This is a genomic window from Embleya sp. NPDC005971, from assembly GCF_040629175.1.
In the GTDB taxonomy this organism is placed as follows: Bacteria; Actinomycetota; Actinomycetes; order Streptomycetales; family Streptomycetaceae; genus Embleya.
The window spans coordinates 1-57,671 of record NZ_JBEXUX010000025.1 but is presented as its reverse complement, the minus strand read 5'-3'; the positions used below and the strand labels follow the sequence as shown (position 1 = coordinate 57,671).

The window sequence follows — 57,671 nt, the reverse complement described above, 5'->3', positions numbered from 1 at the left end:
GGTCCAGGGCTTCGCCTTCACCCTCGGCCTGACCACGCTGCTCGACGTCGTGGTGGTGTTCCTGTTCACCAAGCCGCTCATGACGATCCTCGCCAAGCGCAAGTTCTTCGCGGACGGCCACAAGTGGTCCGGCCTCGATCCCGAAGCGCTCGGTGCCAATCAGCGCCAGTCGTATCGCAGCCGTCGCCCGCGTGGGCGCGCTGCCGGCGTCAAGGAGGCGTGATGAGTCGCTTCGGTGACCTCAAGACCATCGGTGTCCGGCTGCACCACGGCGACGTCTCGTTCGACTTCGTCGGCCGCAAGAAGTTGTGGTACTCGATCTCCGCGCTGATCCTGCTGCTCGCGGTCGGCGGTCTGCTCGGCCGCGGGCTGCACCAGGGCATCGAGTTCAAGGGCGGCTCGGTCTACACGATCGAGCACACCTCGGCCTCGCAGAACGACGCCCGCGAGGCGGTGGCGCCGTTCACCGACGGCACCGACGCCATAGTGCAGAAGGTCGGCGGCGACGGCCTGCGGATCCAGATCGCCGAGTCGGACGCGGACAAGACCAAGCAGGTCGCGGCGGCCATCGCCAAGGACCTCAAGGTCGCGCCGGACAAGGTCAACACGCAGGTGGTCGGTCCGAGCTGGGGCAAGGAGATCTCCAAGAAGGCCCTGCAGGGCCTGGTGATCTTCATGATCCTGGTGGTGATCTACCTCACCTTCGCCTTCGAGTGGCGGATGGCCGTGGCGGCGCTGGTCGCGCTGATCCACGACATCGTGATCACCATCGGTGTGTACGCGCTGGTGGGCTTCGAGGTGACGCCGGGCACGGTGATCGGTCTGCTGACGATTCTCGGTTACTCCCTGTACGACACCGTCGTGGTGTTCGACACGGTCAAGGAGAACGCCAAGAACATCACCAAGCAGACCAAGCTCACCTACAGCGAGGCGGCCAACGCGGGTCTGAACCAGACCCTGGTGCGCTCCATCAACACCACGGTGGTCGCGCTGCTGCCGGTGGCGTCGCTGCTGTTCGTCGGTGGCGGTCTGCTCGGCGCGGGCATGCTCAAGGACATCGCGCTGTCGCTGTTCGTGGGTCTGGCCGCCGGTGCGTTCTCGTCGATCTTCATCGCCACGCCGATCCTGGCCGACCTCAAGGAGCGGTCGCCGGAGATGCGGCAACTCGCGAAGAAGGTGGCCCAGCGTCGGGCGTCCGAGGCGAAGGCGGCCAAGGCCGGCGAAGCCTCCGGGATTCCCGCGGACGAGGCCGAGGGCCACCCGGACGTGGACGAGACGGCCGAACCGGGCGACGACGAGACCGTACCCGCGCAGGGCGGTGCGCCGCGGGCGGGCGCCTCGCGCGGTCGGGCACGGACCCGTCCCGGCGGCAAGAGGAAGCGCTGATGGCCGACGAGGAACTGCGCAAGCTCCTGGAGAGCCGGATCCGGGACGTGCCGGACTGGCCGCAGCCGGGCGTGGTGTTCAAGGACATCTCGCTGCTGCTGGCCGATCCGGTCGCGTTCGCGGCCCTGGTCGACGCGCTGGCCGAGCGCTGCCGGGACCGGGTGGACAAGGTGGTCGGGATCGAGGCCCGAGGCTTCATCCTGGCCGCCCCGGTGGCCTACCGCGCCCAGGCGGGATTCGTTCCGGTCCGCAAGGCGGGCAAGCTGCCGTGCGCGACCCACGCGCAGTCCTACGACCTGGAGTACGGTTCGGCCACCCTGGAGGTGCACCAGGACGCGTTCGAGCCCGGTGACCGGGTGCTCGTGATCGACGACGTGCTCGCCACCGGCGGGACCGTCGAGGCCACGATCGACCTGATCGGGCGGTCCGGCGCGCAGGTGGTGGGGGTCGAGGTGCTCCTCGAGCTCGGCTTCCTGGGCGGCCGGGCACGGCTCGCGCCGGTGTTGCCGGAAGGCACGCTGGAGTCGTTCATCGTCGTTTGACACGCCGCCGAAGGCGTGTCGTCGAAGGCCGGAGGCACCCCGGGTGGGGAGCCTTCGGCCTTCGGCGTCGCGGTGGCTGCCGTTCCGGATGGCCGAGTCGTGAGGGCGTGGGTCAGTACGATGGAAGTTCCGTCATCTGTGGGAGGAGTTCCCTTGCCGGACGAGGTCGCGCCCGTCGCGTCGTCCTCGGGGGATGCCGTCGAACACGCGGCTCCCTCGGACGACGCCACACGTGCCACACCGGGCCCCTCGGGCCATCCTCCGGTGGGCGCCGGAGGAGCCGACGAGGCCGCCGGCCGGGCCCGGCCCGACGCGGCGCCCGCGACGCCTGCGCTGCCACCGGGTGAGGGCGGCGGGCAGGCGCCCGCCGAACGGTCGGCCGCGGCCGACCCGGGCCCGGCCGGATCGGGCTCGGGCGAACCACCGGACGCCGCGGCGGACCACCCCGAATCGGGCGGATCGCGCGCGGACCGGGCACCGGCCGAGGACAGCGCCGACGGTCCCCGAGGCAGCGACGGCCACAGCGGACCCGCCGCCGGCGCGGCCGGGCCCGAGGCCAGGGGACCCAGACCGGCGGCCAAGGCGGCACCGAGCCCCGCCGGCGCCTCGCGCGGCACCGGTACCGAGCGCTCGCGCTCGTTGCGGGTGGACGGCCCCAGCCGGGTCCGGGCCCGGCTGGCCAGGCTGGGCGTGCAGCGCAACAGCGTCTACAACCCGGTTCTGGAGCCGCTGCTGCGGGTGGTCCGGGTCAACGACCCCAAGGCCGACCTGCGCCAGATCGAGCGGGCGTACACCACCGCCGAGCGCTGGCACCGCGGCCAGCGGCGCAAGAGCGGCGACCCGTACATCACCCACCCGCTCGCGGTGGCCAGCATCCTGGCCGAGCTGGGGATGGACCCGCCGACGCTGATGGCGGGGCTGCTGCACGACACCGTCGAGGACACCGACTACGGGCTGGACGCGCTGCGCCGCGATTTCGGCGACACCGTGGCGATGCTCGTGGACGGCGTGACCAAGCTGGACAAGGTCAAGTTCGGCGAGGCGGCGCAGGCCGAGACCGTGCGCAAGATGGTCATCGCGATGGCCAAGGACCCCCGGGTCCTGGTGATCAAGCTCGCCGACCGGCTGCACAACATGCGCACGATGCGCTACCTCAAGCGGGAGAAGCAGGAGCGCAAGGCCCGCGAGACGCTGGAGATCTACGCCCCGCTGGCGCACCGGCTGGGGATGAACACGATCAAGTGGGAGCTGGAGGACCTGGCGTTCGCCATCCTCTACCCCAAGATGTACGACGAGATCGTGCGCCTGGTCGCCGAGCGGGCACCCAAGCGGGACGAATACCTGGCCCTGGTCACCGATCAGGTGCAGGGCGATCTGCGCTCGGCGCGGATCAAGGCCACGGTCACCGGGCGGCCCAAGCACTACTACTCGGTCTACCAGAAGATGATCGTGCGCGGTCGCGAGTTCACCGAGATCTACGACCTGGTGGGCATCCGGGTCCTGGTCGACTCGGTCCGGGACTGCTACGCGGCGCTGGGCACCATCCACGCGCGCTGGAACCCGGTGCCGGGGCGGTTCAAGGACTACATCGCGATGCCCAAGTTCAACATGTACCAGTCCCTGCACACGACGGTGATCGGCCCCGAGGGCAAGCCGGTCGAGTTGCAGATCCGCACCTTCGACATGCACCGCCGGGCCGAGTACGGCATCGCCGCGCACTGGAAGTACAAGGCCGAGGCGGTCGGCGCCAAGGGTGCGGCGAAGACCGACGCCAAGCCCGCGCGCAAGGGCGAGAACCCGGCCAACGACATGGCCTGGCTGCGCCAGCTCCTGGACTGGCAGCGGGAGACCGAGGATCCGGGCGAGTTCCTGGAATCGTTGCGCTTCGACCTCTCCAGCCAGGAGGTCTTCGTCTTCACGCCCAAGGGCGACGTGATAGCGCTGCCGGCCGGCTCGACCCCGGTCGACTTCGCCTACGCGGTGCACACCGAGGTCGGCCACCGCACGATCGGGGCCCGGGTCAACGGGCGGCTGGTCCCGCTGGAGAGCCGGCTGGACAACGGCGACCTGGTCGAGGTGTTCACCTCCAAGAGCGAGACCGCGGCGCCGAGCCACGACTGGCTCGGCTTCGTGAAGTCGCCCAGGGCGCGCAACAAGATCCGCCAGTGGTTCTCCAAGGAGCGCCGCGAGGAGGCGATCGAGCAGGGCAAGGAGGGCCTGACCCGGGCCATGCGCAAGCAGGGCCTGCCGTTGCAGCGGTTGATGTCCGGCGGCGGGGACACCCTGGTCACCCTCGCGCACGAGCTGCGCTACCCGGACATCTCGTCGTTGTACGCGGCGATCGGGGAGGGGCACGTCTCGGCGCAGACGATCGTGCAGCGCCTGGTCGAGTCGCTCGGCGGCGAGGAGGGCGCGTCGGAGGATCTGGCCGAGGCCACCCGGCCGACCACGACCCGCCGTCGGCCCCGCTCGACCGGGAACCCCGGGGTCGTGGTCAAGGGCGTCGACGACATCTGGGTCAAGCTGTCCCGCTGCTGCACGCCGGTGCCGGGCGATCCGATCATCGGCTTCGTCACCCGGGGCAACGGCGTCTCGGTGCACCGGCAGGACTGCGGCAACGTCGAGTCGTTGTCCCAGCAGTCCGAACGCATCGTCGACGTCGAGTGGGCGCCGACCGCGTCCTCGGTGTTCCTGGTCGCGATAGAGGTGCAGGCGCTGGATCGTTCGCGGCTGTTGTCGGACATCACCCGGGTGTTGTCCGACCAGCACGTGAACATCCTGTCCGCGTCGGTGGCCACCACCCGGGATCGGGTCGCGGTGAGCCGGTTCACCTTCGAGATGGGAGACCCCAAGCACCTGGGGCACGTGCTCAAGGCGGTGCGCGGGGTCGAGGGCGTGTTCGACGCGTATCGGGTGACCAGCGGGCGGCAGCAGTAGGGCCGGTTCGGCAGGGGTGGGGCTCGGCTCGTGCGAGCCCCTGCGTGGCCGCACACGCGCGCCTTCGCACACGCGCGCGAGGCGGCGTCGGGAGGGATCCCGGCGCCGCCTCGGGCGTGGTCGGCTCAGCCGCGCGGGCCGCGCCAGACGGTCATCGAGATCTTCCAGTACTGGCTGGGGCCCGAGGTGGACGGGATCTCGTTGATCCGGACGGTGCCGACCAGGCCGTTGGTGGTGTCCTTGGTGCAGATCACCGAGCCCACCTTGAGGTAGGTGAACGGCAGTTGGTTGTCGTTCGCGTATCGGGTCTCGCCCAGGCAGGTCCGGAAGTCGCTGGGCTGCCCCGGGTCGAGCAGCACCATCTCCTTGCCCTGGATGTAGTTGCCGTCGGCGTAGAAGTACAGGACGCCGTCGTTCAGCGTGCAACTGCCCTTCCACGTGCTGCTGAAGCCCAGGCCGATGCAGTAGCCGTTGGGGACGTCCAACTGCCGCTCGAACAACACGCCGCCCTCGGCCACGCCGCCGGCGGTGGCGATCGCGGTGGCGCTCTCGCCGGGGCGGGCCGCGATCGACGGCGCGCCGGTGCCGGTGGGGTCGGTGGTCGGGGCGCCGGTGCGTTTGGCGCTCGGGGTGGCCGTCGGGGCGGGTACGCCGCCGACAGGGGCGTTCGGGGACTGGGTCTGGGGCTGGGACTGGGTCTGTGAATCGGCCTTTGCCGCAGGGGACTTGTCGTCCTTGTCCTTGTCGCGCAGGCCGAGCGCCAGGCCGCCGCCGGCGGCGGCCAGGACCAGTACGGTGACCGCCGCGATCAGCGCGCGGCGCTTGCGCCGGCGGCCCACCGCCGGGTCCTTGGGCGCCCTGGGCGGTTGTTCGTTGACCCGGCGGGTGACCTCGGCGACCAGGGTCGGCGGCAACCAGCCCTCGCCGATCTGCAACCGGGTGCCCTCGGAGGCGACCCGGCACAGCTCGATCACCTCCTGCGGGGTCGGGCGGCGGTCCGGGTCCTTGTCCAGGCAGCGACGCACGACCGGCAACAACTGCGCGGGTACGGCCGACAATTCGGGTTCCTGGTGGACCACGCGGTAGAGCACCGAGCTGTCCGTGCCCTCGCCGAACGCGGACATTCCGGTGGCCGCGTAGGTGGCCAGCGAGCCGAGCGCGAACACGTCGGTGGCGGGCTTGGAGGGCAACCCCCGGGCCTGCTCGGGGGCCATGAACGCGGGGGTCCCGATGCTCATCCCGGTCCGGGTGAGCGGTGTGGCGTCGGCGGCGCGGGCGATGCCGAAGTCGATCACGCGCGGGCCGTCGGCGGCCAGGATCACGTTGGACGGCTTGAGGTCGCGGTGGATCACGCCTGCCTGGTGCACCGACTGGAGCGCCTCGGCGACGCCGGCCAGCAGGACCAGGACGGTCTCCGCGGGCAGCGGACCGTGCCGGTAGACGGCCTCGTACAGGGAGGGGCCCGGCACGTAGGCGGTGGCCAACCACGGCTGCGCGGCGTCCGCGTCGGTGTCGATCACGGGGGCGGTGTACAGGCCCTGGACGCGCTGGGCGGCGGCCACCTCCTGGCGGAAGCGGCGGCGGAACTCCGGGTCGTCGGCGAACTCGCCGCGGATCACCTTGATCGCGACGGGGCGACCGCCGGGCGTGTAGGAGAGGTACACCCGACCCATGCCGCCCGAGCCGAGCCGGGCCCGGAGCAGGTAGCCGCCGACGGAACGCGGGTCGTCACCTTCCAGGGGTGCGAGCACGGCTCGGTCGGGGCCGTCCCAGGAGGGTGGCACGGGGGCGGGGGTGGGGGCGGCTTCGTGGGCTTCGCTCGCCTCGTGGGCGGCGGCCGGGGGGCGTTGGCCGGGGGGCCGCTCCACGACGGGCGGTTGCACGGCGGCGGGTGGGGTGGGGGCGGCGGCCTGTGCGTGGGCGGGCAGGTTGGGGTTGGGGCGGGTGGGCTCGGTGTGGGGATCGGGGTGGGCGGGTTGGTGGGTGGGGGCGCCGGCGGTCTCGTCGGGCGCCGACGCGGGTGGGGGTGTGGGTGCGGTCGCTGCGGCCGGGGTGGGGCGGGTGGGCTCGGCGGGGGGCTCGGGCTGGGCGGGCTGGTGGATGGGGGCGATGGTGGTTTCGTCCGAGGCGGGTGCGGGTGCGGACGGCGGTGGGGTGGGCTCAGTGGGGTCGGGGGAAGTGGGGGGCTCGGCGGGGGACTTGTTCGGGAGGGCGTCGGTGATCGGGGCGACGGTGGTTTCGTCGGAGGCGGACGCGGACGCGGGGGTGTGCGTGGCCGGCGGTGTTGTGGTGGCCGCTCCGGCGGCCGGTGGTGCCGGTGGGGCGGTCGGCGTGGCCGGCGATGCGGGCGTCGGGTCGGCGGTCGTGTCGGGGGTGGGGGCTGCGGCCGGCTCGGTGGGCGCGGCGGCGGGCTTGGCCGGGGCCGCCGGGGCGGCCGGGATCGTCTCGGCCGGCGGCGTGCCGTGGGTCGGCGGGGCCTGGGTCGGCGGCGGCGGTGTGGCAGGCGGGGGCGGCGTCGCGGGTGCGGCCGGGTAGGCCGGGGGCGGCGGGGTGTTCGGGGCGGGCGGGCGGCCGATCGACGGGGCGGCGCTCGGCCGAGGCGGCGGCGGGGGAGTGGCGGGCGCGGCGGGGGCGACGGGGGCGGGCTCGGGAGCCGGGCCGGCCAGGTGGGCGGCGGCCACCTCGCGCCACTTGGCCTCCCAGCCGGCGGGGGTCGCGCCACAGGCTGCGACGATCGCCATGGTGACGCCGAGCGAGGGCAACATCGCCCCGGACAACGCCGCCGTCAGGACCGTCTCGTCGACGCCCGCGCGCCGGGCCAGTTCGGCCGCCGGCACCTCACCCGCCGTGTCCCGGATCGCTCTCAGTGCGGTGGCGAATTCGATCAGCGGATCTGGCTGAGACATGGGTGCTCCCCCGTACCTGTTTCCTGAACCCGTGGTGATTGCGGGTCACATGATGATGGATCACCTGGCTCGAAAGCACCTCGGCGACAAAACCGGAAGCAACCCGTAGCCATCGCCGGCCGGCCCCGACTGCCGGGGCACCGAACCCGGTTCGGCACCCGAGCAGGCTCGCGAACACCGACGCCGAAACCACGCCGCCCGGCGTCCGCCTCGGCGCCTCGGGCCGACACGTGCCGGAACTGTACGCCCCGGCGGGCTCGTTCCGAATGCCGACGAACCGGGAGCCCGCCGGCCGGGGCGGTGCAGCGACCCACGACGCCGGGCGGCCACACCGGTGCCTCCGTCTGCGTCGCCCGTCGGGCCGGCATCACAATCCGGCCCACCGGCACCCGCTCCCCGGCGAGCCGGAGTCGTTGACCGTAGTTTCCTTACGTCATATAGTTACTGCATGTTGAGTGTCGTGGGACTGCGCAAGCGATACGGCGAGGTCGTCGCGTTGGACGGGTTCGAACTCGACGTGGGAGTGGGCGAGATCGTCGGGCTGGTGGGGCACAACGGGGCCGGGAAGACGACGTTCGCGCGCGCCGTGGCGGCGCTTTTCCGGCCGGATGCGGGGGAGATCCGCATCGACGGTCGGCAGGTCACCCATCGACGGCGTCTGCCACACGAACTCGGTCTCGCCCCACAGGAGTTGGCGCTGTTCCCGACCACCGCGCGGGAGAATCTGCGCTATGCGGGCCGGCTGTACGGCCTCGGCCGGCGGCTGCTCGCCGAGCGGATCGAGGAGGTCGCCGAGGCGCTCGGGCTGACCGAGCTGCTGCCCCGGCCGGTCGAGGAACTCTCCGGCGGTCAGCAGCGGCGACTGCACGCCGCCGCCGCGATGTTGCACCGGCCCCGGGTGTTGCTCCTGGACGAACCGACCGTGGGTGCCGATCCGGTCACCCGCGAACTGCTCCTGCGCGCCGTGCGGGTGATGGCCGAACAGGGCACCGCGGTCGTCTACACCACCCACTACCTGCCCGAACTCGACGTTCTCGACGCGACGTTGGCGGTCGCCGACCACGGTCGGGTGATCGCCCGGGGTGCGCGGGCCGAGTTGCTGGCCGCGCTGCCCGGCCGGGTCACCCTGACCTTTGCCGACGGTGCCGGGCTGCGCTTCCCGGGCGACCTGCGCGAGCAGGACACCAGGGCCGACGGCGACGACGTGGTGATCACCGCGATCGACCCGGCCGCCGCCGCCGCGCGGCTGCTCGCGGCCAATCCGGAGCACGCGGCGCGGTTGCGCTCGATCGCGATGGACGCGCCGTCCCTCGACGACCTCTATCGGGAGTTGTTGACCCGCAATGGCGCTTGAACTCGCCGGTGTCCGCCGGTTCGCGGCGGTCGCCCGCCACCAGTGCGTCCTGATGGCCGGCGACCCCGGCCCGCTGATCGCGTTCACCGTCATCCCGATGGTCCTGGTCAGCGTGATCCGGCCGATGATGGTTCTGCTGGCCGCGGTGCGGCCCGACGACGGGACCGACGGCACCGCCCAGGCCACCGCCGGGATGGCGGTGATGTTCTCGCTGTTCGTGCTCAAGTTGGTCGGCGCCGGCTTGCTCGACGAACGCACCACGTGGCACACCTGGGACCGGGTCCGGGCCAGTCCGGCCCGGCTGGGCGAGATCCTGCTCGGCAAGGCCGCACCGATGTTCGCCTTCCTGCTGGTCCAGCAACTGCTCCTGTTCGGCTTCTCGGCCGGCGTATTCGGGCTGCGACCGGCCCGGGGGTGGTGGCCGGTCCTGTTGGTGAGCGTGGCGTGGCCGCTGTGTGTGCTGGCGCTGGGGACCGGCGCGTCCACCCTGGTCCGTACCTCCGCCCAGTTGAGCGCCGTCGGGGACATCTCCGCCGTGGTCACCACCATCATGGCCGGCGCGCTGGTGCCGTCGGCGATGTTGCCCGGGTGGATGCGGCACCTGGGTCCGTGCACCCCCGGCTACTGGGCGATGAGCGCCTATCGTTCGGCGCTCACCGGGCGGGCCCCGCACGGTCTCGTCGTCTCGCTCGCGGTGCTGGCCGGGTTCGCCCTGGCCGGACTGGCGGCCGGGGCCTGGGCCGGTCGGCGGGCGTCGCGCTGATCCCACACCACAAGCGCCGCGGCGGCGATGTCCTCGTGCGTGATGGTCACCGCGATCGCCGCCCCCTCGTCCCCGCCGGCCGCCGCCCGCGCCGCGCCGCCCAGCAGCACGGTGGGCCGATGTCGGCGCCGACACACCCCTTCCGGCGCGGGACAACCGGCCTCGTCCGGCAGGATCTCCACCTGCGACCACACCGGCTCGCGCACCCCCAGCACCGCGAACACCGCGAGCTTCGCGGCGTACTTCCCGGCCCAGGACAAACTCGCCGACCCCCGCGCCAGGTCCAAGCGCTCGCGGGCGGAGAAGACCTGCTCGGGGGCGGCCGGCAGCACGTCGTCCGGACACCGGCTCGGCAGCGGCAGCACCACCAGCACGGCGCTGCCCCGGTGGTCGCGAAAACGCGAGACGGCGAGCCCGGGGGGATACCCCGGACCCGCCGTCCGCGCCGCCGGGGGGTCCGCCTCGACCGCCCGCCCGTCGGCATCGCTCATCGGGGCACGACCCCCGCACCGCCGTCCGGCGCACCCAGCACGGTCGCGATCACCGCACCGCAACCGACCGTGCCGATCAGTACCCGGCCCACCGGCGTCGAGCCGACCCCCGCCGAGAAGCGGGCGCCGTCCGCGGGCAGCCGCAGGTCGCCGCGCATCGCCGCGATCGCGGCGACCGCGTCCACCAGGCCGCCTGCGGCCATCGTCTCGCCGACCCGCCGCCGGGTGTGCCCGATCGGCGTCGAGTCCGGGAACAGCCCGGCCAGCGCGTGCAGTTCGGCCTGTGCCTCGGCCCGATCCCGGTCCGCCCCGGCGGCCAGCACCCAGTCGATCTCGCGCGGACCGCGACCGGCGGCGGCCAGTGCCCGAGTCGCCGCTGCCGTGAACGCCGCCGGATCCGCGACCCGCCCGGCCCGAAAGTCCGCGCCGCCCGCCTGCCCGGTGCCCTCGACCACGGCCAGCGCCCGCCGGCCGCGGGCCCGGGCTCGCGCGGCGGACTCCACCACGACCGCGACCGCGCCGTCGGCCCACCGGCCGGAACCCCACCACCGGGTCTGGGCGTCCAGGACCGCGTCGGTGATCTCGTCGCAAGCCACCACCACCGCGTATGGCACGTCGCCGCGCGAGACCAGCGCGCACGCGTGGTCCAGCGCCTGGAGACCGGCCGTGCCGCCGGAGAGAAACGTGATGGTCGGCCCGCGCAGACCCAGGCAGATGCCCAACGTCCCGGGTGCGGAGGTCATCGTGGTGCGGGCAAACGACGATCGTCGTTCCGGTACCAGCAGTTCGGACAACGAGCGGCCGAACTCCTCGACGCTGCGCATCGGTCCGCCCGCCGTGGCGAACATCAGCGCCGCCTCCTCGGCCGGTCCGTCGTCGGTACGCGGATCGATGCCCGCCTCGCGCAACGCCTCCCACGCGGCCAACGCCGCACGGCGGGTGTAGTCGTCCATCCGGCGCCACAGCGCGGGCAACACCTGTTCCGGCCGGACCGGTTCCGGGTTCGCCGCCTCGGCCGCCTCGGCCGCCTCGGCCGACGCAGTCGAGCGTCCCGGCGCCGGTGCGCCGCCGGCCAGCGCGGCCAGCAGCGCGGCGTGTCCGGTGCCGGTCGGGCCGACCGCCCCCACGCCGGTGAGCACCGCCCGCTCGCGGGCCGCCCGGAGCCGGGGTCGGGTACGCACCCCGGTGGGCGAGGCGAGCAGGATCGAGGCGTTGTTGCCGCCGAACGCGTAGCTGTTGGACAACACCACCTCCACCCGGGCCGACCGGGCCAGGTCGGGGACGATGTCGATGCGGTCGTCGAGCGCGCCGCCCGCGCCCGCCGTCGGCGGCAGCACCCCGTCGCGCAGCGCGAGCACCGACGCGACCGCCTCGATCGCCCCGGCGGCGCCGAGCGTGTGCCCCACCGCGGACTTGACGCTGCTGATCGGGACCGAGCCCACCCGGTCGCCGAACAGCAGGATCATCGCCTCCTTCTCCATCGCGTCGTTGTTGGCCGTACCCGTGCCGTGCCCGCTGACGTAGTCGACCCGCTCCGGGCCCAGACCGCCGGCCGCCAACGCGCGTCGTGCGGCGGCCAGGGCACCTCGCGCGGTGGGGTCCGGCGCGACCGGATGGTAGGCGTCCGCGGACATCCCGCTGCCCAGGAACTCCGCCAGGATCGTGGCGCCGCGCCGGACCGCGTGCTCCCACTCCTCCAGGATCAGCACCGCCGCGCCCTCGCCGATGCTCATCCCGTCCGAAACCGTGTACGGGGCACAGCGGTTGGGGCTGGTGGCGCGCAGGCCGTGGAAGCCGGCGAGGGCGAACAGGCACAGGGATTCCGCGCCGCCGGAGACCATCACCTCGGCCCGGCCGTCCCGGATCTGCGCGGCCGACCAGGCCAGCGCGGTGGTACTCGACGCGCATGCCGTCGAGATCACCGCCTGCGGCCCGCGCAGCCCGAAGCGGCGGGCCACCTCGTCGGCCGGCCGGGTGTACATGTCCACCACGTGCCGGTCCGCGCGCAGCGGCAACTCGGCGCCGTCGGCGTGGAACATGCCCTGGCAGGTACCGATCCCCAACCCGTGCCGGGCGCCGTCCGCGATCGGCGTGGCCAACCCGCTGTCGGCCAGCGCCTCGGCGACCGCCACACCGAGCATCGCCGTGGTGCGCTCGACCGGTTCGCCGGCGGTCGCGGCGGCGAGCGCGTCGTCGTCCACGCGCGTGACGAACAACTCGCCGACCGAACCGGGCACCGTGCCCAGCGGACGCAGCGCGCTGCGACCGGCCGACAACGATTCCCAGAACGGCTTGACCCCGATGCCGAATCCGGACACCAGACCCAGTCCGGTGACGGCCACCCTGCGGTCACCGCCGACCCCGTACGGGAGTTCGGCGGCCGATTGCGGGTCCGTGTCCATCGGGCCGCCCCTCACGCGATCGAGGTGGACCAGCTCAGCGGGACCAGGTACGGCGACGACACCGAGCGCGCCGGGATCGGGCCGTTCGCCCCCGCCACCTCCCAGTCGAAGCCGGAGGCCGCCCACTCGGGCGCGATCCGGGCCAGCGCCAGGGTGCACGCCAGGCCGGGGCTGTCCGCGTGGTGGATCAGCCGCCCGATGGTCAGGCCCGCGACGGACACCTCGGCATGCTCGGGCAGTTCGACCCCACGCGGCATGGTCAGGCCGACGGTGCGTACGGCGGGCCCGGTCTTGAACTCCGCCAACACCGCGTCACGGCCGATGAAATCGGGCTGGTCCAGGTCGACCAGCCAGTTGTAGCCGCAGCCCAGGACCGTGTCGCCGGGCCCGACCTCACGATGCGGCAGCGGCTGGCGCACCTCCAGCATGGCGGCCTCCAGGGTGCGATACCCGGCCGGCACCGCGGACTTCGCCACCGCCGCGTCGAACAGGTCGTCGGCCAGAGCCGGGGGCACGAACACCTTGTAGCCGTATTCGCCGGTGTAACCGCTGCGCGCGACCAGCACCGGAGCATCCCGCCAGGTGCGATGCACGATGCCGCCCAACGGCACCGAGGTCACCCCGTCGCCCAGCAACTCCCGCAACACCCGCCAGGCGAAGGGCCCTTCCAGGCCCAGGGTGCTGAACTCGGTTCGCACGTCGATCGGTTCGACTGCACCACCACCCCCGCCGTCGAGCGCGGCGCCGGCCGAGATCAGGTGGGCGAGGGTGTCCGGGCCGCGACCGAAGGCGGTCTCGATCAGCCAGCGGTCGCGCAGTCGGTACACCGTGACCGTGTCGAGCGGATGCCCCTCGGGATCCAGCAGCAACGACGTCGCCGACTGGCCGGGGAACACCGAGCCCAGGTCGCCGGGCACCACGGCGCGCAACAACGCCTGCGCGCCCGCGGTCGGCAGCGCGATCAGTCCGGTGGAGTTCAGGTCGAACAGCGCGGCCTCGTGCCGGAGCGCGTGGTACTCGCGTTCGTCGTCGGTGTAGGTCCAGGGCACTACCGCGTGCCCGATCGTGACGGTCCGAATCGGTGTAGCCGGCACAGTGATATCCCTTCGTCTCATGGGAGTTCGGCGCAGGACCCGCCGGGGCGCGGTACGCGTGCGGCGGGCTCACCCGGCCTTGGCGGCGGCGGCCCGGACCGCCTCGGCGAGCCGACCGAGCACGCCGGCGTCGATCGGGTGCGGCCCGTCGAGCACGGCGAGGCAGGTCGCGGTGACCGCGTCGCCCGCCGCCGGCGCGCCGGGCCGGGACAGCGCCCGGATCGACCAGTCGTCGCCGTCCCGGAAGCCGAGCACCTCGGCACCCGGCGGGGCGGCGAGGAGCAGGCCGGGCCCGGCCGGATCGGCCGGATCGGCGGGCTCGGCGGCGACCAGCGCGCCGATGCCGGGGGATCCGGCGATCGGCCGGTTGGAGCCGTGCGGTGCGGGGTGATACTCGAATTCCATGCCCTCGCGCAGGCCGCGGAAGGACCACGGCTCGCGCTGCGCGGCGTGCACCGCGACACACACGTCCGGCGGGTGGCCGAGCACGCCCGCGTCGTCGTGCAGATGGGTGAGCACCATCAGCAGCGGCGTGCCCGCCGCCATCAGGTAGTCGACGTCCAGGCCGACGGTCGACCCGGCCAGGTCGAGCTCACCGGTGAGCCGGACGCCGGACCAGTCCAGGCCCGCCGCGCTCAGGCCGGTCGGCGCGGTGCGCACCGGCGTCCAGGCGAACTCCTCGCGCGCGACGCTGATGCCGGGGTCGGCGCGATGGGCGACGGTGGACACGTTGATCCCGCCCCGGGCGCCGGCCACGATGCCCATCGGCCGGGTGCGCGGGTAGGTGGAGCGCAACAGTTCGCTGCCGCCGCGCCGGCGCAGGCCGACCACGCCGGCGCCGAAGTCGGGGGCGATCCGGGCGGTCAACTCGCCGTTGTCCAGGACCCACACGTTGCCCGCGTCCGCCGCCGACACCGGCCCGGCCGCGGCCGGCACCGGCAGCACGTCGCACGTCGCGCCCTGCCGGGCGAGTTCCTCGGTCCAGGCCAGGTGCACGCGGACCGGCCCTTGTACGCCGGCCGGCACCTCGACCCGCCCGGCGAAGGAGTGGTCGGCCGCGCCGGCCGCGGTGCCCTCGAACAGGGTGTGCACCGGTCCGTCGCCGACCGCCGCGGTCAGTCGGCCGTGTCGGGGCCGGACGGACAACACGGTGAGCCGACCGCGCACCTGCACGGCACCCGGCTCGTGACCGGCCGCCGCGTCGGTCGAGGCCGGCCCGGACGGCTCGGCAGGCTCGGCCCGCGCCGTCGGATCCAGCGCGATCCGTACCGGCACGGGCGCCGAGAGCGGCGGCCGAGCGATCACCGGCGCGGCCGTCCCGGGCTCGCTCACCGCCGACCACGCCGCACGCACCGTGCGTTCGTCGCCCGGACCGCAGAAGAAGGCGTAGCCGGGGAAGGCGAGCACGCCGTCCTCGCCCGCGTGCCCCGGCTCGGCGGCGAGCAACAGTGAGGGCATCCACTGCAACCCGAACCGCAGTTGCGCGGCCCGATCCCAGAGCAGCCCCACGCTGTGCCCGCCGTCGTCGGTGAACGCGGTCCAGCGCTCCGCCAAGCGTTGCGGGTCGCGCGGCAGGTCGGCCGAGCCGGCCATCTCCAACGAGTGCATGCCGAAGGGGAATCGTTCGTACACCAGCGGCGCGCGCAACAACCCCTCGGTCAGCGGGACGCTCATCGTCAACGCCCGACCGCGCGCCCACGGATGGATCCGCAGCAGCGCCTCGCCGGCCGCGACGGCCCGGGACAATTCGGGTTCGGCGCCGACGAGTTCGGTGCGTACTTCGAGCACCTGGTCACCGCCCAGCAACAGCGTTCGGCGCACCCGCGCACGGGCCAGCCCCAGGTCGGGACGGCCGGCGCCGTAGGCCGCGCCGTGGCGCTGCCACCAGACGTTCGCCGGTGCCTCCAGGGTGAGTTCGGCGCGGCCCTCGTGCACGGTCGCCCGTACGCAACGCAGGTCGCGGCGTGGCGGGGTCTTGAGCGCGGGCGGAAAGGGCGGGCCCAGGTCCGGCCACAGTTCGCGAATCGCGGGCCCGGGTCCGCACGCCGGTTCGATCTCGCAGGTCCCGGTGGCCCGATCGACGGCGAGCCGCAGCCAGCGGTTGCTCAACGACCAGTGCCCGTCCCGCTCGTGCAGTTGCGGCAGGTTCCGGCGCGACGGTCGGGGAACATCGGTCGGGGCGGGTCGTGCGGCGACCGCGTGCAGCCAACTGTGCAGGGTCAGTCGAGCCGGCTGCCGGCCGCCGGCGTGCGAGACGTCGGTCACGACGGTGAGTTCGGCCTCGTGCTCGCCGGCCCGCCGGGGGGTGAACGCGGCCACGCCCTCGATGGTCTCGCCGGGGATCAGGGTGAACTCGCGGACCCGCGCCGGTTCGCCGGCACCGCCGTGGCGCACCTCCAGGGTGCCGGCGATCACCCGGGTGCCGAGGTTGGCGACCCGGTATCCGAACTCGGCGGGGGCGTCGACCGGGACCCGGCGTGCGGGGGACGTCGGGTGGAAGTCGAGGTGCAGGCCGTCCCAGTCGAGTGCGCAGACCCGGTCGTGTGCCAGGTCGACGACGAAGGCGCTCTCCGCGCCCGAACCGATCATCGAGTATCGGAAGGTGGGCGCGCCGTGGTAGTCGCCGACGTCGTCCGCCGCGTTCCGCGGGGCCCGGCCCGGCACCCACGGGCTGGAGCCGAAGTCGGTCCAGGCGCGCGCGAGTTCCGCCTGGCGCTCGCCCAGGCCCAGGGCCTCGATGATGAAGCGGTAGAGGTACGGCAGATGCGAACGGAATTCCAGCCGGTCGTCGCCGCACGGGTCGGTCGAGGCCTGCCGGAAGCCGCCCGGCCGCACGATCGCGACCATCGACGGGTTCGCCGGCGAGGCGTTGCAGTCGACCCGGTCGTAGCCGTGCGCCACGCAGTAGGCGAACGCCTCGACGAACAGCCGGATGGGCACCGCGCCGAGGCGGAACTTCGGGTCGATCGCGAAGGTGTCCATCCACACCACCGCCCCCTGGCCGGCCTTGAGCGCGGAGACCGGATACAGCGCCAGGGAGCCCACCACGCGGTCCTCGGCCAGCGCCACGAAGGTTTCCACGGCGCCGCGTTCGGCGGCGAAGCCGGTGTAGTCGTCGGCCGACAGCGGCGCGCCGCCCAGCGGCCCGGGGTTCCAGTGGAAGGCGTTGATCCAGGCGGCCATGGCCGCCGCGTCCACCGAGGCGACGAGGGCGACCACGACCTCGGCGACACGTTCGCCGGGGCCGGGCATCAGGCGTCCTCGCGCCGGGACTCGATGAAGTCGGCCAGCATGTTCACCGAGCCGAACCGGTCGAGCTCGTCGTCGGTGATGTTCACCTTGAACTGCCACTCGATGCCGACCACGACCTCGATCACGTGGATGCTGTCGAGTTCCAGGCCGCGGCCCAGAATCGCCTGGTCGTCGGTGAGCCAGTCCGGGTCGAGGTCGAGGTCGAGTCGTTCGACGATCACCTCCTTGATCTCGTGGCACCGGAGTTGCCGCTCCCGTACCCGCTCCAGGATCCGTGCCTGCGCCGCTGTCAACACGCCGCGCTCCCTTCGATGTCGATGTCCTCCGGTCGTGCCGGATCACGGCCGATCACCACCGCGACCACGAGTCCGTCGCCGCAGCCCCACGCCGCGGCTGCGCCGCGCCCGGCCGGGCAACACGCGGACACGCCCGGCGCGCGTACCGACGCGGGGTGGGCGCGGTCGACGTACAGGCCCCGGATCAGCGCCTCGGCCCGCTCGCCGCAGGGGCAACGGCCGGGCCGGACCGGGTCGATCCGGATGTCGTGCCAGGCGAAGCCGGGACGGCGTCCGCCCGCGCACTTGATCGCCGCCTCCTTGAGGGCGATGCCCGCCGCGAGCCGTACCGGCGAGGTCGGTCGGGCCAGTGCCCAGCGCAGTTCGCCCGGGCCCAGCACGGCCCGCGCCACCCGTTCGTCCGCGCGGCCGGTCCGGGCCAGGCGGGCCACCCGGACCGCGTCGATGCCGATCCGGGTGGCGGTGCGGGCGCCGGACATCAGCGCGCCCCGGCGAACAGCCGGGAGCCGAAGCGGGCCAGTGGGCGCGGGGCGATGGTGGACAGCGCCGCGAGCACCCGGTAGGGGGCGCCGGGCACGCACACCGGTCGACCGCGCCGGACCGCCCGCAGCCCGGCCTGTGCCACCCGCTCGGCGGGCAGCCAGGCACGCGGGGGCACCCGGCTGACGTCGATGCCCGCCCGCCGGTGGAACTCGGTCGCGGTGAAACTGGGGCACAGCGCGCTCACCCGCACGCCGGAGCCGCGTACCTCGTCGTACAGCGCCTCGCTCAGACTCAGGCTGAACGCCTTCGCCGCCCCGTAGGTCGCGGTCAGCGGATCTGGCTGGAATCCGGCCAGCGAGGAGACGTTGACGATCCAGCCCGAGCCGCGCTCGACCATCGGCGCCAGCGCCGCGCGGCACAGCCGCAGCACCGCGACCGCGCTGAGCGCGACCACGTCCAACTCGGCCTGCACCGGCAGCGTGTGGAAGGCGCCCCTGGTGCCCGTCCCGGCGTTGTTCACCAGCAGGTCGATCGGGGTGTCGGTGGCCCGCAGGCGGGCCTCGACCAGGGTCAGGCCGGCGTCGGTGCGCAGGTCCGCGGCGATCGTGTCGACCGCCACGGCGTGCTCCGCGCACAGCCGCTCGGCGACCTCGGCCAGCCGGTCGCCGTCGCGGGCGACCAGCACCAGGCGCACCCCGTCCCGGGCGAGCAGGTCGGCGAAGGCGAGACCGATGCCGGCGGTGGCGCCGGTGATCAGGGCGGTTCGCCACGGTGCGTGCGGCGGCCGGGTGGTGGCCGGCGCGGGGGCCGGGGCGTTCACCCGTGCGACCCGTCGGCGGGAGTGAACTCCTCGGCGATGCGCATCAGTTCGTTGAACTTGGCGATCCGGTCCATCCGCGCCGGGCCACCCGCCTTGAGCCAGGTCGCCCCGCCGGCGACCGCGAGGTGGGTGATGAACGCGCTCGCGGTCTCGCCGCTGCGCTGGGAGACGACGGTGGTGATGCCGTGCCGGGCCCCGGCGTCCAGTGCGTCCAGGGCCTGGGTGACGGTGCCGACCTGATTGGGCTTGATCAGCGCGCCGTCGGCGAGGCCGGCCCGCACACCGCGATCGATGCGCTCGGCGTCGGAGGCGAACAGGTCGTCGCCGACCACCGCGGCGCGACCGACCAGGCGGGCGCGCAGTGCGTGCCAGGCGGCCTCGTCGGCCGGTTCGAAGGCGTCCTCCAGGAAGGTCAACGGGTAGCGGTCCACCCAGTCGAGGTAGCGCCGGGTCAAGTCCGCCGCGGACAACGGCTCTTCCAGCCACGGGAAGGCGTAGCCCGCCGGAGTGGCGAACTCCGCGCCGGACAGGTCCAGGCCCAGGTGGAAGTCCTGCCCGCCGACCAGACCGCAGTCCTCCGCGGCGGCGACGATCAGCTCCATGGTCGCCTCGCAGCCGCCCAGGTCCACCGACCAGCCGCCCTGGGTGCTGTCCGAGCAGCGATGGCCCTTGCCGGTCAGCCGGGCGGCCAGGGCCGCGCGGACCCGCACGCCCTGGTCGAGCGCGACCGCGGGCTCGGCGGCGGTGGGCAGCAGCAGGAACTCGGTGTAGACCGTGTTCGAGCCGACCGCGCCGTCCGCGATGTTGAACATCGGCACCGGAAGTCGAACCGGCCCCGGCCCCGATCCCGACTCGGCGAGGTGCCGGTACAGCGCCTGTCCGGAGGCCAGCGCACCCGCCTGCGCTACCGCCATCGAGGTGGCCACCGCGACGTTGCCGCCGATCCGACGGAAGTACGCGCCGCCGTCCACCTCGCGCAGCGCGGTGTCCACCGCCCGCTGGTCGCACACGTCGCGGCCGATCAGCGCGGGCCGCACCAGGTCCAGGACCGAGGTCAGTGCCGGGGCCACCGCCGCGAGCGTGGGCAGCGCCGTCGCGTCCTCCAGGACGTACGCCTCGAACTCGCCGGTGGTCGAACCGCGGGGAGCCGACTCGGCGACCCGGATGCCGCCGTCGGCGACGATCTCCACCTCGATCGCGGGAATGCCGTTGGAGTCGAAGACCGCTCGGGCCCCGACCTCGCGTATCAGCCGCACAGTGCGCTCCTTCACCATGTGTTGGTCACCGTCAGCAGTTCGGTGTGCCCGCTCGGCGCCCCGCCCGCGTCCGGGTCGAGCCGGGCGGCCCGGGTCGCCGCGGCGATCGCCTCGGCCTCGATCCCGTATCTGTCCAGCAGTTGCCGATAGGGCCCGGTCTCGGTGAACGTGTCCGCGATGCCCAGGCGCAGCACCCGGGGGCCGCCGCGCGCCGCGATCAGTTCGGCCACCGCGCCGCCCAGGCCGCCGATCGTGGTGTGCTCCTCGACGGTCACCACGAGCGAGCACGAGCGGACCAGGTCGTAGACCTCGGCGTCGGGGAACGGCTTGATCCGCAACGCCCCGAGCACGCGTGCGGAAACCCCGTGCCGGCCCAGCAGCTCGGCGGCGGCCACACATTCGGGTACGGCCACCCCGCAGGCCACGAACGCCACCTCGGGCGCCGGGCGATCCCATACCCGAAGGTCGCCCGGTCCGCGTGGGCCACCGGCCACCGGCGGCACCGGATTGCGGCACAGCCGGAGATAGTTCGGGCCGGGCAGCGGCGGCGCGCCGGACACGCCGGTGCCGGCCAACACCTCGCCGCCCAGCCGCTCGGCGTCCGCGTCGTCGGCGGGCACCCAGACGTTCATCCCGGGCACCGAGCGCATGAAGGCCAGGTCGGTGATCGCGTGGTGCGGGGCGCCCTCCAGCGAGCCGGACATGCCCGCGTAGTGGCCGGCGATGGTCACCGGCAGTCCCGGCCAGCCGATCGAGAGCAGGATCTGTTCGGCCGCGCGCCCGACCAGGATCGAGGCGAACCCGGAGACCACCGGGCGTAAACCGGCGAGGGCGAGGCCCGCGGCCATGCCCATCATGTTCTGCTCGGCGATGCCGGTGTTCAGGAACGAACCGGGCAGTCGGTCGGCGACCCGGCCGCTGCGGGTCGAATGGGAGCAGTCCCCGTCCAGGACGAACAGCCGCTCGTCGGCTTCGCAGGCCCGCAACAGGGCGGCGCCGAACGCGTCACGCATGGCTCAGTTCCTCCACTGCCTCGGCCAATCGGCCCGGGTCGGCGACCGAGTGCCAGTTCGGGTCGTCCTCCATGAACGAGACCCCGCGTCCCTTGACGGTGTGCGCGATCACCGCGCGGGGGCGCGGGTGGGGGCCGGCGCTCGGGGCGAGTGCGGCGATCAGCTCGGCGCAGTCGTGGCCGTCCGCCTCGACCACCTCCCAGCCGAACGCGCGCCACTTGGCGGCGAGGGGGGCGGCGCCCATGATGTCCGCGGTGCGGCCGTCGTGTTGGATGCCGTTGGCGTCCACGATCACGGTCAGGTCGGCCAGACCCAGTTGGGCCGCGCACATCGCCGCCTCCCACACCTGGCCCTCCTGGCACTCGCCGTCGCCGAGCAGCGCGAACACCCGGGCGCCGAGCCCGCGTCGGCCCAGCCCCAGGGCCATGCCCACGGCGACCGAGAACGCCTGGCCCAGCGAGCCGGAGCCGACCTCGATGCCGCGGGTGCGCGGGTCGGGGTGGCCCTGGAGCGGCGAGCCGAGCGCGCGCAGCGAGCCGGCCAGCTCGCGGGGGAGTACACCCAGGTCGATCAGCACCGCGTAGAGCGCGGGCGCCGCGTGTCCCTTGGAGAGCACGAACCGGTCCCGCTCGGCCCAGGTGGGATCGGCCGGACGGTGGCGCATGGTGTGGTAGTGGAGCACGGTCAGGATCTCGATCGCGGACAGCGAACTGCCGGGGTGACCGGCACCCGCCGCCGCGATCATCCGCATCGTGTCCAGGCGCAACCGGGCCGCCGTGGCGTCCAGTTCGGGGTGGCCGCTCATCGTGGTGCCGGATTCGTCAGGCGTACCGCGGTGACCACGTCGTCCAGGTGCGGGCTCTGTCCTCGGGCGGCCCGGTCGAAGGCGGTGACCAGTGCGGTCGCCGCCTCGTGTGGCAGCAGGTGCTCGTCGATCGCGCCGACCACGGCGGCGCCCAGCGAGGAACTGCACAACACCACGCCGTCCGCGCCGGTCACCTCGGCCGGCTCCAGCGGGCGGTGCTCGGGGGTCAGGCCCAGCGCGCCCTTGGCCACGATGCCGAGCAACTCCCGTGTGATGCCCGGGAGTACGCCCTCCTCGACGGGCGGCGAGATCAGCCGGTCGCCGGCCAGGACGAGCAGGCTGGCCCGCGAGGTCTCGGTGATCCGGCCCGCCTCGTTGCGAAAGAGCACGTCGTCCCGGCCGTCCCGGCGGGCCCGCAGCAGCCCGCGCCGGGCGCCGGCGTAGTGCGCCGTGGCCTTGACCCAGCGCGGCAGATCGGTGTGCGCCGGTCGGGGTTCGTCCACGGTGGCCAGGGTGAGCGGCCGGTCCGGCGCGTAGCCGTCGAGGGGGCGCAGGAAGACGCAGACCCCGGGCGGTCGTTCGTCGAGGAAGCCTTCCCCCTCGGCATAGGCGAACAGCCGGATGCCCACCGCGCCGCGCCCGGAGTGTCGGCGGGTCACCTCGACCACCGCGTCGGCCAATTCGTCCGCCGACCAGGAGAGCGCGAATCCCAGACCCTCGCAGGAACGGCGAAAACGGGAGAGATGTGCGCCCAGATCGAGAATGCGCAATTGGGTTCCGGTGGCATCGGCCACCGCGGCGCATCCGTCGAATACCACCTGGGCATAACGCATGGCGGCGGAGTCGATCGACAACCGCACCTCGTCGAGTGCGGTCAGGCGGCCGTCGCGCCAACATTCCTGATGCACAATCCAGCACCCCCAATATCCTTATGCAAAGGATAGCTATATGACGTATAGAATAGCTGTGTGCATAGGTGTGTCAACGCTGTGTCCGCGCCGGTCGGAATATCCGTCAGATATCCGGTCGATATTCGAGCCGTGCGGAAATCTGCATGCGAGCAGGCGGAACGAGCGGAACGAGCGGAACAGGCGGAACGGGCCGAGCAAGCGGAAGGGGCCGAACAGGCGCCGTGCAGAAAACGAAAGCTCGTCCGGTCCGGCCGGCTCGAAATCAGCCGGTGGTGTCCCCGGCCTCGGGTACCACGCCGGGCGCGGAGGTCGAGGTGATCAGCTTGCGGAGGGTCTCCTCCAGGTAGGCGTAGTCCGCCTCGATGTCCGCCGCCGACTGGCCGAACCGACCGCTGACCTCACTCGTGGCGAACCCGACCACCATCGTGCTGAGCAGCCGCTCGGCCCGATTGACCTCGGTGATCGACAGGCCGGCATCCAGCAACGCGGCGAACACCGCCTGCCGGACCCGATGCGCGCCCGGGGTCGCCGCCGACCGGGTCAGCAGCAGCGGGAACACGTCGGGGTGGCGCCGAGCCGAATCCCGAGCCGCCCGCCCGATCCGGGCCAGCCGCTCGTCCCACGGCAACTCCGCGTCCGGCAGCGGAAACTCGGAGAGCAACTCCTCGACGATGCCGTCGAGCAGGGCCGCCTTGTTCGCGATGTGCCCGTAGAGCGACATCGCCGTCACGCCGAGCCGACGGGCCACCGCCTGAAGGGTCACGGCCTGCAGCCCCTGCTCGTCGGCCAGTTCGAGACTCACCCGAAGAATGGCGGAGCGGTCGATGATGCGCGGGCGACCCATGGGCCTCAAGGTATCACCGCCGATCGGCGTGATCCGCCCACGGCGGCCCGGCGCCCAACGCGGTGGTGAGCCGGTGGTGGATGTCCCGCGCGCCGATCGACGCGGTCGCCCGGCGGGGGGCCGGCCCCGTCATCGAAGCGATCGGCACCACCAGCAGATGTGGCCCCGGAGCGGCCCGCGCCGCGCCCATCGCGGCGTCGAGCCGGACCGCGTCGGAGCACACCACCGCCGACGCGTAGCCGGTCGCGCGCGCGATCGCCGCGAAGTCGGTGCTGCCCGACGTGGTGGCCTGGGCGCCCGTCGATTCGTACGCGCCGTTGTCGAGCACCACGTGGATCAACCCCGGCGGGGCGGTCGCGCCGATCGTGGACATCGTGCCCAGGTGCATCAGCGCCGCGCCGTCGCCGTCCAGGAGCACCACCTCGGTGCCCGGCGGACGCAGCGCCAGACCCAGTGCGAACGCCGACGCGTGACCCATCGAGCCCTGCATGTAGAAGTTGGTGGGCGCGTCGCCGCCGGCGAACAACTCGCGCGAGGTGTACCCGGTGGTGGCGACCACCGCGATCCCCTCGGCCCGCGCGGTGATCGTGCACAGCGCCTCGGCCCGGGTGAGCGTCCCCCGACCGGCGGTGGGGTCGGCGGCCGGACCCTCGGGGACCTCCACCGCACCCTTCTCGACCAGGACGAACACACAGTGCCCGGCCGCCAGTTCCTTGCCGGTCTCGGCCAACAGAGCGCGCAGGCCCGCCGCGTCGGTGCCGCGTCGCAGGGTCCAGTGCGCGACCCCGATCGCGTCCAGCAGCTCGTGCGTGGCGGCACCCATCACCGCGTGTTGCGGTTCGTCGCCGCCCGGATCGGGCCAGCCGCGCAGGCTGGTGAACACCAGGGCCGGGACGTCGTAGGTCATCAGCAGCGAGGTCAGCGGATTGATCAGGTTGCCCAGACCGGAGTTCTGCGCGACCACCGCGACCCGGGTGCCGGCCACCGCGGCTCCGGCGGCGATGGCCAGCGCCGCGCCCTCGTTGGCGGCCGGCACATACCGGCCCTCGCGGGTGAACCGGGCGATCGGCGCGGAGAAGTACGAGCACGGCACGCCCGTGACCAGCTCCACCCCGAAGTCGGCCAGTGCGGCGCAGAAGTCGTCCGAGCCGATCACCAGTCCAACGCCTTCCACGCGTCCAGCCGTTGCAGCCGGAACACCTCCTGCACGCTCGCGATCCGGTCCTCGACCTCGACCGAACTGCCCTCGCGGAAGATCGCCCCGTAGGTGTCGCGCAGTGAGCTGACCGTGGCCCGCAGGCCCTGATTGGCGTAGATGACCACCGAGACGCCGGCCGCGGCTGCGGCCCGCGCGTCCCAGTCGGGGTAGGTGGTGGGCACCACCACGACCGGCACCGCACCGTCCCAGCCGTCCAGGAACCGGGTGATCTGCTCGCTGGTGCGGATCTTGGAGTGCACGAGCACCGCGTCCGCGCCCGCGTCGGCGTAGGCCGAACAGCGCTTCAGCGCCTCGTCGACGCCCAGTCCGCTGATCAGCGCCTCGGTCCGGGCGATCAGGAAGAAGTCCGGGGTCTGCTGGGCGCTTTTGGCCACCTCGATCTTGCGGGCGAAGGTGCTGATGTCGAGCAGCGTGTGGTCCACGGCGGCGAAGCTGTTGATCTTCGGGAACAGCTTGTCCTCGATGCACACCGCGGTGATGCCGGCGGCCTCGTACTCGTGCACCATGTGCGCGGCGTTCAGGTTGTTGCCGTAGCCGGTGTCGCAATCGGCGATCACCGGGATGGACAGCGCCTTTTGCATGTTGGCGGCGGCTTCCAGGTATTCGCTCATGCCGAGCAGGCTCGCGTCGGGCAGGCATCGGGCCGCCGACACCTCCAGGCTCGACGACCACACGGCCTGGAAGCCGGCCTCCTGGGCCAACACCGCACCCAGGGCGTCGTGCGCGCCGGCGACGCGCACCAGGTCGTGTTCGGCGAGAACCGCCCGGAACGGCGCTGCGAGAGCAGTCCTGAGCACTGACGATCTCCTATCGGTTCCGGAGGATGGGCGGGAAGGGAGCACGGCTCATCGCATGACGAGTTTGTAGAAGTCGGTGGGGTGCGCCTCGTCGCCGAGTTCGCCGAACATCAGCCGCTGGCGCTCGCTCATCGCGGCCACCACGTCGGCGGGCATGCGGTGGAAGTCGAGCGGCCGGCACCACAGGTGCCCGTACCGGATGATCACCGAACGGCGGGTCAGCCCCCGGGTGTTCGGGGCCACCGCGTGCCACAGGTTGTACGGGAAGACCACCGCGTCGCCGGGCTCGGCCAGGATCTGCACCGCGTTCGGCGGCATCTCGCCGCGCCGCCAGTAGCTGTTCGGCTCGGGCAGATGACAGTCGTCGTCCAGCCGTTCGGGGCGCAGCCGGTGACTGCCGGGAATGACGGTGAAGTTGCCCGAGTCGGGGCGGCCGACGTCGGTGAGGAAGTACTGCACCTTCAGTTGCAGCGCCCGGCTCGCCGGATCCAGCACGATGCCCATCAGGGACGCGCCGCCGTCGGTGTGCCACTCCTCCAGGGGCGCCGCGCCGCCCTCGCGGACGAACGCCTCGCTGCCCAGCACGTGCAGGTCCGGGCCGAGCAGATCGACCAGGGTCGGCAGCACGCCCGGATGGTCGACCAGATCCAACAGCGCCGGGCTCGCCGCGGCGGCGTTGCGCACCCGGACCGAATGATCCTGGTCGTTGCGGTAGCTGATGTGCGCCGTGCGCACCAGCTCCTGTTGGCGGACCGCGAAGTCCACGCCCGCCAGGGCGCGTTCGACGTCGGCGGCGGAAAGCGCCTTTCTGATGTGAATGTAGCCGTTTTGATTCCACTGCTCGCGCCGACTCCCGAGTATTTGCTCGGGTGATTCCCCCACCGGTGGACCTCCGTTCGGTCGTGTTCGCGCTTTGGCCTCAGCTTCACAGCCGTTTAGGACCGCGGCCAGTGTCGGTCCACCACGGCGGGGGTGTGTTTCGGACGGCGGATCCATGCGAAACACATGATCGGCATCCTCTTTCCGCATCTTTTTGTATCCCGCCGCATGGGGCCGCCGGCGGATTCCCGCGTTGTAGCATCGGCGGATGGGCCCGGAATCGGGTCCCGGAACTTCTTCCAGCAGTCGCCACCACCATGCAGCAGTCGCGATCGAAGAGGGCCGTCTCTTGCCTCACGCCGCTCAGGTTCCGGTGAACTCCGTGGACTCCCGGGCTCTTCGCATTCCCACCGTGATCACGGTGGTGGTTCTGCTGAGTTGTCTCGCGGCTTCGGTGCTGTCGGTGCTCACATTTCCGGTCGCCACGTGGCGCATGGCCCTGGCGCTGGCGGCGGTCACCGCGGTCGCGGTGATCCAGTGCGCCCATTCGTTGCCGGGCCGGCTGCGCCGGTTGCCCCGGCCCGGTACCCGACTCCTGTGTTGCCAGGCGGTGTTGGCGCTGATTCCCGCGTTCGTCTGCCCGGGGACCTGGACCGCCGCACCGGGATTCCTGGCGGGTTCCCTGCTGCTGTATCTGCCGCAGAAGCGGGCGTGGTGGGCGTTCGGCGTGCTGATGTTCGCGACCGGCGTGGTCACCTTCGTGCTGGCGGACGACTTCGACGACGTGCCGTACGCGCTGGTGGCGAGCACCTCGACCGGGCTCGTGCTCTACGCGCTGATGCGGATCACCGAACTGCTCGCCGAGATGCACCAGTCCCGACTGGAACTGGCCCGGCAGGCGATCGTGCGCGAGCAACACCGGTTCGCCCGGGACCTGCACGACCTGCTCGGCTACAGCCTCGCCACCATCGGGGTGAAAAGTTCGCTGGCCGCGCGACTGTTGCCGGACGACGTCGAACAGGCGCGCACCGAACTGGCGGAGATCCTGATCATCACCCGGCAGGCCGCCACCGACATGCGCGAGGTGGTGCATCGATACCGGGGGATGTCCCTGGTCGCCGAGGTCGCGGCGGCCGAATCGTTGCTTGCCTCGATCGGGGTGCGGGCCGATACCCGGATCGAGGTCGACGGGCTGGACGCGACCATCGAGACGGTGCTGGCCACGGTGTTGCGCGAGGGGCTGGCCAACATGATGCGACACAGCTCCGCGACCGAGTGCGTGATCACCGCGGAACGCGACGGCGACTACGTCCGGTTCGGGGTGTGCAACGACCGGGCCGGCGCCGCCGGATCGCGCGGGGCGGGTCCCGGTCGCCTGGGCGGTACCGGGCTGGCCAGTCTCGCGGTGCGCGTCGAGGGCATCGGCGGACGGCTACAGGTGGGCATCGACGGCGGCGGTTGGTTCCGCCTGATCGCGCTGGTCCCCGACCCCGCCGCGGTCTCCGACCCGGCCACGCGCCCCGACCCCGCGGCGGTCCGCGACGCCACGGCGGTCCCCGACCCGGTGGCGGTCCCCGGTCCGACCACGCCCCCCGACCCGACCACGCCCCCCGAGCCCGCCGCGGCCCCCGACCCCACCGGGGAACCCTGCGACGCCGCCCGCGAGCCGGTCGCGGGCTGAGCTCCGACGCGTCACCCGCCCGAACGCGTCACCCGCCCGAACGGGTCACAACCAGCCCTCGTCCCGGGCGATCCGAATCGCATCCACCCGGTTGCGGGCATTGAGCTTGGCCACCACCGAGTTCAGGTGATTGCGCACGGTGCCCGCACACACCCACATCTGATCCGCGATGTCCGCGACCCGATGCCCGTCGGCCGCCGCGCGCAACACCTGGAGTTCGCGCACGGTCAGCCGCGACGGGCCGCCGTCGATCGCGGCCAGGGCGACCGATGCGTCGATCACCCGGCCACCGGCCGCGATTTCCCGGATCGCGCCGCTGAATCGGTCCGGGTCGGAATTCTTGAGCAGGAATCCGGACACCTTCGCCGCCGCCGCGCGGTGCAGATGACCCGGCGCGTTCATTCCGGTCAGGATCAGCGTTCGACATTCCGGGAGCGCGGCTCGCAGCGCCATGGCCGCCTCGATCCCGTCGATACCCGGCAGGCCGATGTCCAGCACCGCCACGTCCGGACGCACCGCCCGGGCCCGCGGCACCACGTCGATCCCCGAGTCGACCTCGGCGACCACGACGATGTCCGGTTCCAAACTCAACAATGACACCAGCGCCCTGCGCAGTAACTTCATGTCCTCGGCAATCAGGACCTTGATCAAGGACTCCCCCTCATCCCGAATCCGGCATCGATCCCCCCGATGCCGGGTTCGTCGGCGATCCCCCGTAACAAGATGCCGATTATGCAGGACGAGTTCGGCGGCTCAATAGAGCAAATAGCACGCGGATCGAACGAACGCGAAAGCACCCGGCCCGCGATGCGCACCAAAAAGGGCGGACCCGGGCCGGCATGTCGCCGATCCGGGTCCGCCCGTACCTCGTGTCCGCCGCCGCAGGGCGCGCGTATCTACCGCTCAGCCGGAGAACTCGGCCAGTGCCTTGTTCGCCTCGGCCAGCCACTCCGCGCGCGCCGCGATCGACTCCTCGGCCTCCCGCAGCTTGCGCTCGTTCCCGGCCGCCCGGGCCTTCTCCGCCTGCTGGGTCAGCTTGTCGATCGACGCCTGAATCTGATCCACCGCGGCCTGCGCCCGGGCCCGAGCCTCCGGGTTGGTGCGCTTCCACAGCTCTTCCTCGGCCTCACGGATCGCCCGCTCGACGCTCTGCAGGCGGGCCTCCATCTTCGGCCGGGCATCGCGCGGGACGTGGCCGATGGCCTCCCAGCGATCGTTGATCGAACGCAGCGCCGCCCGCGCCGCCTTGACGTCGGTCACCGGGACGATCGTCTCGGCCTCGACGAGCAGCAGCTCCTTCGCGGCCTGGTTCTCCCGCTGCTCGGAGTCGCGCTCGGCGAACACCTCGCTGCGTGCCGCGAAGAAGACGTCCTGGGCGGCCCGGAAGCGCTGCCACAGCTCTTCCTCGACGTCGCGCTGCGCCCGACCGGCGGCCTTCCAGTCGTTCATCAGGTCGCGGTAGCGCGCCGCGGTGTCGGTCCACTCGGTGGACGTCGACAACGCCTCGGCCGCCTCGACCAGCTTCTCCTTGACGCGCTTGGCACTGTCCCGCTGGCCGTCCAGCTCCGCGAAATGCGCCTTGCGGCGCTTGGCGAAGTTGGACCGGGCCTGCGAGAACCGGTGCCACAGCTCGTCGTCGGCCTTGCGGTCCAGCCGCGGTACGGCCTTCCACGCGTCCACCAGCGCACGCAGCCGCTCGCCGGCCGGGCGCCAGTCCGTGCTCTGGCCCAGTTGCTCGGCCTCGGCGACGATGCGCTCCTTGGCGCCCTGCGCCTCCTCCTGCGCCTTGGCACGGGTGGCCTTGCGCTCCTCGCGCTTGGAATCCACCACGGTCACCAGCGCGTCCAAACGCTTGACGAGCGAGTCGAGATCGCCGACCGCGTTCGCGTCGACGATGCTCGCGCGCAGGCGCTCGATCGCGTGATGGGCGTCCTTGGGAGCCAGGTCGGTGGTCCGTACCCGCCGCGCGAGCAACTCCACCTCGACGGCGAGCCCCTCGTACTTGCGCCGGAAGTAGGCCAGGGCCTCGTCCGGGGAACCCGCCTGCCACGAACCGACGGAGCGCTCACCGTCCGCCGTCTTGACAAAGACGTTTCCCTGCTCGTCCACGCGGCCCCACGGGTCGCTGCTCACAGCGGCCTCCTTCGATGCTGAATGCGGCGCACTTTACACAGGACCCCGGGGCACGGGCCGGGCCGTGCCCCGGGAGTCGCCGTGGAACATGCGTGCGGTCGGTTGCTACTTGGCCACGGTCACGCTGTCGAGGACCACGTTCTCGCGCGGCGCACCGTCGCTGCCACCGTCCGCGGTGCCCGCGGCGGCGATCTTCGTCAGCACGTCCATCCCGCCGGTGACCTTGCCGAACGGGGTGTAGTTCGGCGGCAGCTTGCTGTCCGCGGTCACCAGGAAGAACTGGCTTCCGTTGGTGCCCGGTCCCGAGTTCGCCATCGCGACGGTGCCGGCCGGGTAGGACGCCGAACCGTCCGCGCCCGCCGTACCCAGATTCTCGTCGACGAACTTGTAGCCGGGACCGCCGGTGCCCGTTCCGGTCGGGTCGCCGCACTGGAGCACGGCGAGACCGCCCGTGGTCAACCGGTGGCACTTGGTGTGGTCGAAGAACTTCTTGTCCGCCAAGAACGCGAACGAGTTCACCGTGTGCGGCGCCTTCGCCGCGTCCAGCGCCACCTTCACCTCGCCACACGTGGTCTTGAGGGTCATCGTGTACGCCGCCTTGGTGTCGATCGACATCGCGGGCTCGGCGCCGAACTGCTCCTTCGTCGGATCACCCGGAGCCGGCGCCGCACACGTCTTGGGCTTGCCGTCCGGGGCCGGCGACTGCGGCGCCGAGGGCGGCGCGGTCGGCTGCTGCGACGCGCCCGCGTTCGTCGTCTTCTTGTCGTCGTCGTCACTCGCGGCCACCGCGAGCCACGCACCGGCACCGGCCACCACGACCACCGCCGCCACCGCGGCGATGACCTGGTTGCGCCGGCGCCGACGTGCCTGCGCGGACCCGCGTCGCTCCTGCTGGCGCTCGAACTTCTCGCGCGCGAGCTGCCGCTGGCGCTGCTGTTTGGTGACCACCGCGTGCTCTCCTGGATTCGAACGGACTCGATGTGGATGGACTCGACCTGGACGCCCGACGGCCGGACGAGGGCCGGGGGAGGGCTCCCGGTGCCGTGACGGGATCCGTGCACCGGTCCCGACCTGCGGTGATCCCACAGGCCCGGAACCGGCCGCAGCTCGCGCACAGTCTAGGCACGCACCCCCTGAACCGGTTCGCGATCCGCCCCCGCGCGCCGGTAGTCTCGTACCTGATTCCCACGTCCGCCGCATACTTCCGTGCTTGCCCCGCCGCCGGAAGACCCCGAGACCGAGAGGACGAACGTGATCGTCGCCGGGTTCCCCGCAGGGTCCTTCCAGACCAACTGTTATGTGGTCGCCCCTGCCGCCGGTGAGGAATGCGTCATCGTCGACCCCGGGCAGGACGCGTTCGACGGCGTACAGGACATCATCCGCGAACACCGGCTGCGCCCGGTGGCCGTCGTGCTGACCCACGGACACATCGACCACATGTTCTCCGTGGTGCCGGTCTGCGCCGAGCACAAGGTGCCCGCGTGGATCCACCCCGACGACCGCGACATGCTCTCCGACCCGGCCAAGGGCCTGTCGCTGGGTGTGGGGCAACAACTCTTCGGCGGGATGACCTTCACCGAACCCGAGGACGTGCGGCTGCTCACCGACGGCGCCGTGCTCGACCTCGCCGGCCTCGAACTGACGGTCCATCATGCGCCCGGCCATACACAGGGGTCGGTGGCCTTCGGCACCCAGGGAAGCGCGGACATCCCGCCCATCCTGTATTCGGGTGACCTGCTGTTCGCCGGCTCCATCGGACGCACCGACCTGCCCGGCGGCGATCACGCGCAGATGTTGCGCTCGTTGTCCCGGGTGTGTCTGCCCCTGCCGGACGAGACCGTCGTCCTGTCCGGCCACGGCCCCCAGACGACGATCGGCCGCGAGCGCGCGAGCAACCCTTATCTGCAAGAGCTGACGCCGCCCGCGGGACCGCACCGAGGAATGTGACGGATTTTCATACCGTGAGTACCTTCAACGCCCCCAAGGGCACCTTCGACATGCTCCCGCCGTACTCGGAGACGTTCAACCGGATCCGGATCCAGTTCGGCCTGGAGCTGCGCGACGCGGGTTTCCAGTACATCGAGACCCCCACCTTCGAGGAGACCGGCCTCTTCCTGCGCGGCGTCGGCGAGTCCACCGACATCGTGACCAAGGAGATGTACACCTTCGAGGACCGCGGCGGCCGTTCGCTCACGCTGCGCCCCGAGGGCACCGCGGCCGTGATGCGCTCGGTGCTCCAGCACAACCTGTACGCCGGCCGACTGCCGGTCAAGCTGTGGTACTTCGGCTCGTACTACCGCTACGAGCGCCCGCAGGCCGGTCGCACCCGCCAGTTCACCCAGGTCGGTGCCGAGGCGATCGGCAGCGACGACCCGCTGGTCGACGTCGAGATGATCGCGCTCGCCGCCGAGGGCTTCATGAAGCTCGGTCTGCGCGACTTCCGGCTGCTGCTCAACTCGCTGGGCTGCCGCGAGTGCCGGCCGGTCTACCGGGCCAAGCTCCAGGAATTCCTGCGCGCGCTCGACCTGGACGCGGAGACGCACGCCCGGATCGAGATCAACCCGCTGCGCGTGCTCGACGACAAGCGTCCCGAGGTGCAGGCGCTGATCGCGGACGCGCCGCTGATCACCGACCACCTGTGCGAGGCGTGCGCCGCACACCACACGTTCGTGCGCGGCATGCTCGACGAGCTGGAGATCTCCTACGAGGACACTCCCAGGCTGGTCCGGGGCCTGGACTACTACAACCGCACCACGTTCGAGTTCGTGCACGACGGCCTCGGCGCGCAGTCGGCGATCGGCGGCGGCGGGCGCTACGACGGGCTCTCCGAGGATCTCGGCGGCCCCGACCTGCCGTCGGTGGGCTGGGCGCTGGGCATCGGCCGCACGATGCTCGCGATGGAAGCCGAGGGCCAGGCCGTGGAGACCCCGGCGGACTGCGACGTCTACGGCGTCGCGATCGGCGACGCGGCCCGGCGGGCGGTCTTCGGCATGATCACCCAGCTCCGGATCGAGGACATCCCCGCCGACATGGCGTTCGGCGGGAAGAAGCTCAAGGGCGCCATGAAGGCCGCGTCGCAATCCGGCGCCCGCTACGCCATCGTCGTCGGCGATCGCGACCTCACCGAGGGCGTCGCCCAGATCAAGGACCTGTCGAACGGGGACCAGACCCCGGTCCCGCTCGACCAGGTCGTCACCGTCTTGAAGGAGAAGCTTCAGTGATCCGCACCCATGACGCCGGTACGCTCCGCGCCGAGCACGCCGGCCACACCGTGACGCTCGCCGGCTGGGTGGCCCGGCGGCGCGACCACGGCGGCGTGGCGTTCGTGGACCTGCGGGACGCGTCGGGCACCGTACAGGTGGTCTTCCGCGACCTGGAGACCGTGCACAACCTGCGCTCCGAGTTCTGCGTGAAGATCACCGGCGACGTGCGGGTGCGCCCGGACGGCAACGAGAACACCGAGATCCCCACCGGTGCGGTCGAGGTCGTCGTGGACGACTTCGAGATCCTCTCGGAGGCGGCCCCGCTGCCGTTCCCGATCGAGGAGTACACGCCGGGCACGGTCAACGAGGAGGTGCGGCTCAAGCACCGCTACCTCGACCTGCGCCGCGCGCCGATGGCGCGCAACCTGCGGCTGCGGTCCAAGGTGACCCGGGTGATCCGCGAGGTGATGGAGGACCACGACTTCCTCGACATCGAGACGCCGTACCTGACCCGGTCCACCCCCGAGGGCGCCCGCGACTTCCTGGTGCCGGTGCGGCTCCAGCCCGGCTCCTGGTACGCCCTGCCGCAGTCGCCGCAGCTGTTCAAGCAGCTGCTCATGGTGGCCGGCATGGAGCGCTACTACCAGATCGCGCGCTGCTTCCGGGACGAGGACTTCCGGGCCGACCGGCAGCCCGAGTTCACCCAGTTGGACGTCGAGATGTCCTTCTGTGACGCCGAGGACATCCTCGCGCTGACCGAGAAGCTGCTCGCCCGGGTGTGGCGCGAGGTGCACGGCGTGGAGATCGCGCTGCCGCTGCCCCGACTGCCCTACGCGGAGGCGATGGCGCGCTACGGCTCGGACAAGCCGGACACCCGGTTCGACTGCGAACTGGTGGACCTGACGGCCTACTTCGAGGGCACCTCGTTCCGGGTGTTCCAGGCCGAGTTCACCGGCGCGGTGGTGATGCCCGGCGGTGCCGCGCAGACCCGCAAGGAGCTGGACGGCTGGCAGGACTGGGCCAAGGCGCGCGGCGCCCGCGGCTTGGCGTACGTGCTGGTCGACGCGGAGACCGGCGAACTGCGCGGCCCGGTGGCCAAGAACCTGTCCGCGGAGCACCTGGCCGGACTGGTCGAGGCGACCGGCGCGGCCAAGGGCGACTGCATCTTCTTCGCGGCGGGTCGGCGCACGGCCTCGCTCGAACTGCTCGGCGCGGCCCGGCTGGAGATCGCCCGCCGCGGTTCGCTGATCGACGAGTCGAAGTGGAACTTCCTCTGGGTCGTCGACTTCCCGATGTTCGAGCCGATCGAGGACGCGGCCGGCAACCACCAGGGCTGGCACGCGATCCACCACCCCTTCACCGCGCCGACGGCGGAGTGGGTCGACGGGTTCGACAAGAACCCGGGCGAGGCGTTGTCGAACGCGTACGACATCGTGCTCAACGGGACCGAGATCGGCGGCGGTTCGATCCGTATCCACCGTCGGGACGTGCAGGAGCGCGCGTTCGCGGCGATCGGGATGTCGGAGGAGGAGGCCCAGTCGCAGTTCGGCTTCCTGCTGGACGCGTTCGCGTACGGGCCACCGCCGCACGGCGGGATCGCGCTGGGGTTGGACCGGTTGGTGGCGCTGCTGGGCGGGGCCGAGTCGATCAGGGATGTCATCGCCTTCCCGAAGACCGCTTCCGGTGGCGACCCGTTGACCGGGGCGCCGTCGCCGATCACGGTGCAGCAGCGGCGTGAGGCGGGGATCGACGCGAAGCCCAAGTCGGGGGCCGGGTCGGGCTCCGGTTCGGGCTCGGCCGCGGCCTCGGGTCCGGCCGCAGGATCGGGCGAGGGCGCCAAGGGTGAGGGTGCCGACAAGGCGTAGTGGGTGATCCCGCCGGATGTGCGGGGAGCGGGGCGGTCGGGCCGGATGGCTCGGCCGCCCTTCGGCGTTGTGCGCCTTTGTCGACTCGGGGGAGTAGCCGAAACGCTTCTGCACAGCGTGCGAGCAGCGCCGTCCGAGTCTGCCTACCTTGGAAGTCGAGCCGGTGCAGGGCCGGTTCGCACGACCTCGGGGAGGCCGACATGGCGGTGGAACTGACGAAGCGGCGGCTGCCGGCGGAATACGTGACGCGGTCCGTCGTGCTGGGTCGCGGCTGGACCCAGGGCGCCATCGCGAGATTCCTGGCCGCGCCGGACGGGACGATGGCCAATCAGCGCTATCGCGGGTCGCCACCGACCCGGTTGTACGCGCTGGCGCGGGTGCAGGCGGTCGAGGGCACGCGCGAGTGGCAGGAGTGGTTCTTCACGGTGCGGCGGCGCGGGGCGGCCGCACCGGTCGTCGACGGTGCGGGGGCGGGTGGAACGCGTAAGGGGGACGCGGGGGTTGCGGTCGGTCCGCATGTCGGAGCCGAGCGAGATGCTGGGGTGGGTCGAGATCGGGCCTCGGAGGGTTTGCAGGACTCGATGAGCGCGATGAGTGCGAAGAGCGTGAAGGATTCGACGCTCTCGAAAGGCTCGAAAGGCTCGAAAGGCTCGAAAGGGGAGGTCGCATGAGCCACACCGTGCATGTCAATCCACTGCGCTGGTTCACCGATGGCGAGGGTGGCCTGGAGTTCGTCGAGTCGTTCGGCACGCCGGTGCCGGCCGATCTGCTGGAGGAGGCGCGGGCCGCCGGCTATCCGGGAGTCGGCGACGTGCTGGCGGTGTTGCGTGGCGAAGGACTGTCCGCGCGTTGTTGGTTCACCCTGTGGGCGGATGACGCGGAGGTGCCGGATCCGTTGCCGGCGCGGCCGGGGGCGGCCGACGGCGACCACCTGGGCGGGTTCGCGATCGCGGTCGCGGGGGAGCGTAAGCGGATCGGCGCGGACGAGCCGGTGTCCGGGCTGACCTTCCGGGCCCCGGGGGTGGGCGCGGCGGAGCGGGCGGTGGCGGCGCTGGCCGAGGCGTTCGGCCCGCAGGTGATGTGGGCCGGGGATGTCGGCGACGTGGTGGTGGTGCCGCGCGGGCTGACCGCGGCCCGGGTGCGGGGGCTGCGGGTGGGGTGCGACATGGCCGATTCGTGAGGGATCTGCCCCTGTTCGTGGGGGTGGCCGATCTGGGACCGTAGGCCGGTGAAGCCCCCGTGAGGGGGCGGCCACCCGACTCGCTCGACTGCTGGGAGCCCTTGCCATGCCCTTCTCGCTGTTCGGTCGCAAGAAGTCGAAGCCGGACTCGTCGGCGGCTGCCGAGCCCCCCGCCACCGCACCCCCTGCCACCGTGCGCAGCGGCACCGGCTCGGCGGTCTCCCTCGACAAGATCGAACGCTCCGCACCCGGGTTGGTCAGCCTGTACAAGGCGGCCGGGGTCAGCCTGGAGAAGAACCGGCTGGCGGGTGTGCGCGCCGCGGTCTACCTGGTGCTCGACCGCTCCGGCAGCATGGCGCCGTTCTACAAGAACGGCAGCGTACAGGCGCTCGCCGACCGGGTGTTGGCCGCGGCCGCGCACTTCGACGACGACGGCACGGTGCCGGTGATCTTCTTCGACACGAAGGCGTATCGGGCCGAGGAGATCTCGCTGGACAACTACGGTGGCCGGATCGCCGCGCTGCACAAGAAGCTCGGGCACATGGGCACCACGGACTACGTGTCCGCGATGGAAGCGGTGATCGCGCACTACCGCTCGTGTGGCGCGACCGACCCGGCCTTCGTGATCTTCCAGACGGACGGGGCGCCGAACAACGCCAAGGCCGCGGAGAAGGCCATCTGCAAGGCGGCCGAGTTGCCGATCTTCTGGCAGTTCATCGGCTTCGGCCGGGACGAGTTCCGGTTCCTGCACCGACTGGACGACCTGCCCGCGCCCAAGTACCGCGTGGTCGACAACGCGGGCTTCTTCGAGGCCGGTTCGGACCCGAGGCGGATGCCCGACGGCGAACTGTTCGACAGCCTGATGAACGAATTCCCCGAGTGGCTCCAGACCGCGCGGGCGGCGGGGGTGCTTCGCTGAGGTTGTGGCGCGGCGGTGGGGTGGGCCGCGGGGCGGTTGCGGGCGGGGGCGATGGCCGGGCGAGGGGTGCTTTCGGTGGCCGGGCGGCCGGTGTTCGGGCATGGGTGCGGTGTCCGGTGGGGCCGGTGCGGCAGCGGTGCGGGGACCGGCGGGGTGGGCCGTCGGGCGGCGCCTCGTGCCCGGGCGCGTCGGGGGTGGGGGTTAGGGTCGGAGGGTGGATTCCGATCTTTTCACCGCCGCCGCCGAGGCCCGGCAGGCCAAGGACCCCTCGCTCGCGCCGCTCGCCGTGCGGATGCGCCCGCGCGACCTGGACGAGGTGGTCGGCCAGCGGCATCTGCTGGGTGAGGGATCGCCGCTGCGCCGGTTGGTGTCCTCGGACAGTCGGGTCACCGCGCCGTCCTCGGTGATCCTGTGGGGGCCGCCCGGCACCGGCAAGACCACGCTCGCCTACGTGGTCAGCCATGTCACGAAGCAACGTTTCGTTGAGTTGTCCGCGATCACGGCGGGCGTCAAGGAAGTGCGCGCGGTGATCGAGGAGGCGCGTCGGCAGGCGGGGGCGCAGGGCCGCGACACGGTGCTGTTCCTGGACGAGATCCACCGCTTCTCCAAGGCCCAGCAGGACTCGCTGCTGCCCGCGGTGGAGAACCGATGGGTGACGCTGATCGCGGCGACCACGGAGAATCCGTACTTCTCGATCATCAGCCCGCTGCTCTCCCGCTCGTTGCTGCTGACCCTGGAGTCGTTGACCGACGACGACCTGCGCGAGGTGGTCCACCGCGCACTCGCCGACGAACGCGGACTCAAGGGCACGCTCACCCTCGACCCGGACGCCGAGGAGCACCTGCTGCGCATCGCGGGCGGTGACGCGCGACGGATCCTGACCGCGCTGGAGGCGGGCGCGGGCTCGGCGGCCGACAAGGGCGAGGACACGATCACGCTGACCACGCTGGAGAGCGCGGTGGACCGGGCGGCGGTGCGCTACGACCGGGACGGGGACCAGCACTACGACGTGGCGAGCGCGTTGATCAAGTCGATCCGGGGCTCGGACGTGGACGCGGCGCTGCACTACCTCGCGCGGATGGTCGACGCGGGGGAGGACCCGCGCTTCATCGCCCGGCGGCTGATGATCTCGGCGAGCGAGGACATCGGGATGGCCGATCCGACCGCGTTGCAGATCGCGGTGGCCGCCGCGCAGGCGGTCGCGCTGATCGGTTTCCCCGAGGCGCGGATCACGCTCTCCCAGGCGACCATCCACCTGGCCCTGGCACCGAAGTCGAACGCGGCCTATCTGGCCATCGACGCCGCGCTCGGCGACGTCCGCAAGGGCCTGGCCGGTCCGGTGCCGCCACACCTGCGCGACGGCCACTACAAGGGCGCCGCCAAACTCGGCCACGCCCAGGGCTACGTCTACCCCCACGACGTCCCCGGCGGCGTCGCGGCCCAGCAATACGCCCCCGACGCCATCCACGGCCGCACCTACTACGAACCCACCCGCCACGGCACCGAAGCCCGCTACGCCGACATCGCCACCTGGACCAGATCCCGCCTCACCAACGCCACCCCGGACGAGTAGGCCCGGCCCGGCAGACCCGAGTGTGGCCGTGCGGCCCGCCCTCGGCCGCCGCCGGCCAACCCACATCCGGCAACCCTCGGCGCATCCGCACCGGTAGCCGATCGTCCCGCGCCCCGACTGCCACCGGGCCGGCCCCTGCCCGGAAGCCTCCGCTGCAGCCCTGCCCCTGCCGCCCTGCGCCCATCGATCGTCCCCGCCTCGGTCACCGCCGGCCGACCCGTGTCCGGCAACTCTCGGCGCGGCCGCGCCGCCCGCCGATCGTCCTGGACCTCGGCTGCTACCGCCCGGGCCAACCCCCACCCGGAACCCCTTGCCGCCGCCGCGCCGTCTGTCGATCGGCTCCCGTCGCCGACCGGTGTCCGGCAGCCCTCGGCGCATCCGCGCCGGTCACCGATCGTCCCGCGCGTCGGCTGCTTCCGCCCGGGCCAACCCCCGTCCGGAAGCCCTTGCCCCGGCCGCGCCGTCTGTCGATCGGCTCCCGTCGCCGACCGGTGCCCGGCAGCCCTCGGCGCATCCGCGCCGGTCACCGATCGTCCCGCGCGTCGGCTGCCGCCGGGTCGGCTCCTGCCCGGACGCCTTCGCTGCCGCCCTGCCGCCCGTCGATCGTCCCGCGCTTTGGCTGCCGCCGGTCGTCCCTGTCCAGAAGCCTGCCCCACCGGGCCACCGCCCGGCCGCGCCGCGCCGCCGTTCCGCCGCCCCGGCCTGCGGCCCCGCGCGGTCGGTCCGTTCGCTCGCCGTCTGCCGTCCGCTGCCCGCGCCGGGCGACGGGCTTGGGTGGTGGGTTGTTGTTCGCTGGGAGTGGTGGGTGGGGGCGGGGGTCCGTCTTGCGGGGGAGGCAGGGGCCGTTCGGTGGGGCCGGCGGGGGATGGGGAGGCCGTGGGATGGATGGGGACGCCGTACCGGTGGGGGACGCGCCGGGGGGTGGGGGCGGCCGAGGATGGCGGCATCCCATCGCTCGGTTCGGTCTCTCGGGGGCTGCCCATGTTTCGTTTTGCTCTGCGCAATGTCGTCGCGTACAAGGCCAGATTGGCGATGACCGCCGTCGCCGTGCTGCTCGGGGTCGCATTCGTGGTCGGCACCCTGGTCCTGACGGACACGTTGAGCCGGGCCTTCAAGAACAGCGCCTCCAAGAGCTTCGCCGACGTTTCCGTCGCGGTGATCGACGACAACGTCGACCGCACCGGTCCCCGCGAGCACGGCCGCCCGGACCCCACGCTCACCGAGGACACCCTCGCCCGACTGCGCGCGCTGCCGGGGGTCGCGCGGGCGCGGGGCGTGCTGGAGGGCTTCACCGGCGTGGTGGACCGCGACGGCGACCTGCTCGGATCCGGGTGGAGCACCATCGGGACCAACTTCGTGCCGACCGCCGGTGGAGTCGACCCGCGCTTCCCGATGCGTGCCGGGCACGGGCCCACGAACGAGCGCGAGATCGCGTTGGACGCGCGGACCGCGGCCGGGGCCGGCTTCCGGGTCGGCGACACCGTGCGGATCGCGCTGCGCGGTCCGGTGGTGGAGACCCGGCTGACCGGCGTGTTCGGGACCGACGACCCGAGGGTGTCGGCGGGCGGCTCGCTGGTTCTGTTCGACACCGCGACCGCTCAGCGACTGCTGGTCGCGCCCGGCCGATACGGCGAGATCGACCTGACCGCGGCCCCCGGTACGAGCGAGACCGCGCTGCGCGACGCGGCCGCGCGGGTGGTGCCCCGCGTCGACAATCTGCGGGTGGATTCCGGACGGGCGCTCGCCCGCGAGCAGATCGACCAAATCGAGGCCGGTACGCGGCAGATGACCGTCGCACTGCTCGCCTTCGCCGGCATCGCGCTGTTCGTCGCCACCTTCATCATCGCCAACACCTTCACCATGCTGGTCGCCCAACGCACCCGCGAACTCGCCCTGTTGCGCGCGGTCGGCGCCCGACGCGGACAGGTCACCCGAATCGTGCTCGCCGAGGCGGCGGCGGTCGCCGCGGCGGCGTCGCTGCTCGGCCTGGGCGCCGGAATCGCGCTCGCGGGGGTGCTCCGGTCGCTGCTGGAGCGGTTCGGCGCGCCGCTGCCCGCCGGCCCGATGATCGTCGAGGGCCGCACGATCGTGGTGGCGCTGCTCGTGGGCTCCGGCGCCACCCTGCTCGCCGCCTGGCTGCCCGCCAGGCGCGCGTCCCGAATCCCGCCGGTCGCCGCACTGAACACCGTCGAACAACCCGCCGGCCCCGGCGGCCTGCGTGGGCGCAGCGCCACCGGCGCACTGATGACCGCCGTCGGCGCGGCGCTCACCGCGTACGGCCGCTCCACCGCCGCCGACAGCGGCCGCGTGCCGGTGGCCGTCGGGGTCTTCCTGGTCCTGGTCGGCATCCTCCTGCTCACCCCGCTGTTGTCCCGGCCGGTGATCGGGGCGGGCGCGCCGTTCCTGGACCGGCCGTTCGGCACGGCCGGTCGACTGGCCCGCCGCAACGCCGTGCGCAACCCCCGCCGCACCGCCGCCACCGCGTCGGCGCTGACCATCGGCCTCTCCCTGATCGCCGGTCTGACCATGCTCGGCGCGTCGATCCGGCAGGCCGTCGAGGAACGCGCCATCGCCGAGGTCGCGGCCGACTACCGGATCAAAACCGTCAACGGCGCGCCCGTCGACCCGAGCGTGCTCGACGCCGTCGTCCGTGTGCCGGGGGTCACCGCGACGTCCCCGCTGATCCGGGACACGGTGACGCTGGACGGTCGCAACGCCGCGGTGATCGCGGTGGATCCCGCGGCGATCGAACGATTGCTCGCCCTCGGCGGCACGCCGGACGCCGCGGCGGCGCTGCGCCGAGGCGAGATCCTGGTCACGGCGGACACCGCGAAGCAGCGCGGTTGGCGAATCGGCTCGGTGGTCCCGATCGACTATCCCGACGGCACCCGGGGCCGCGTCACCATCGGCGGATTCCAGGGCGATCTCGAACAGTTGACCAAGGTCACCGTGCCGGCCGCGCTGATGCGGGCACATTCCACCCACCGCGACATCCGGTCGATCCTGGTGCGGACCGCCGCCGGCGACGACGCGCGGACCACCCGCACGATCGAGCGGGCGATCGGCGACAACCCGTTGATCATGGTCGAGGACCGCACCGACATCCGGCAGTCCATCAGCCGCAGCGTCGACCTGTTGCTCCGGATCATGTACGGGTTGTTGGCCATGGCCGTGCTGATCGCGGTGCTCGGGGTGATCAACACGCTGGCCATGTCGGTCTTCGAACGCAGGCGTGAGATCGGGATGTTGCGCGCGATCGGCTTCGACCGCTCGCGGGTCCGCACCATGGTGCGACTCGAATCGCTGGTGATCTCCCTCTTCGGCGCGATCCTCGGGGTGACCGTGGGCACGTTCCTCGCCTGGGGCATCCTGGGCCCGCTGCGTGGCAAGGTGCCCGGTCTGGTGCTGGTCGTCCCCTGGGACTCGGTCGGCGTATTCCTCGCCCTCGGAGTGGCCGTGGGCGTCGTCGCGGCGGTCTGGCCCGCGCGTACCGCGGCCCGTGCCGCCGTGCTCGGCGCGATCGGTGCCGAGTGAGCCGGACCGGCCCACCCTGCGCGCCGAGCGAGCACGAGCGGCCCACCCGCCGCCCGCCGCGGGTCAACCCACCATCGCGCGCAGCCCGTCCGGAGCCGGCATCGTCATCGCCCGGGCGATCTCCGGGTCCGCGGTGCCGGTGACGGCGCCCACCACGGTGCGGCGGATCAGGTCGGTCCAGGCCGGAGCCCGACGCACCATCGCGTGGCCGTCCGCGAGTTCGAAGCGGCAGACCCGCTCGGAGACCTCCCGGGCGGCCAGCGCGTAGCGGTGCGAGGCCTTCGGGCTGGTGGTGTGGTCGGCCGTACCGTGCACGATCACCACCTCCCGGCCGGCGAGGTGCTCGTACGGCTCGTCGTCCTCGATCCACGGCGCGAGGGCGCAGACCGTGCGCACACTCTCGTGCTCGGCCACCCGCAACGCGGTACGGCCGCCCATCGAGTGGCCGACCAGGGTGACCTCGGCCTGCGGATACCGGCTCCGGATGCCGTCGAGCGCCCACCACGCGTCCTGGACCGGATCGTGATCGGGCTCGTTCCACCCGCGCACCCGGTAGCGCAGCAGCCAGGTGGCGGCACCCTCCGCGCGGGTGGCCCGATGGATGCCCCGGGCGATCGGCACCATCCGGCGGTAGGCCAGATTGCGGGTCGACGCCGGTTGCCGGCTGCGCGCGCGACCGCCGGGCAGGACCAGGACGACCGCGCGAACGTCCGTCCCGCTCGGCGGCGACCAGGTACGCAGCGCCGCGAGCGGCCCGGTGGATGCGTGCGCGTCCGGCATGCGGAGCCTCCATACTTCCTGCCCGGTCCGGCCGTCCGGACCCCGTCGTCGAGCCGAGGCGGCAATCCCCGCCCGCCGGCCCCAATCCCCGAACGCCCCCGCCGCCCACGTCGTTCCCGCCCCCACCCACGAACCCCCACGTCCGGCAGGCGCGGGGCCGGGTCCGGCGGTCAGAAGCCGCGGGTGCGCTTGGAGGCCGGGCGCATCTCGCGGCCGGTGCGCGGGGGCGGGGACGGGAGCACGAAGCGGGCGGCCTCGGAGCCGACGTTGACGCCCGCCGCCAGCGCCAGGGCCAGCGACGCCGCGTTGACCAGGCTGCGCCAGCCCGTGTCGGTATGGCCGAGGGCCAGGCCGAGCATGCCCTGATACATCGCGCTGCCCGGCAACATCGGGCCGATCGCCGGGATCACGTACGGCAGCGCCGACGTCCCGTGCCAGCGCGCGAGCAACTGCCCGAGCAGCCCGAGCAGTCCCGTGGCGACGGCGGTCGCGAGCACCGGCGCGGCGCCCGCCTCGCGCAGCACCTGGAACACCGCCCAGCCGATCGCGCCGCCCGCCGCGGCGAGCGGCAACAACACCCGCCGTACCTGGACCAGCACCGCGAAGGTCATCGACACCCCGCCCGCCGCCAGGAGTTGCACCAGGCGGGGGTTGGCGTTGAGGTTGAACGTGCCTTCGACGTTGAACTTCACGCCCACCTGGTCGCCGATGTAGATCACGATCGAGATGCCGACGATGATGCCGACGATCAGGTAGAAGACCTCCAGCAACCGGGCCGCGGCGGTGATGTAGAAGCCGGTCAACCCGTCCTGGACGGCGGCGACCAGGGCCCGCCCGGGCAACAGCGCGAACAGGCCGCCGGTGACCACGGCATACGGATTGATCCCGACGCCGACCTTGATCATCGTCACCGTGATCGCGGCGGCCGGCATCGAGGCGAGCACGAACTGGTAGAACTCCGGGACGCCGCGGTCGGAGAGCAACTGCGCCAGTCGCTCGCCGATCAGCGCCGCGACGCAGGCCGCGATGGCCACGATCACCCCGCCGCCGACCATGACGCTGGCGAAGGCCGCGATCAGCCCGGCGGACAGCAGCAACAGGTTGCGCGGATAGGGGTGTCGGTTGCGGCGGATGTCGGCGAGCCGGTGGTACGCCTCCTCCAGGGTCAATTCGGCGCCGGTGATGTCCGAGACCAACTGGTGCGCCTCGTCGAGCCGGGTGTAGTCCACCGCGCGCCGCCGGACCACCCGTTCGCCGGTGACCGGCGGTTCGACCAGGGACGGCTGGTAGGACAGGGTGATCGCGACGAAGGTCACATTGGGTTGGCAGCGTTCCAGGCCGTACGCGTCGGTGATGCCCAGCATCGCCGCCTCGACGTCCTCCCCGCCCTCGCCGCTGGCCAGCAACAATTCGCCGGTACGCAGCGCCAGGTCGAGCACGCGCGGCACCGAGGGGCCGGCCTCCGGCTTCTCCGGCGCGGGCACGATCGGGATGCTCGCGGTGTGCCCGCTGAACCGCAACTGGGTGCGCAGCCGGTCCTGCCACGGGCTGGCCCCGGAGCGAGGCGTCGGCCGGGGTTCCGGCTCCCAGGGGGCGCGGGGGCTCGGATGGTCGCGGCCGTCCCCGTCCGCAGGTTCCTCCGGCCTGTGCCGCGAATGTTGCTCCGACACCCCGTGTGGTCCCTTCCGCCGTTCGCGTCGCGGTCGTCCCGCGTCGGCGGTCTCGCGCCCGGTCCGCCGGGGCGAGCCGCCCGGGTGGATCGCCACCCGGTGCCGCGACCGGAAACGTTAGCCGGTCCCCGGCACCCGATACGGCGCACCACGACGCGGCCGGGTGCGCGGCACGACGCCGCCGCGCCCGGGCGCGCCGGATCGCGCACCACCGTGCCCGACCCCGTACGACCGATCCCGGACCGGGAGACTGCCCGCGCCCGGGCGCATCATGCGACCCGGAAACGCCGCCCCGTCCCGACCGGCACGGCAGCGGCCCGAAATCACGCCTGCCCGTGCACCCCCTGCAGCAACCGGCGCAGCGCCTCACCCAGTTGCATCGGACCCGAGACCGGCGTCTCGAACTCGAACCGCACATCGCACGTACGCTCGGGCCCGCCGGTGCGCAGCCGGATGCCGTGCCGGTCCAGCGACACCGGCGCGACCCGCTCGTCGCAGGCCGGCGCGCCCGCCAGGCTCGCCAGCCGGCACAGGTCGTTGCCGTGGGCGGCGGCGAGGTGCTGGAGCAGTTCGGCCTCGTGGACCGCCAGCGGGTCGGGCTCGGCGTCCGCGTACTCCTCCGGCTCGACGTGCCCGGTGCCCCACAGGTCGTCGACCAGCACTTCGCCGACCTCCAGACGCACGATGGTGCCCGCCCGCGGGGACGCGGTGGGGTCCTGGGCCGACTCGGCGAGCAGGGTGGCGGCCCGGTCGGCGTCGGCGCCGGTGGGGATGCTCAGCCAGCCCGCGATCCAGCAGTGCGCGCGGACCCGGTGCGGCACGGCGACCGGCGCGACGTCCACCAGGTGCAGCACGGCGGCCACGTCCTCGCGCGAGGTCAGCACGACCGCGGCGGTCTCGCCCGGGACGAGCAGCAGCAGCGACCCGTCCGGCTCGACGACTCGGGCGGCCGGGACCACCGGTTCCTCCCGGTCGCCGGGCAGCTCCAGGGTGGCCGACCCGGCGAACGCGGCCAGCGTGCGGGCCCGCTCGGCGGTCAGCGGTCGTCGGGAAGAGAGATCGGTACGCCCGGCGTTGGCCTCGGTGGGAACAGACATGGCGTCCTCCAGGTGCGGCGCTCGTTTGCGACCCCTGTGTGGGCTACCGAACGCATCGTCGTTAAGGTTAGGCTTACCTAAGTGCACCGATCTTGGCAAGGCGACCCGCGTCACGGCGGCCCGAGCGAAGGCGCCCCCCGAGGGACCGCCGACGCGACCGGGCCGACCGCGGCGGCGACCCACACCCAGGCGGCCCACCAGGACGACCCACACCGAAACACCCCCGCACGGAGGACCCGACTGTGAATCAGACCCGACCGAAGATCCGGCGCAGCCGTGCGCTCGGTGTGGCGCTCACGCCCAAGGCCGCGAAGTACCTGGAGAACCGGCCCTACCCGCCGGGCGAGCACGGTCGCGGTCGCAAGCAGTCCTCGGACTACAAGACCCGGCTGATGGAGAAGCAGCGCCTGCGCTTCCAGTACGACATCTCCGAGGTCCAGATGCGGGCCGCGTTCGACCGGGCCAACAAGCACGCGGGCAAGACCGGCGACGAACTGGTGGTCGACCTGGAGCGCCGGCTCGACGCGTTCGTGCTGCGCGCGGGCTTCGCGCGCACCGTCTACCAGGCGCGCCAGATGGTCACCCACGGCCACATCGAGGTCAACGGCGGCAAGGTGGACAAGCCGTCCTACCGGCTCAAGCCCGAGGACATCGTCGGGGTGCGCGAGCGCAGCCGGACCAAGCCGCTGTTCCAGGTGGTCCAGGCCGGCGGGTTCGCCGCCGCCGAGACCCCGCGTTACATCGAGGCCCGGCTGGACAAGCTGATGGCCCGGCTGGACCGGCTCCCGCAGCGCCGTGAGGTCCCGGTGATCTGCGACGAGCAGTTGGTCGTCGAGTACTACTCGCGCTGATCCGCGAGCGCGCTCCGCGCGAAACGCGAGCCGCATCAAGTCGACACACGCGCCACACCGACCGCGCGGGTTTCCTCGGACGAGGAGACCCGCGCGGTCGCGGTAGGGTCGGGTTTTCCGAGGCGGCCACGCATGTCTGCCGCCTCGACTGATCCCACTCATCAAGGAGCGCATGACGGTGTCGGGTGGCGAAGTCGCGCTGATGATCATCGCGGTTTTCTGGGCGATCCTGGTCGCCTTTCTCGCGGTGGCTCTGGTCAAGCTGGCGAAGGTGCTCAAGGAGGCCACGACCCTGGTCGCAGGGGTGGCGGACCGAGCCGTTCCGCTGCTCGACGAGGTGACCGAGACGGTCCGGGCGACGAATGCCCAGATGGGCCGGGTCGACCAGATCGCGGGCAACGTGCAGACCATGACCACGAACGCCACCGCGCTCTCCTCCACGGTCGCCGCCACCCTGGGCGGCCCGCTCGTGAAGACCGCCGCGTTCAGCTACGGCGTCCGCCGCGCGCTCTCCGCGCAGCAGCGAGCCGAACTCGGCCGCCGGGTGCGGATCGCGGCCAAGGCGCAGAAGGTCGCACGGCAGCGCAGCATGCGCGGGAGGGGCTGACCGATGGCGAGGCTGTTCTGGATCGCGGTCGGCGCCGGTGCCGGCGTCTGGGCCGCGCGCAAGGTCAAGGACAAGGCGTACAAGTACACGCCCGAGGGCGTCGCCGACAATGTCACCGGCATCGGCGAGGCGATCAAGTACTTCGCGGACGAGATCCGCGCGGGCATGGCCGAACGCGAGCAGGAGCTCTACCGCGCGATCGGCGCGGACGTGGCCGCCGCGTCGTTGCCGCCCGCTCCGGTGCGGCGCGTGTTGCCCGGCAGCCGCGAACCGCACGACGACTGGCACGACGGGCGTGATCTGTACGACCCGCGTGAGCTGTACGAAGGCAAAGCAAGGTACGACCGAAGGGACGGCAGCTGATGGAATCGGCAGAGATCCGCAAGCGCTGGCTGCGCTTTTTCGCAGAGCGCGGACACACCGTCGTCCCCTCGGCCTCGCTGGTCGCGGACGATCCCACGCTGCTTCTGGTGAACGCCGGCATGGTGCCGTTCAAGCCGTACTTCCTCGGGGAGGTCAAGCCGAGCTTCAAGCGCGCCACCAGCGTGCAGAAGTGCGTGCGCACCCTCGACATCGAGGAGGTCGGCAAGACCACCCGACACGGGTCGTTCTTCCAGATGTGCGGCAACTTCTCGTTCGGCGACTACTTCAAGGAAGGCGCGATCGGCTTCGCCTGGGAGTTGCTCACCAACTCGATCGAGGAGGGTGGCTACGGGCTGGACCCGGAGAAGTTGTGGATCACCGTCTACCTCGACGACGACGAGGCCGAGCGCATCTGGCGGGACGTGATCGGCGTGCCCGCCGAACGCATCCAGCGGCTGGGCAAGTCGGAGAACTTCTGGTCGATGGGCGTGCCCGGACCGTGCGGTCCGTGCTCGGAGATCAACTACGACCGCGGCCCCGCCTACGGCGAGGAGGGCGGCCCGGCGGTCAACGGTGAGCGCTACCTGGAGATCTGGAACCTGGTCTTCATGCAGTACGAGCGCGGTCCGGGCACCGGCAAGGACGACTACCCGATCCTGGGCGAGCTGCCCGCGAAGAACATCGACACCGGGCTCGGCCTGGAACGCCTCGCGTGCATCCTGCAGGGTGTCGACAACCTGTACGAGATCGACACGTCGCGGATGATCCTGGACCGCGCCGCCGACCTCGCGGGCAAGACCTACGGCCGAGACCACAAGGACGACGTCTCGCTGCGCGTGGTGGCCGACCACGTGCGCACCGCCGTGATGCTGATCGGCGACGGCGTGGTGCCCGGCAACGAGGGCCGCGGCTACGTGCTGCGCCGGATGATGCGCCGGGCGATCCGCAACATGCGCCTGCTCGGCGCCTCCGGCGAGACGCTGCACGACCTGGTCGAGACCACGATCAAGGCGATGGGTCCGCAGTACCCGAACCTGATCGAGGAGGCCGAGCGCATCGACGCGGTCTCGGTGGCCGAGGAGAAGCGCTTCCTGACCCGCCTTCAGGAGGGCACCGCACTGCTCGACGAGTCGATCGTCAAGGCGAAGAGCTCCGGCTCCGCGGTGCTCCCGGGCGAGGTGGCGTTCCTGCTGCACGACACCGAGGGCTTCCCGATCGACCTGACCCTGGAGATCGCCGCCGAACAGGGCCTGGCGGTCGACGAGGACGGCTTCCGCCGGCTGATGAACGAGCAGCGGCAGCGGGCCAAGAAGGACGCCCAGGCGCGCAAGCAGGGGCTCGCCGACCTCTCCGTCTACCGCGAGGTGGCGGACTCGGCCGGTGGCACCGAGTTCACCGGCTACCACGACACCTCGGGTGAGGCGACCGTGGTCGGCCTGCTCGTCGACGGTGTGCCCGCGCCCGCCGCGCACGAGGGCGACGAGGTCGAGGTGATCCTGGACCGCACCCCCTTCTACGCCGAGGGCGGCGGCCAGCTCGCCGACACCGGCCGGATCCGGCTGGACACCGGCGCCGTGGTCGAGATCCGCGACGTGCAGACCCCGGTGGCCGGCGTCACGGTGCACCGCGGCCGCGTGCAGGTCGGCGAAGTCCTGGTCGGCGCCCAGGCGTCGGCCCGGATCGACAACAACCGGCGGAACGCCATCGCGCGCGCCCACAGCGCGACGCACCTGACCCACCAGGCGCTGCGCGACGCGCTCGGCCCGACCGCGGCGCAGGCCGGCTCGGAGAACGCGCCGGGCCGCTTCCGGTTCGACTTCGGCGCACCGGGCGCGGTGCCCGGCAGCGTGCTCACCGACGTCGAGCAGAAGATCAACGAGGTGCTCGCGCGCGACCTGGACGTCACCGCCGAGGTGATGTCGATGGACGAGGCGAAGAAGCAGGGCGCCGTGATGATGTTCGGCGAGAAGTACGGCGACCGGGTCCGCGTGGTCACCATGGGGGACTACTCCAAGGAACTGTGCGGCGGCACGCACGTGCACAACACCGCCCAACTGGGCCTGGTCAAGCTGCTCGGCGAGTCCTCGATCGGCGCCGGCGTGCGTCGGGTCGAGGCGCTGGTGGGCGCCGACGCGTACAACTTCCTGGCGCGCGAGCACACCATCGTCAACCAGCTCACCGAAGTGGTGAAGGGCCGCCCGGAGGACCTGCCCGAGCGGGTCGCCTCGATCATGGCCAAGCTGCGCGACGCGGAGAAGGAGATCGCGGCGCTGCGCGGTGCCCAGGTGCTCCAGGCCGCCGCGGGTCTGGTGGACGGTGCCCAGGACGTGCACGGCGTCGCACTGGCGACCGCGCAACTGCCGGACGGCACCACGCCGGACGACCTGCGCAAGCTCGCGCTGGACGTGCGCGGCCGGCTGGCGGCGCGCCCGGCGGCGGTCGCGGTGGTGTCCGTGGTGAACGGCAAGCCGATGGTCGTGGTGGCCGCCAACGAGGCCGCGCGCGAGCGTGGCGTCAAGGCCGGCGAGCTGGTGCGGGTGGCCGCGCAGACCCTCGGCGGTGGTGGCGGCGGCAAGGACGACGTGGCCCAAGGTGGCGGTTCGGACCCGACCAAGGTGGCCGACGCGCTGGCCGCAGTCACCCGGACAGTCTCCGAACGCGCCTCCTGAGTCGTCCCCTACCCTCGTTCCCCCGGTGTGTGTGGAAGTCTGGAACCGGACTCCCGTACCACCGGGGGACTTGTATGACCGGGCGGCATGCCCGAATAGTTCAATGACGCAGAGTTCTGTGACGGAGAGCCGACCTTGAGACGCGGAGTACGAATTGCGGTCGACGTGGGAGACGTTCGGATCGGCGTCGCGGCCAGTGATCCGCACGGCTTGATCGCCACCCCGGTGGAGACCGTGCCCGCAGGCAAGCGCGACATCGCCCGGGTCCTGGAGATCGTCGCCGAGTACGAGGCGATCGAGGTGGTGGTCGGACTGCCGCGTTCGCTCTCCGGCAAGGAGGGCGCCGCAGCGGCCAAGGCCCGGCTGTTCGCCGGCCGCCTGGTCGCCGCGCTCGACCCGGCGATCGGAGTACGCCTGGTGGACGAGCGGTTGACCACCGTCACCGCCACCCGCGGTCTCCAGGCGTCCGGCGTCAAGGCGAAGAAGGCCCGCGGCGTCGTCGACCAGGCGGCCGCGATCGTGATCCTGCAAAACGCGCTCGACACCGAGCGCGGTTCCGGACGTCCTCCGGGCCTGGCCGTGTCACCTGCCCCGGCCGGGTCCGTCTCCGACTCTGAAAGGCCCACGGCATGAGCGATCTCGGACTGCGCATGGAGTCGGAGCCGCGCAGCCGGCGACGCGGTAAGGACGACAACTCACGGGGCGGCCGGCGCGGCCGGGGCCGGAAGAAGAAGAACCGCAGCGGTTGTGCGGTCTCCCTCGCGCTCGTGATCGTCCTGGCCGTCGTCGGCGGCGGTGGCTACTGGGCCTACGGCTTCCTGAAGGACCGTTTCGGCCCGCCGCCGGACTACAGCGGCAGCGGCTCGGGCACGCTCGTGGTCGAGATCAAGCAGGGTTGGGCCACCCCCCAGATGGCCAACGAGCTGAAGCGGGCCGGCGTCACCAAGAGTGTCGAGGCGTTCACCAAGGTCGCCCGCGAGGACAAGGACCAGCGCGCGTCCAAGATCCAGCCCGGCGCGTACACGATGGCCAAGCACATGTCCGCCAAGGCCGCCTTCGAGATCCTGGTCAACCCGAAGAACAAGCAGGACTTCATCCTCAAGCCCGGCGCGCGCTCGGCCCAGGTCTTCGAGTCGCTGGCCAAGACGCTCAAGGTGCCGAAGGAGAAGGTCGAGGCCGCCGCGAAGGACCCCTCGCTCGGACTGCCGGACTACGCCAAGGGCAACATCGAGGGCTTCCTGTTCCCGGCGTCCTACGTCGCGGCCCCCGGCATGGACCCGCTCGTGGTGCTCAAGGACATGGTCGCCAAGGCGGTCAAGGAGTACGACAAGGACGGCCTCCCGGCGAAGGCCCAACAACTGAACAAGTCGCCGTACGACCTGATCATCATCGCCAGCCTGGTCGAGGCCGAGGGCAAGACCACCGACGACAAGGGCAAGGTCGCCCAGGTCATCTACAACCGGCTCGGCAAGAACATGTCGCTGGGGCTGGACTCGACGGTCAACTACTACCTCGGCAAGAGCAACATCCAGCTCACCAACAAGGAACTCAACGACGCGAGCAACCCCTACAACACGCGCGTCAAGAAGGGCCTGCCGCCCGGTCCGATCGGCAGCCCGAGCAAGGCCGCGATCGACGCGGCGGTGTCGCCGCCGGCGGGCAAGTACCTGTACTTCGTCACCGTCGACCCGATCGCGGGCACCACGAAGTTCACCGACAACGACAGCGAATTCCAGGAGTTCAAGGGCGAGTTGAACAAGTGGATCAAGGAACACCCGAGCCCGTGACGACCCCGACACCGACCCCGATCCCGCGCCGGGCCGCCGTGCTCGGCTCGCCCATCCGGCACTCGTTGTCGCCGGTCCTGCATCGGGCCGCGTACGCCGAACTGGGCCTGACCCACTGGTCCTACGACGCGTTCGAGGTCGACGAGCCGGCCCTGCCGGGCTTCGTCGCCGAACTCGACGCGTCCTGGGCCGGGTTGTCCTTGACCATGCCGCTCAAGCGGGCGATCCGTCCGCTGCTGGACGAGATCGAGCCGGTCGCGCGCGACGTGGACGCGGTGAACACCGTGGTGTGCGCCGCCGACGGCCGGCGACTCGGTGCGAACACCGACGTGCCGGGCCTGGTCGCGGCGCTGCGCGAACGCGGCGTGCACCGGGTCGAGTCGGCGGCCGTGCTCGGCGCGGGCGCCACCGCGACCTCGGCGCTGGCCGCGTTGCGCGAGATCACCGACGGGCCGGTGCGGGTGTACGTGCGCGGCGAGGAGCGGGCCCGCGAGATGCGGGTGGCGGGCGAGCGGCTGGGCGTCGCGGTGCGGGTGTGCTCGTGGACCGAGGCGGCCGAGGCGCTGCGCGCGCCGCTGGTGGTGGCCACCACGCCCAAGGGCGCGGTGGACCACCTCGCGATCGAGGTGCCCACCGGGCCCGGCGTGCTCTTCGACGTCGTGTACGACCCGTGGCCCACCGCGCTCGCGGGTGCGTGGGGCCACGCGGGCGGCACCGTGGTGGGCGGGCTCGACCTGCTCGTGCACCAGGCGGTGCTCCAGGTCGAGCTGATGACCGGACGGCCGGGGCCGTTGGCCGCGATGCGCGCGGCGGGCGAGGCGGCGTTGGCGGGGCGGGGTTGAGCACACGGGGTTGATCGGTCGGGGTTGATCGGCGCGAGCCGATGGCCGCCGGGGTCCGCGTGACCCGGGCGGGTCGAGGCGGGCGGGTCGAGGCACGGCCGGTCGAGGCCGGGCGGATTTCGGCCCGACCGATCGGGGTGCCCTCGGTCGAATCCGTCGTCCCCAGGCAGCGGGATCCTTGCGATCATCGGATCGGCCCTGGGTACGACGGAACGTGACCGGCATTGGATTCTGCGTATCGTCACAGGCGTGTTCCTCGGCCTCACTCTCGTTTGCGCGCTGCTCGGCTTCGTCGCCGGGCTCGGTCTGCCCCGTCCCATCCATCTCCTGCTCGGTCAGGGCGCCGGCCCGGGGCCGCGCTCGCCGGTCGTCGCCGAACCGGTGACGGCGGCCACCGGGCGGTTCGGTCCGCTGCCGGTCGCCGCGCTGACCGCCCTGGTCTGCGCCCTGCTGGCCTGGCGGCTCGGGCCGGGCCTGGACCTGCTCGCGTTCCTGGTGCTCGCGGTCGCCGGCATCACGCTGGCCATCGTGGACGTGCGCACGTTGCGATTGCCCGACCCGGTGCTGCTGGTGACGCTGGCCACCGGGTTGACCCTGCTGGGCATGGAGTCGCTCGCCCTGGGCGACTTCACCGCCTACCGACGGGCCCTGCTCGGCGGCGTCACGCTGGCCGGATACCACGTGTGCCTGGCCGCGCTGTCCCGCGGCAGCCTGGGCATGGGCGACGTCAAACTCGCCGGCGTGCTCGGCCTGCATCTGACCTGGCTGGGCTGGGGCGTGCTGGTCACCGGCGCGTTCCTGGCGTTCCTGCTCGCCGGGCTCACCGCGACGGTGCTGATCTCGGCCGGGCGGGTGCGTCGGGACAGTCGGCTGCCGTTCGGGCCCTGGCTGCTGCTCGGGGCGCTGGGCGGGGTGTTGTGCGGCACCGAGTTGTCCCGATTGCATCTCGCCTGGTGAGACGACTCCGGCTCGCGCGGCGGCTGTCCGACACCTGGACGCGGCGATGAGGGCCCGCCGCCGGCATGAAAGGATTCGGGTGGACATCCGCCGGGCGCAACCGGGACGGCCCCCGTGGCATCCCCCGGACGCGGTATGCGGCAAGCGCAAAAAGGAGCATTCGTGGGCAACCTACGCTGGCTGACCGCCGGGGAGTCGCACGGCCCCGCACTCGTGGCCACCCTCGAAGGGCTGCCCGCCGGCGTGCCCATCACGACCGACCTGGTCGCGGACGCGCTCGCGCGCCGCCGGCTGGGCTACGGGCGCGGCGCGCGGATGAAGTTCGAGCGCGACGAGGTCACCTTCCTCGGTGGCGTCCGGCACGGCCGCACCCAGGGCGGCCCGGTGGCGATCATGGTCGGCAACACCGAGTGGCCCAAGTGGGAGACGGTCATGTCGGCCGACCCGGTGGACCCCGAGGTGCTCGCCGCGCAGGCCCGCAACGCCGCGCTGACCCGGCCCCGCCCCGGCCATGCCGACCTGGCCGGCATGCAGAAGTACGGCTTCGAGGACGCCCGGCCGATCCTGGAGCGGGCCAGCGCCCGGGAGACCGCCGCCCGGGTCGCGCTCGGCGCGGTCGCCAAGGCGTTCCTGGAGCAGGTGGCCGGCATCCGGATCGTCAGCCACGTGGTCGAGTTCGGTGCGGCCAAGGCACCCGCGGGCGTGCTGCCCGGCCCCGACGACACCGAGCGCCTGGACGCCGACCCGGTGCGCTGCTACGACCCGGACGCCTCGGCCGCGATGGTCGCCGAGGTGGACGACGCGCAGAAGGCCGGGGACACCCTCGGCGGCGTGGTCGAGGTGCTCGCCTACGGGCTGCCGCCGGGCCTGGGCAGCCACGTGCACTGGGACCGTCGGCTCGACTCGCGGCTCGCGGGTGCGCTGATGGGCATCCAGGCGATCAAGGGCGTCGAACTCGGCGACGGCTTCGAACTGGCCCGGGTGCGCGGCTCGAAGGCGCACGACGAGATCGTCAACACCCCCGAGGGCGCCAAGCGCACCTCGCACCGCTCCGGCGGCGTCGAGGGCGGCATGTCCACCGGCGAGGTGTTGCGGGTGCGTGCGGCGATGAAGCCGATCGCCACCGTGCCCCGCGCACTGGCCACCTTCGACGTGCGCACCGGCGAGCCCGCGCAGGCACACCACCAGCGCTCCGACGTCGCGGCCGTCCCGGCCTCCGGCATCGTGGCCGAGGCGATGGTCGCGCTCGTGCTGGCCGACCTGGTCACCGAGAAGTTCGGCGGCGACTCGGTCGCCGAAACGACCCGCAACGTGCGCGGCTACCTGGACGCGCTGGAGATTCGGTAGCGCGATGGCGGACACCGGGGACGCAGGGGACATCGAGACGGTGCACAGCGAAGACGAGGGCGCCCGCCCGCTGGTGGTCCTGGTCGGGCCGCCCGGCGCGGGCAAGACGACGGTGGGCCTGCTGCTCGCCGAGGCGCACGGGGTCGGCTTCCGCGACACCGACGCCGACGTCGAGGCGCGGGCCGGCAAGTCCATCCCGGACATCTTCGTCGACGAGGGCGAACCGCACTTCCGGACGCTCGAACACGAGGCGGTCGCCGCGGCCCTGGTCGAACACACCGGTGTGCTCGCGCTCGGCGGCGGCGCGATCCTGGACGACGCCACCCGGGTGCTGCTGAAGGGGCATCGGGTGGTCTTCCTGGAGGTCGACATCGCGGACGCGGTCAAGCGGGTGGGGCTGGACGCGCCGCGCCCGCTCCTGGTGGGCAACCCCAGGGCCCGCTGGCGCGAGTTGATGGAGCAGCGCCGACCGCTGTACACCGAGGTCGCCGCCGTCACGGTGAACACCGCCGGGCGCACCCCGCAGGACGTGGCAGCCGAGATCCGGGTCGGCCTCGGCCTCGCCGGACGGACCGCCACCGACCCGACCCCATCCGGGCGGACCGTGCCCGAGAAAGACGTGAATCGATGAGCGGCAACCCCTCCGAGCCCGTCCGGATCCGCGTCGGCGGCAGCGCGGAGCCCTACGACGTGCTCGTCGGCGCCGGCCTGCTCGGCGAACTCGCGGGCCTGATCGGCACCGCCGCCCGCCGGGTGGCGATCCTGCACCCCGAGGCGCTGACCGCAACCGGCGAGGCGGTCCGCGAGGACCTCGCGGCGCAGGGCTACGAGGCGATCGCGATCCAGGTGCCCAACGCCGAGGAGGCCAAGGACGTCGCGGTCGCGGCGTACTGCTGGTCGGTGCTGGGGCAGACCGGCTTCACCCGCTCCGACGTGATCGTCGGCATCGGCGGCGGCGCCACCACCGACCTCGCCGGCTTCGTCGCGGCCACCTGGCTGCGCGGTGTGCGCTGGATCGCGATGCCCACCACACTGCTGGGCATGGTCGACGCGGCCGTCGGCGGCAAGACCGGCATCAACACCGCCGAGGGCAAGAACCTGGTCGGTGCGTTCCACCCGCCCGCCGGCGTGCTCGCCGATCTGGCCACGCTGGAATCGTTGCCGCGCAACGACTACGTCAGCGGACTCGCCGAGGTGATCAAGGCCGGCTTCATCGCCGACCCGGTGATCCTGGACCTGATCGAGGCCGACCCCGAGGCGGCCCGCGCCCCGCAGGGCAAGGACACCGCCGAGCTGATCACCCGCGCCATCCGGGTCAAGGCCGACGTGGTCTCCGGCGACCTCAAGGAAGCCGGCCGACGGGAGATCCTCAACTACGGCCACACCCTCGCGCACGCGATCGAGAAGGCCGAGCGCTACAAGTGGCGGCACGGCGCGGCGGTCAGCGTCGGCATGGTCTACGCGGCCGAACTGGGCCGAATCGCGGGCCGCCTGGACGACGCGACCGCCGACCGGCACCGCACCGTGCTCGCCTCGGTCGGCCTGCCGCTGACCTACCGCGGCGACGCGTGGCCCAAGCTGCTGGAGACCATGCGCGTGGACAAGAAGTCGCGCGGCGACATGTTGCGCTTCATCGTCCTGGACGGCTTGGCCAAGCCGGTCGTCCTGGAGGCTCCCGACCCGACCTTCCTGGTCGCCGCCTACGCCGAGGTGTCGGCGTGAGCGCGCGCCGGGTGCTCGTGCTCAACGGCCCCAACCTGGGCCGACTGGGCAGCCGCGAGCCCGACGTCTACGGCGCCACGTCGTACCAGGCCCTGGTCGCCGAGTGCGCGCGGCTCGGCGCCGAACTCGGCTTCGCCGTCGAGGTCCGCGAGACCAACGACGAGGGCGAGATCATCCGCTGGATGCACGAGGCCGCCGACGGCCGCGTCCCGGTGGTGATGAACCCCGGCGCCTTCACGCACTACTCGTACGGTCTGCGCGACGCGGTGGCCCAGCGCACCGCGCCGTTCATCGAGGTACACATCTCCAACCCGTACGCGCGCGAGAGCTTTCGCCACACCAGCGTGGTGGCCGCGGTCGCCAGCGGCACCATCGCCGGTTTCGGCATCGGCTCCTACCGGCTCGCGCTGCGCGCACTGGCCGAGGAACTCGACGGCTGACCGGGACGGGGGGGGGGGGGGGGCCCCCCCCCGGGGCCCGGGGCCCGCCCCCCCCCCCCCC

47 protein-coding genes and 1 pseudogene (1 of these 48 running past the window's edge) are annotated in these 57,671 nt (G+C 72.4%); 27 read left to right on the top strand and 21 right to left on the bottom strand.

The features are described from left to right. The 4 genes from secD to ABZ374_RS22570 all read left to right on the top strand — a co-directional run. Nucleotides 1-223: the 3' portion of a protein translocase subunit SecD gene (gene secD, locus ABZ374_RS22585; protein ID WP_360313769.1), read on the top strand. 1,559 nt of this gene lie to the left of the window's left edge; the window shows 223 of its 1,782 coding nt (coding positions 1,560-1,782); its start codon lies beyond the left edge, outside the window; its stop codon occupies nucleotides 221-223. Then, nucleotides 223-1,386 (top strand): protein translocase subunit SecF, encoded by a 1,164-nt coding sequence (gene secF, locus ABZ374_RS22580; protein WP_360313767.1) that lies wholly within the window; start codon nucleotides 223-225, stop codon nucleotides 1,384-1,386. Before secD ends, secF begins: the two co-directional genes overlap by 1 nt. Continuing rightward, the gene (locus tag ABZ374_RS22575; RefSeq protein ID WP_360313765.1) at nucleotides 1,386-1,928 is read left to right on the top strand and encodes an adenine phosphoribosyltransferase; all 543 of its coding nucleotides are present in this window, start codon (nucleotides 1,386-1,388) and stop codon (nucleotides 1,926-1,928) included. Before secF ends, ABZ374_RS22575 begins: the two co-directional genes overlap by 1 nt. A 120-nt stretch (nucleotides 1,929-2,048) precedes the next feature. Further along, complete coding sequence (locus ABZ374_RS22570; protein ID WP_360313763.1) at nucleotides 2,049-4,865, top strand: RelA/SpoT family protein; 2,817 nt, start codon at nucleotides 2,049-2,051, stop codon at nucleotides 4,863-4,865. Between the two features lie 125 nt (nucleotides 4,866-4,990). On the opposite strand, the gene ABZ374_RS22565 is transcribed toward ABZ374_RS22570, so the two are convergent. Then, nucleotides 4,991-6,649: a protein kinase gene (locus ABZ374_RS22565; RefSeq protein ID WP_360313875.1), complete on the bottom strand. Its 1,659-nt coding sequence runs from the start codon at nucleotides 6,647-6,649 to the stop codon at nucleotides 4,991-4,993. A 1,570-nt stretch (nucleotides 6,650-8,219) separates the two neighbouring features. Here ABZ374_RS22565 and ABZ374_RS22560 point away from each other — a divergent pair. Together ABZ374_RS22560 and ABZ374_RS22555 are read left to right on the top strand one after the other, a co-directional pair. Next, entirely contained in the window at nucleotides 8,220-9,125 is a 906-nt protein-coding gene (locus ABZ374_RS22560) for an ABC transporter ATP-binding protein (RefSeq protein ID WP_360313761.1), read from the top strand. Beyond that, nucleotides 9,115-9,888 (top strand): ABC transporter permease, encoded by a 774-nt coding sequence (locus tag ABZ374_RS22555; protein ID WP_360313759.1) that lies wholly within the window; start codon nucleotides 9,115-9,117, stop codon nucleotides 9,886-9,888. The genes ABZ374_RS22560 and ABZ374_RS22555 overlap by 11 nt, the downstream gene beginning before the upstream one ends. A 487-nt stretch (nucleotides 9,889-10,375) precedes the next feature. On the opposite strand, the gene ABZ374_RS22550 is transcribed toward ABZ374_RS22555, so the two are convergent. From ABZ374_RS22550 to ABZ374_RS22485, 14 genes are all read right to left on the bottom strand, one after another. After that, nucleotides 10,376-12,781 (bottom strand): beta-ketoacyl-[acyl-carrier-protein] synthase family protein, encoded by a 2,406-nt coding sequence (locus tag ABZ374_RS22550; protein WP_360313757.1) that lies wholly within the window; start codon nucleotides 12,779-12,781, stop codon nucleotides 10,376-10,378. Between the two features lie 11 nt (nucleotides 12,782-12,792). Continuing rightward, the gene (locus ABZ374_RS22545; protein ID WP_360313755.1) at nucleotides 12,793-13,875 is read right to left on the bottom strand and encodes a glycine cleavage T C-terminal barrel domain-containing protein; all 1,083 of its coding nucleotides are present in this window, start codon (nucleotides 13,873-13,875) and stop codon (nucleotides 12,793-12,795) included. A 69-nt stretch (nucleotides 13,876-13,944) separates the two neighbouring features. Beyond that, entirely contained in the window at nucleotides 13,945-17,127 is a 3,183-nt protein-coding gene (locus tag ABZ374_RS22540; RefSeq protein ID WP_360313753.1) for a hypothetical protein, read from the bottom strand. After that, the gene (locus tag ABZ374_RS22535; protein WP_360313751.1) at nucleotides 17,127-17,423 is read right to left on the bottom strand and encodes an acyl carrier protein; all 297 of its coding nucleotides are present in this window, start codon (nucleotides 17,421-17,423) and stop codon (nucleotides 17,127-17,129) included. The genes ABZ374_RS22540 and ABZ374_RS22535 overlap by 1 nt, the downstream gene beginning before the upstream one ends. Then, nucleotides 17,417-17,902, bottom strand: a complete 486-nt coding sequence (locus ABZ374_RS22530; protein WP_360313749.1) for a 4'-phosphopantetheinyl transferase superfamily protein — start codon at nucleotides 17,900-17,902, stop codon at nucleotides 17,417-17,419. The genes ABZ374_RS22535 and ABZ374_RS22530 overlap by 7 nt, the downstream gene beginning before the upstream one ends. After that, nucleotides 17,902-18,726, bottom strand: a complete 825-nt coding sequence (locus ABZ374_RS22525; RefSeq protein WP_360313747.1) for an SDR family oxidoreductase — start codon at nucleotides 18,724-18,726, stop codon at nucleotides 17,902-17,904. Before ABZ374_RS22525 ends, ABZ374_RS22530 begins: the two co-directional genes overlap by 1 nt. Beyond that, a complete protein-coding gene (locus ABZ374_RS22520) occupies nucleotides 18,723-19,982 on the bottom strand; it encodes a hypothetical protein (RefSeq protein ID WP_360313745.1) in 1,260 nt (419 codons plus the stop codon). The genes ABZ374_RS22525 and ABZ374_RS22520 overlap by 4 nt, the downstream gene beginning before the upstream one ends. An 11-nt stretch (nucleotides 19,983-19,993) precedes the next feature. Continuing rightward, nucleotides 19,994-20,995 (bottom strand): transketolase C-terminal domain-containing protein, encoded by a 1,002-nt coding sequence (locus ABZ374_RS22515; protein ID WP_360313743.1) that lies wholly within the window; start codon nucleotides 20,993-20,995, stop codon nucleotides 19,994-19,996. Then, on the bottom strand, nucleotides 20,988-21,800 hold the full coding sequence (locus tag ABZ374_RS22510) for a transketolase (RefSeq protein ID WP_360313741.1): 813 nt from the start codon (nucleotides 21,798-21,800) through the stop codon (nucleotides 20,988-20,990). Before ABZ374_RS22510 ends, ABZ374_RS22515 begins: the two co-directional genes overlap by 8 nt. Beyond that, nucleotides 21,797-22,708 carry an aminotransferase class IV gene (locus ABZ374_RS22505; RefSeq protein ID WP_360313739.1) on the bottom strand — a complete coding sequence of 304 codons (912 nt, stop codon included), beginning with the start codon at nucleotides 22,706-22,708 and terminating at the stop codon, nucleotides 21,797-21,799. The genes ABZ374_RS22510 and ABZ374_RS22505 overlap by 4 nt, the downstream gene beginning before the upstream one ends. 265 nt (nucleotides 22,709-22,973) lie before the next feature. Then, the gene (locus tag ABZ374_RS22500) at nucleotides 22,974-23,555 is read right to left on the bottom strand and encodes a TetR family transcriptional regulator (protein WP_360313737.1); all 582 of its coding nucleotides are present in this window, start codon (nucleotides 23,553-23,555) and stop codon (nucleotides 22,974-22,976) included. Nucleotides 23,556-23,568: 13 nt separating this feature from the next. Next, nucleotides 23,569-24,729, bottom strand: a complete 1,161-nt coding sequence (aepY, locus tag ABZ374_RS22495) for a phosphonopyruvate decarboxylase (RefSeq protein ID WP_360313735.1) — start codon at nucleotides 24,727-24,729, stop codon at nucleotides 23,569-23,571. Then, entirely contained in the window at nucleotides 24,708-25,571 is an 864-nt protein-coding gene (locus ABZ374_RS22490) for an isocitrate lyase/phosphoenolpyruvate mutase family protein (RefSeq protein WP_360313733.1), read from the bottom strand. Before ABZ374_RS22490 ends, aepY begins: the two co-directional genes overlap by 22 nt. Before the next feature lie 48 nt (nucleotides 25,572-25,619). Then, the gene (locus ABZ374_RS22485) at nucleotides 25,620-26,453 is read right to left on the bottom strand and encodes a phytanoyl-CoA dioxygenase family protein (RefSeq protein WP_360313731.1); all 834 of its coding nucleotides are present in this window, start codon (nucleotides 26,451-26,453) and stop codon (nucleotides 25,620-25,622) included. A gap of 349 nt (nucleotides 26,454-26,802) precedes the next feature. Between ABZ374_RS22485 and ABZ374_RS22480 the strand changes: the two genes are divergently transcribed. Then, nucleotides 26,803-28,071, top strand: a complete 1,269-nt coding sequence (locus tag ABZ374_RS22480) for a histidine kinase (RefSeq protein ID WP_360313729.1) — start codon at nucleotides 26,803-26,805, stop codon at nucleotides 28,069-28,071. Between the two features lie 45 nt (nucleotides 28,072-28,116). Here the strand turns inward: ABZ374_RS22480 and ABZ374_RS22475 are convergent, their stop codons facing one another. The 3 genes and pseudogenes from ABZ374_RS22475 to ABZ374_RS22465 all read right to left on the bottom strand — a co-directional run bounded on the left by ABZ374_RS22475 (nucleotide 28,117) and on the right by ABZ374_RS22465 (nucleotide 31,152). Further along, a complete protein-coding gene (locus tag ABZ374_RS22475) occupies nucleotides 28,117-28,722 on the bottom strand; it encodes a response regulator transcription factor (RefSeq protein ID WP_360313727.1) in 606 nt (201 codons plus the stop codon). Nucleotides 28,723-29,067: 345 nt separating this feature from the next. Beyond that, nucleotides 29,068-30,204: pseudogene (locus tag ABZ374_RS22470) on the bottom strand (DUF349 domain-containing protein); the annotation flags it as partial. Between the two features lie 105 nt (nucleotides 30,205-30,309). Then, complete coding sequence (locus ABZ374_RS22465; protein ID WP_360313725.1) at nucleotides 30,310-31,152, bottom strand: peptidylprolyl isomerase; 843 nt, start codon at nucleotides 31,150-31,152, stop codon at nucleotides 30,310-30,312. Between the two features lie 303 nt (nucleotides 31,153-31,455). Here ABZ374_RS22465 and ABZ374_RS22460 point away from each other — a divergent pair, with 303 nt between their 5' ends. The 8 genes from ABZ374_RS22460 (at nucleotide 31,456) to ABZ374_RS22425 (ending at nucleotide 42,478) form a co-directional block, all read left to right on the top strand. Beyond that, complete coding sequence (locus tag ABZ374_RS22460; RefSeq protein ID WP_360313723.1) at nucleotides 31,456-32,151, top strand: MBL fold metallo-hydrolase; 696 nt, start codon at nucleotides 31,456-31,458, stop codon at nucleotides 32,149-32,151. A 14-nt stretch (nucleotides 32,152-32,165) separates the two neighbouring features. After that, nucleotides 32,166-33,425, top strand: coding sequence for a histidine--tRNA ligase (gene hisS / locus ABZ374_RS22455; protein ID WP_360313721.1), 1,260 nt, complete (start codon nucleotides 32,166-32,168; stop codon nucleotides 33,423-33,425). Continuing rightward, on the top strand, nucleotides 33,422-35,272 hold the full coding sequence (gene aspS / locus ABZ374_RS22450; RefSeq protein ID WP_360313719.1) for an aspartate--tRNA ligase: 1,851 nt from the start codon (nucleotides 33,422-33,424) through the stop codon (nucleotides 35,270-35,272). Before hisS ends, aspS begins: the two co-directional genes overlap by 4 nt. Before the next feature lie 200 nt (nucleotides 35,273-35,472). After that, the gene (locus tag ABZ374_RS22445) at nucleotides 35,473-35,943 is read left to right on the top strand and encodes a hypothetical protein (RefSeq protein ID WP_360313717.1); all 471 of its coding nucleotides are present in this window, start codon (nucleotides 35,473-35,475) and stop codon (nucleotides 35,941-35,943) included. Then, nucleotides 35,940-36,452: a hypothetical protein gene (locus ABZ374_RS22440; protein WP_360313715.1), complete on the top strand. Its 513-nt coding sequence runs from the start codon at nucleotides 35,940-35,942 to the stop codon at nucleotides 36,450-36,452. The genes ABZ374_RS22445 and ABZ374_RS22440 overlap by 4 nt, the downstream gene beginning before the upstream one ends. Nucleotides 36,453-36,558: 106 nt before the next feature. After that, nucleotides 36,559-37,371 carry a VWA domain-containing protein gene (locus ABZ374_RS22435; RefSeq protein WP_360313713.1) on the top strand — a complete coding sequence of 271 codons (813 nt, stop codon included), beginning with the start codon at nucleotides 36,559-36,561 and terminating at the stop codon, nucleotides 37,369-37,371. A gap of 214 nt (nucleotides 37,372-37,585) precedes the next feature. Then, a complete protein-coding gene (locus tag ABZ374_RS22430; RefSeq protein WP_360313711.1) occupies nucleotides 37,586-38,944 on the top strand; it encodes a replication-associated recombination protein A in 1,359 nt (452 codons plus the stop codon). 981 nt (nucleotides 38,945-39,925) lie between these two features. Further along, nucleotides 39,926-42,478, top strand: a complete 2,553-nt coding sequence (locus ABZ374_RS22425) for an FtsX-like permease family protein (protein ID WP_360313709.1) — start codon at nucleotides 39,926-39,928, stop codon at nucleotides 42,476-42,478. A 63-nt stretch (nucleotides 42,479-42,541) separates the two neighbouring features. On the opposite strand, the gene ABZ374_RS22420 is transcribed toward ABZ374_RS22425, so the two are convergent. The 3 genes from ABZ374_RS22420 to ABZ374_RS22410 all read right to left on the bottom strand — a co-directional run bounded on the left by ABZ374_RS22420 (nucleotide 42,542) and on the right by ABZ374_RS22410 (nucleotide 46,025). Beyond that, a complete protein-coding gene (locus ABZ374_RS22420) occupies nucleotides 42,542-43,258 on the bottom strand; it encodes an alpha/beta fold hydrolase (RefSeq protein ID WP_360313707.1) in 717 nt (238 codons plus the stop codon). A 170-nt stretch (nucleotides 43,259-43,428) separates the two neighbouring features. Further along, nucleotides 43,429-44,928 carry a threonine/serine exporter family protein gene (locus ABZ374_RS22415; protein WP_360313705.1) on the bottom strand — a complete coding sequence of 500 codons (1,500 nt, stop codon included), beginning with the start codon at nucleotides 44,926-44,928 and terminating at the stop codon, nucleotides 43,429-43,431. A 323-nt stretch (nucleotides 44,929-45,251) separates the two neighbouring features. After that, nucleotides 45,252-46,025, bottom strand: a complete 774-nt coding sequence (locus ABZ374_RS22410; RefSeq protein ID WP_360313703.1) for a DUF2470 domain-containing protein — start codon at nucleotides 46,023-46,025, stop codon at nucleotides 45,252-45,254. A gap of 242 nt (nucleotides 46,026-46,267) precedes the next feature. Here ABZ374_RS22410 and rpsD point away from each other — a divergent pair, with 242 nt between their 5' ends. From rpsD to aroQ, 12 genes are all read left to right on the top strand, one after another. Beyond that, complete coding sequence (gene rpsD / locus ABZ374_RS22405; RefSeq protein WP_360313701.1) at nucleotides 46,268-46,876, top strand: 30S ribosomal protein S4; 609 nt, start codon at nucleotides 46,268-46,270, stop codon at nucleotides 46,874-46,876. A 172-nt stretch (nucleotides 46,877-47,048) separates the two neighbouring features. Next, nucleotides 47,049-47,483, top strand: coding sequence for a DUF948 domain-containing protein (locus ABZ374_RS22400; protein WP_360313699.1), 435 nt, complete (start codon nucleotides 47,049-47,051; stop codon nucleotides 47,481-47,483). A gap of 3 nt (nucleotides 47,484-47,486) precedes the next feature. Beyond that, nucleotides 47,487-47,846 (top strand): DUF6167 family protein, encoded by a 360-nt coding sequence (locus tag ABZ374_RS22395; protein ID WP_360313697.1) that lies wholly within the window; start codon nucleotides 47,487-47,489, stop codon nucleotides 47,844-47,846. Beyond that, nucleotides 47,846-50,515 (top strand): alanine--tRNA ligase, encoded by a 2,670-nt coding sequence (alaS, locus tag ABZ374_RS22390; RefSeq protein WP_360313695.1) that lies wholly within the window; start codon nucleotides 47,846-47,848, stop codon nucleotides 50,513-50,515. Before ABZ374_RS22395 ends, alaS begins: the two co-directional genes overlap by 1 nt. 135 nt (nucleotides 50,516-50,650) lie before the next feature. Next, nucleotides 50,651-51,148 (top strand): Holliday junction resolvase RuvX, encoded by a 498-nt coding sequence (gene ruvX / locus ABZ374_RS22385; RefSeq protein WP_360313693.1) that lies wholly within the window; start codon nucleotides 50,651-50,653, stop codon nucleotides 51,146-51,148. Then, entirely contained in the window at nucleotides 51,145-52,302 is a 1,158-nt protein-coding gene (gene mltG, locus ABZ374_RS22380) for an endolytic transglycosylase MltG (protein WP_360313691.1), read from the top strand. The genes ruvX and mltG overlap by 4 nt, the downstream gene beginning before the upstream one ends. Continuing rightward, nucleotides 52,299-53,144: a shikimate dehydrogenase gene (locus tag ABZ374_RS22375; RefSeq protein WP_360313689.1), complete on the top strand. Its 846-nt coding sequence runs from the start codon at nucleotides 52,299-52,301 to the stop codon at nucleotides 53,142-53,144. Before mltG ends, ABZ374_RS22375 begins: the two co-directional genes overlap by 4 nt. 249 nt (nucleotides 53,145-53,393) lie before the next feature. Then, nucleotides 53,394-54,101: an A24 family peptidase gene (locus ABZ374_RS22370; protein ID WP_360313687.1), complete on the top strand. Its 708-nt coding sequence runs from the start codon at nucleotides 53,394-53,396 to the stop codon at nucleotides 54,099-54,101. A 162-nt stretch (nucleotides 54,102-54,263) separates the two neighbouring features. After that, nucleotides 54,264-55,448: a chorismate synthase gene (gene aroC, locus ABZ374_RS22365; protein ID WP_360313685.1), complete on the top strand. Its 1,185-nt coding sequence runs from the start codon at nucleotides 54,264-54,266 to the stop codon at nucleotides 55,446-55,448. 4 nt (nucleotides 55,449-55,452) lie between these two features. Next, entirely contained in the window at nucleotides 55,453-56,079 is a 627-nt protein-coding gene (locus ABZ374_RS22360; protein WP_360313683.1) for a shikimate kinase, read from the top strand. Continuing rightward, nucleotides 56,076-57,170, top strand: coding sequence for a 3-dehydroquinate synthase (aroB, locus tag ABZ374_RS22355; protein ID WP_360313681.1), 1,095 nt, complete (start codon nucleotides 56,076-56,078; stop codon nucleotides 57,168-57,170). The genes ABZ374_RS22360 and aroB overlap by 4 nt, the downstream gene beginning before the upstream one ends. Further along, nucleotides 57,167-57,610, top strand: a complete 444-nt coding sequence (gene aroQ, locus ABZ374_RS22350) for a type II 3-dehydroquinate dehydratase (RefSeq protein ID WP_360313679.1) — start codon at nucleotides 57,167-57,169, stop codon at nucleotides 57,608-57,610. Before aroB ends, aroQ begins: the two co-directional genes overlap by 4 nt. Nucleotides 57,611-57,671: the final 61 nt, after the last annotated feature.

Coding starts and splice junctions, on each gene's coding strand:
- ABZ374_RS22540 (WP_360313753.1), bottom strand. CDS start 17,127: ATGCCCGGCCCCGGCGAACGTGTCGCCGAGGTCGTGGTCGCCCTCGTC.
- ABZ374_RS22510 (WP_360313741.1), bottom strand. CDS start 21,800: ATGAGCGGCCACCCCGAACTGGACGCCACGGCGGCCCGGTTGCGCCTG.
- ABZ374_RS22360 (WP_360313683.1), top strand. CDS start 55,453: ATGGCGGACACCGGGGACGCAGGGGACATCGAGACGGTGCACAGCGAA.
- ABZ374_RS22445 (WP_360313717.1), top strand. CDS start 35,473: ATGGCGGTGGAACTGACGAAGCGGCGGCTGCCGGCGGAATACGTGACG.
- ABZ374_RS22575 (WP_360313765.1), top strand. CDS start 1,386: ATGGCCGACGAGGAACTGCGCAAGCTCCTGGAGAGCCGGATCCGGGAC.
- ABZ374_RS22570 (WP_360313763.1), top strand. CDS start 2,049: ATGGAAGTTCCGTCATCTGTGGGAGGAGTTCCCTTGCCGGACGAGGTC.
- ABZ374_RS22515 (WP_360313743.1), bottom strand. CDS start 20,995: ATGCGTGACGCGTTCGGCGCCGCCCTGTTGCGGGCCTGCGAAGCCGAC.
- ABZ374_RS22410 (WP_360313703.1), bottom strand. CDS start 46,025: ATGTCTGTTCCCACCGAGGCCAACGCCGGGCGTACCGATCTCTCTTCC.
- ABZ374_RS22435 (WP_360313713.1), top strand. CDS start 36,559: ATGCCCTTCTCGCTGTTCGGTCGCAAGAAGTCGAAGCCGGACTCGTCG.
- ABZ374_RS22500 (WP_360313737.1), bottom strand. CDS start 23,555: ATGGGTCGCCCGCGCATCATCGACCGCTCCGCCATTCTTCGGGTGAGT.
- ABZ374_RS22420 (WP_360313707.1), bottom strand. CDS start 43,258: ATGCCGGACGCGCACGCATCCACCGGGCCGCTCGCGGCGCTGCGTACC.
- ABZ374_RS22400 (WP_360313699.1), top strand. CDS start 47,049: ATGACGGTGTCGGGTGGCGAAGTCGCGCTGATGATCATCGCGGTTTTC.
- ABZ374_RS22555 (WP_360313759.1), top strand. CDS start 9,115: ATGGCGCTTGAACTCGCCGGTGTCCGCCGGTTCGCGGCGGTCGCCCGC.
- ABZ374_RS22530 (WP_360313749.1), bottom strand. CDS start 17,902: ATGTCCGGCGCCCGCACCGCCACCCGGATCGGCATCGACGCGGTCCGG.
- ABZ374_RS22560 (WP_360313761.1), top strand. CDS start 8,220: ATGTTGAGTGTCGTGGGACTGCGCAAGCGATACGGCGAGGTCGTCGCG.
- ABZ374_RS22395 (WP_360313697.1), top strand. CDS start 47,487: ATGGCGAGGCTGTTCTGGATCGCGGTCGGCGCCGGTGCCGGCGTCTGG.
- alaS (WP_360313695.1), top strand. CDS start 47,846: ATGGAATCGGCAGAGATCCGCAAGCGCTGGCTGCGCTTTTTCGCAGAG.
- ABZ374_RS22550 (WP_360313757.1), bottom strand. CDS start 12,781: ATGGACACGGACCCGCAATCGGCCGCCGAACTCCCGTACGGGGTCGGC.
- mltG (WP_360313691.1), top strand. CDS start 51,145: ATGAGCGATCTCGGACTGCGCATGGAGTCGGAGCCGCGCAGCCGGCGA.
- aroB (WP_360313681.1), top strand. CDS start 56,076: ATGAGCGGCAACCCCTCCGAGCCCGTCCGGATCCGCGTCGGCGGCAGC.
- ABZ374_RS22440 (WP_360313715.1), top strand. CDS start 35,940: ATGAGCCACACCGTGCATGTCAATCCACTGCGCTGGTTCACCGATGGC.
- secF (WP_360313767.1), top strand. CDS start 223: ATGAGTCGCTTCGGTGACCTCAAGACCATCGGTGTCCGGCTGCACCAC.
- ABZ374_RS22425 (WP_360313709.1), top strand. CDS start 39,926: ATGTTTCGTTTTGCTCTGCGCAATGTCGTCGCGTACAAGGCCAGATTG.